Genomic DNA, 57,671 nt, shown 5'->3' on the forward strand with positions numbered 1-57,671 from the left:
TTGGCAACGCGCTACATGGTACTTGATGGTACAAAAAACAAAGAAAGTATTAAAGTCATGCGTCCTTATCAAGTCTATGCCACAAAGCGTGTGCTTGATAAAGTTAGAAAGTTTGACTTTAGCTATGATGATGGTAAATTAGGATACATTTGGCACACGACAGGCTCAGGTAAAACAATCACAAGTTTTAAGACAGCGTGGCTTGCAAGCCGTCTATCTAATGTAGATAAAGTTATCTTCTTGGTTGACCGGATCGCGCTTACCAACCAAACAGCTGATGCCTATAAAGCCTATGATCCTGTTGCGGGTTTTGAAGGGAAAACTGGTGTGGTGGGTGACACAGCCAATATCTCAGACCTTCATCGTAAACTAACGAAGAAAAGCGATAAGAACATCATTGTGACAAGTATCCAAAAAATGTCGCGTTATGTAGCGCGGGACAGCTTCAAGCCAATTAATGAAAATATTCTTTTTATCGTTGATGAAGCCCACCGATCAACTGGTAGTAGTATTGAAAATGAAGGGATGCTTGAAACGATTCGAAAAGCAATTCCTAATTCTGCTTGGATTGGTTATACTGGTACACCAAAATTCCCCGAAACACGAGAAATCTTTGGTGAACTCCTACATGCATATACCATTAAAGAAGCTATTGCGGATAAAAACGTATTAGGGTTTAACGTTGAATTCAAGGAAACGATCGAGGCTCCCAAAGATCCCACCGAAGATGATATTGATGATAATGTTCGTGGAAGTGTTTACGACTATAGTCCAGAACATGTGAACTTAGTAGTGAAGGACATCTTCGATAACTGGAAGAAACGTTCAAATGATCGTAAGTATAATGCCTTGCTTACAGTCCACGTTGGTGGTAATAAAGCAAGTACACCAAGAGCGATGGAATACTTCGATAAGTTTGCGGAAGAGAATGCGAATCGTCCAGCAGATAAACGATTAAAAGTTGCGGTGAGTTTCTCGGCAGATACAACCAATAGTATTCATCAACTGAAAACGAACGAAAACTTGCACAGAGCCATCAAAGCCTATAACGCAACGTTTGGCACAGCTTTTGATATGACGACAGTTAAAGCTTATACAGAAGACTTAGCACGACGTTTGAACAAGACAGCTGATGATGGTAACTATTTAGATTTGGTCATCGTTGTGGATCAACTTTTGACCGGTTTTGATGCTCCTGAGATGAATACGCTCTATATTGACCGAACACTTAAGGGTGGGAACTTGATTCAGGCATACTCACGTACAAATCGAATACATAACTTTGTCGATAAGCCTTGGGGAAATGTCGTGAACTATCGTTGGCCGGAGCAAAACGAGTATGAAATGAATAAGGCTTTTGCTATCTATTCAAATCGTGCATCTGCCGACGAACAGCTTTCACTTGAAGAATTGAAAAAAGGCAACGAAGAGTCTGGTATCACTTCCAAACCATTTAGCAAGGTTCAAGCTGAGATGCAAGAAGTCATCAAGAAGCTTTCAACGCTCACAGACGATTTTATACAATTACCACCAAGTGAAAAAGCACAGGATGAAGTTTTTGAGAATCTGAATGAGTATAATCGCTTGTTGAGTCAGTTGAAACAATATACCGAAGACGATGACAAAAATCCTATTTCCGCCTATGATAATCCTGAAGAGTTCTATGAACGTCTAGGTATTACTGAAGAGCAGGAAGTCATTTTAACAACTGTAATCGCCGGTGAGTTGAAAGAACGACGTGCGAAGCGAGAAGACATTGATATTTCGCAAGTCAATCTCTCTATGGTCCATATTCACGATGTTACCATCAACTATGATTATTTGATTGATTTAATCGCCCGGATGGCTGACGAAGTTCACGCAAACGAAATGTCGAAAGCGGAAAGTACACGTAATGAAATCCATGTTGAAATCGCCAAGTCTGACAATGAAAAAGAAAAATCTAAGATGCGCAACTTTGTATCTAAGATTTTTTCAAAAGAGTTTATGTTTGATGATTATCCAGCACCACGAAGTGTTGAAAAAATGAACCAAGCTATGGATAAAGCACAAAAGGATACTAATATCCAACTTGTAACGAACTTCATCCGTACTTGGGGACTTGACAACAGCACAAAGCCTAAGGAACTTGAAAAGTTAATTAAAAAACACCGTTTAGGTCAAGAGGATATGGATAAACAAGGTGAGTTAACCGCAATCATGAATGACGCAAAAGCTGATTATAAAGATATTGCATCTGAAAAGATTGCAGAATTAACTTGGGTACGATACCGAATTGAATTCCGTAAGGCATTTTACGAAATGGCCGACGAAATTAAGAAGGGAGAATAGTCAAGTGATAAAATTATGCAGACTACAAAAAGGAGATCAGAAATGATCGATAAAATAACAAAATCACCTCATATCAGGTTGGCGGGATTTAATGATGCTTGGGAACAGCGGAAGTTAGGGGAAGTTGTAGATGTTCGGTCTGGTCGGGACTACAAACATTTATCCAAAGGTGATATACCAGTCTATGGAACGGGTGGATATATGCTAAGTGTGAGTGAGGCACTTTCGTATGCTAAGGATGGAATTGGTATCGGACGAAAAGGTACAATTAATAAACCATATATATTGAGAGCACCATTTTGGACCGTGGATACATTATTCTATGCAGTTCCAAAAGAAAAATATGATTTAGAATTTGTATATTCAATTTTCAAAAGAGTGAACTGGAAACAAAAAGATGAATCGACTGGTGTACCGAGTTTATCAAAAACAACGATTAATGAAGTTCATGTTGCAGTTCCAGGATATGGAGAACAAGTGAAAATTGGCTCATTTTTTAGCCAACTTGACCACCTCATCACCCTTCATCAGCGTAAATTGGAACTGCTGAAGGAGACGAAAAAGAGTCTGCTTCAAAAAATGTTTCCGAAAGATGGAGCCAATTTTCCTGAAATTCGCTTTGCAGGATTTACTGATGCTTGGGAACAGCGGAAACTGGGGGAATTAGTAAAATTAAGCTCAAGTAAACGTGTTCACAGAGAAGAGTATGTAGAGAAAGGAATACCATTTTTTAGAGGGTCAGAAATATCAAAGCTTGGAAGTTCTTCAAAATTAGATGATGTTTTGTTTATTTCGCAAGAGCACTATAAGGATTTGAAAAATAAATATGGTGTACCCCAAACTGGAGATATTTTAATTACTGCCGTTGGAACACTTGGAAACTCCTTTGTGATTTCTGACAATACACCTTTCTATTTTAAAGATGGTAATTTAATCTGGTTGAGCGAGATCAAAGTTAACTCACAATTCTTAAATATATATCTAGGTAATGGTATAGGAAAGAAACGTGTTTTAGAAAGTGCAGCAGGATCAAATCAAAAAGCATTGACTATGATAAAACTTGAAAATGTCATTGTGCCAATTCCGTCAGAAAACGAACAGAAGAAAGTTGGATCCTTTTTCAAAGAACTCGACCACCTCATCACCCTTCATCAGCGTGAGTTAATTTCGCTTAAAAATTTGAATAAATCACTACTTCAACAAATGTTTATATAAGAAAAGGAGTTCACACAAATGAGTAATGCAACAGATATTACATCAAAGCTATGGGGAATGGCTAACAAACTGCGTGGGACAATGGATGCAAGTGAGTATAAGAACTATATTTTGCCATTTATGTTCTATCGCTACTTATCAGAAAATCAAGATGAATACTTGAAAGTCAATGATCTGGAAGAGTTCTACGAAGTGACAGATGACACTGAAAAAGAAGATTACCTTGAAGAAATCAGTAAAGGTATCGGATATGCGATTGACCCAGCCTACACCTGGGACAAAATTGTATCAAAAATTGAAAATCACCAAATTAAAGCTAGTGACTTCCAAGATATGTTTGACTCGTTCAATACAAATGCCAAACGTAACGCGATCGCAGAAGCTGACTTTGCTAACGTATTTTCAGATGTTAATCTTGGGGACACACGTCTTGGTTCAAGTACAAACGAACGTGCAAAGGCTTTGAATGATATCGTGTTGATGATTAACGAGTTCACTTTCAAAGACGATTCAGGACATGATATTTTGGGTGACGTTTATGAATATTTGATTGGACAATTTGCTGCTAATGCTGGTAAAAAAGGCGGGGAATTTTATACACCTCATGAAGTTAGTCAAATCTTAGCAAAGATTGTAACGAATGATGCAGATGGAACTGGACGTCAATTCCGTGTTTATGACCCTACAATGGGATCAGGTTCACTTCTTTTAACAGTCCAAAAAGAATTACCAAATGGTGATGAAGAAGGAAGTGTTGAGTTTTACGGGCAAGAGTTGAATACGACGACTTATAACTTAGCTCGCATGAACTTGATGATGCATGGTGTTAACTATCGCAATATGGAGTTGAAACGCGCAGACACACTTGATGCTGACTGGCCATTTGCTGAAAAAGATGGTACACAAATTCCTTTGAAGTTCGACGCCGTCGTATCAAACCCCCCATATTCACATAAATGGGATACAAAAGATGTTGATCGAGAAAAAGATACACGTTTCAAGGGTTATGGTGTAGCACCTGCATCTAAGGCAGATTATGCTTTTGTACTGCATGGACTTTATCATTTAGACAAAACTGGAACAATGGCTATCGTTTTGCCGCATGGGGTGCTCTTCCGTGGTGCATCTGAAGGTAAAATCCGCAAAAATATCATAGACAATAATCTATTAGATACTGTTATTGGATTGCCAGCTAACTTGTTCTATGGTACAAGCATCCCAACCTGTGTGATGGTATTCAAAGGTCGTGAAGCTCGTAAGAATAAAGATATTTTGTTTATCGATGCTTCAAATGAGTTTAAAAAAGAAAAGAACCAAAATAAACTCTCTTCTGACAACATTAGCAAAATAATTGAAACTTACAGTAACCGTAAAGACGTTGAGAAATATGCTCATGTGGCATCTTTGGATGAAATCAAAGAAAATGATTACAATTTAAACATTCCACGTTATGTTGACACGTTTGAAGAAGAAGAAGTTATTCCACTTTCACAAGTGGCTCAAGAGTTGGCAGAAGTTAAAGCGGAAATTGCGAGTTCATATGATAATTTGTTTGGGTTAATGAATGAGCTGGAAGGGACAACAGATGAAGCCAAAGAAGAACTGAGTAAATTTATCAGTCTTTTAGGTAAATAATATTGTTAGAAAAGAGCTAAGGAGGATTTAAATCTTGACTCTTTTCACAAACACTTGGGAACAGCGTAAGTTGGGGGACTTAGCTGATATTGTATGCGGCTTCAGCACATGCCAAATTCGTGCCAATTTGATATTATAATCCATTTTAAACCATTTGGAAGAAATAGCTATATATCAAAGGTTTAAGCGGTTTTGGTGTAAATCAGTCCATCCATTTCGAGCAAATTTAATCATATTCGAAATGGAAGGTTCAATCGGTTAATTGTTTCATAAAAAAGGACGTGGCTGGTTTTCAGTCGCGTCCTTTTTGTATGTAGGAGAAAAACCGCTGGCCGGGGGCCGCGGTTTTCTTACTCTTCTATCTCCTGATTGATGATTTGTTTAACAGATGTATTGCTGTTATGTTCCCTGTTCATCTCTTGTAAACGAGCATAAGCTGTGTCAAATTCCTCTTTTGTCATCTGCTTTGCGGCTAATGCAGAACATAAAACGGCAAAGGCGATCGGCATTGTGTCAATGTGAATGTCGATATGGACCTCTGAGTTGCCGCTGTTTTCGATCATGGATCCATTGTCGGGCATGTCTTGAGCATGTCTGTTAATAGGAATAATATTTTCGTTCATTACTCTTCCTCATCTTGTGACTGCGCTTGTGCCTGATCCTGATCAGTATTCACGTTGACCACGACTTTTGCATTGCCGCTGTTTTGGACTTTTGCGACTGCCGCATTGCGATCTGTGTTTTCTTCATTTTCATGGCGATTTTCGCTCATGGTATCATCCTTTCTCTATTGATAGTGACAGGATATTCGATAGAAGAGTGAAGAGATTGGACGAACTTCGCGGTTTTTCCACATTGGGGCAAAAGGTCGAAGGAAAGCACTTGATTTGGTAAAATGAATAGAGATTCTAAAAGAAAAGGTGTTTGCATATGAAATCGTACATCATCGTCGGCGCAGGGATTCTCGGCGCGTCGGCTGCTTACCATCTTGTCAAATTGGGTGCCCGGGTCACGGTGATTGACCGGAAGGAACCTGGACAAGCGACTGATGCGGCGGCCGGGATCGTCTGTCCTTGGCTCTCGCAGCGGCGCAATCAGGATTGGTATCGGCTTGCTAAGGGAGGAGCACGGTACTATACGGATTTAATCCATCAATTGGAAGAAGACGGAGAAACGGACACAGGATACAAGCGTGTCGGTGCCATCAGCATTCATACTGATGTGTCAAAGCTTGATAAGATGGAGGAGCGGGCGTATAAGAGACGGGAGGATGCGCCGGAGATCGGCGGCATTACCCGCTTGTCCGCAAGTGAAACGAAAAAGCTGTTTCCGCTTTTAGCTGATGGCTATGAATCGGTTCATATCAGCGGTGCCGCCCGTGTGAACGGGAGAGCGCTGTGCCGATCACTTTTAAGCGCTGCAGAGAAACGCGGCGCAAAGATCATCAAAGGAAATGCGTCCCTGCTTTTTGAAAACGGAACGGTCACCGGCGTGCAAACAGACACACAGCAGTTTGCGGCTGACGCTGTAATTGTGACGGCGGGGGCATGGGCCAATGAATTGATGAAGCCTCTGGGCATTTATTTTCAAGTGTCCTTTCAGAAAGCGCAGATTATGCACTTTGAAATCCCGGGTGCCGATACCGGATCGTGGCCGGTGGTGATGCCGCCGAATGACCAGTATATTCTTTCGTTTGAGGACGGCAGAATTGTTGCAGGCGCCACCCATGAAAATGAGGCCGATCTAGATGATCTGCGTGTGACAGCCGGAGGACAGCATGAGGTATTGAGCAAAGCGCTTACGGCAGCACCGGGACTTGCTGACAGCACTGTGATGGAAACAAGAGTGGGCTTTAGGCCGTTTACACCGGGTTTTCTGCCGGTTGTCGGCGTCGTGCCGAACATCCAAGGGCTTTACGCAGCTAATGGTTTAGGCGCTTCGGGATTAACGATGGGGCCGTTCTTGGGTTCAGAGCTCGCAAAGCTAGTTCTCGGAAAGCAGACAGAAATAGACCTTAGCCCTTATAATCCAGCCGGAGCGTTGCATAATAAGTAAAAGCATAACAAACAAATAGTATAAAGCTGTTCTAGCTTTTCTTTTCTGTCTGTGTTAGCATTTATCTTTAATGAAAAAGAGGACGTGAACTGATTTTGATAAAAATTGATATACCCGCACCGAATGTCACCATCACCGAACGACAGCAGTCAGCTAATGATAACGAGCCGAAAATAAAGGCGATTTATGGATTCATTGACTTACACCAGATACCAAGGGATAAAGGTGGCATCTTTATGTTTTACAACATTCATGACGAGCTGCTATTTGTCGGTAAAGCCAGAAAGTTAAGACAGAGAATTAAGAAGCATTTTGAAGACAATGTCTCACCGATCAAACATCACAGAGACGAAGTATATAAAATTGAAGTATGTGTAGTCGATGATCCAATGGAAAGAGAAATTTACGAAACATATATCATCAATACACAGCAATCGAAGTACAATATAGACAAGGTATTTTTTAAATAAGACGTCAGTCTGCGGATTGCACAACGAAGCCAGAGCTTATGTTAAGTTCTGGCTTTTGATTTGGGCATTTTTCCGTATTATATCTAATTAAATTATTGAGAAATTTCAGAAAATAATATTGACAATCCTAACTCCGGACTTTAATATAACAATATATAATGTTATATAACGTTATATAATAAAAATAAGGAGTGAAGGATTTGAGTCAGGTCACAGCAAAAGTAAATCGTGAGGTTCAAGCTTTCTTGCAGGATTTGAAAGGGAAAACCATTGACCATGTATTTTTTGTCGCATGCGGAGGGTCTTCGGCCATCATGTATCCGAGTAAGTATGTGTTTGACAGAGAGTCAAAAGCAATCAACTCCGATCTTTACAGCTCGAACGAATTTATCCAACGCAATCCTGTTCAGCTTGGTGAAACGTCTCTTGTCATTTTGTGTTCGCATTCGGGAAATACTCCGGAAACGGTCAAAGCCGCTGCGTTTGCGAGGGGCAAGGGCGCACTTACGATTGCGATGACGTATGAGCCGGAGTCTCCTTTAGCACAGGAAGCGCAATATGTTGCCCAGTACGATTGGGGTGATGAGGCACTTGCGATCAATACGAACTATGGCGTTCTGTATCAAATCGTTTTCGGGACCCTGCAAGTATTAGAAAACAATACGACATTTGAACAAGCAATTGAAGGTTTAGATCAATTACAGGCTGTGTATGATGAAGCCCTGAAGCAGGAAGCTGACAACGCGCAGCAATTCGCAAAAGCTCATGAAAAAGAAAGCATTATTTATACAATGGCAAGCGGTGCAAACTACGGTGTCGCTTACTCCTACAGCATCTGCATTCTCATGGAAATGCAATGGATTCATTCCCACGCTATTCATGCCGGAGAATATTTTCACGGACCGTTTGAAATTATTGATGAATCCGTGCCGTTTATCATCCTGCTCGGTTTAGATGAAACAAGGCCTCTTGAAGAGCGGGCGCTTACCTTCTCGAAAAAGTATGGCAAAAAGCTTACGGTGCTTGATGCCGCATCTTATGATTTCACTGCAATTGACGATTCAGTTAAAGGCTATCTTGCGCCGCTCGTTCTCAACCGTGTGCTGAGAAGCTATGCGGACGCGCTGGCAGAGGCGAGACATCATCCTTTATCTCATAGAAGATACATGTGGAAAGTTGAGTATTGATCTGAAAATGCGGAACCATTATGCATTAGACTATAATGTTATATAACATTATAGTCTAATGTCCAGAGGAGGCCAACCCTTTGAAGAAAATGTTGTTGTTTTTGATCATTGCAGCTGTCAGTATGCTCACCATTGCGGGCTGTTCGAGCCAGAGCAGTTCAGCGGACGGAAAGGTGACATTGAAATTTTTCCATAGATGGCCGAAGGAGCCGGAAAAAAGTTATTTTGAAGAGGTTGTTAAGGAATTTGAAAAAGAGCACCCGGATATCGACATACAAATTGAAGCCGTTTTGAATGACTCTTATAAAGATAAAATTAAGGTTATGCTGGGAACCAACAGCCCTCCTGACATTTACTTCTCTTGGAGTGACGAGTTTGCTTTTAAATTCATCAGAGGCAATAAGGCACTTGATCTTTCGTCCTACTACAAAAACGATACAGATTGGTCATCACAGCTCGTTCATTCGCAAGTTACATCATTTACTTATGAAAACAAGCAATATGGCGTGCCATGGCAAATGGACGCTAAATCATTCTTCTATAATAAAGACATTTTTCAAAAGCTGAACCTTGATCCCCCGAAGACATGGGACGAATTCATCGATGTATCAAAGAAGCTGAAAGAAAATGGTTACACACCAATCAGCTTCGGAACAAAGGCGACTTGGACAATCTCGCACTATATCGGTACGCTCAATCAGCGGATGGTTGATGAAAAAACACGGGAAAAGGACTATAACGCCAAAACGGGTGAATTTACTGATGAAGGCTATGTAAAAGCACTTGAAAAGCTTCAGGAGCTGATGCCTTACTTCAATAAACATGTAAACTCCGTTGACCACGAATATGTGAGACAGCAATTTAAGAGTGGAAAGTCGGCGATGATATATGCGGAAACAGCGGAAATCAAGCTGGTTGAACCAGTGAATCTGGGGATGTTCCCATTCCCTGATATCAGCGGGCAAAAAGGATCATCAGAAGCGTTAACGGGAGCGCCGGAAGGGTTAATGATTGCCTCAAAAACAAAACATCCGAAGGAAGCGGTGGCATTTTTGCAGTTTCTGACGTCGAAAAAAATGGGTGAAAAGCTCGTCAAAGATGTCGGGAAATACAGTGCGGTGCAAGGAACGGCTACTGAAGAAAATTCTACAGCCATTCAGCGTGAAGCGGTTCAGCAAATTGTTGATGCCAAATCAATGGTGCCATGGTTTGATATGGATGTCGATGTTGAAATCGCAGATGCGTACTTAACGAGCGTCCAGCAAATGCTCGGCGGCGACATGACACCGGAGCAGGTGATGAAAGCCGTTCAAAAGGCAGCGAAGCAAGTGAGGGCGTCAGCTGAATAAATCAAAGAAAAGGTGAAGCTTTGCACCTTTTCTTTTTATAAAGGAGATGAGATATCCTTGGTCAATCAGAATAAAATAATCCCCTATTTGTTTTTGGTACCTGCTCTCGTTTTTTTACTTTTCGTTTATATCCCGATTTTTGAGAATGTCTTCCTCAGCCTGTTTCAATGGAGCTCTTTTTCTCCGGAAAAAACGTTTATCGGATTGAAAAACTATGTTGAATTATTTCATGATCCTGTCTTCTATCAGGCACTTACCAATAATGTGCTTTACGCAGTGATTTCTATTGTATGCCAGGTATTTGGCGGTTTGATTTTGGCGGCGGTGCTTGAGGATAAGCTGGTTAGAAAATGGTCGCCGTTTTTTCGCACCGTTTTCTTTTTGCCGGTTGTCATCTCAATGACGGTGATCGCGCTTTTGTTTGATTTTATTTACAACCCTGAGACGGGGCTTTTGAATCAGCTGCTTCAGGCGGTCGGTCTTGATCAGCTGACGAGGGCTTGGCTCGGTGATAACAATACGGCTATGCTGTCTGTCATTTTTGTGTCTCAATGGCAATCTGTCGGTTATATTGCGATGCTGTACATTGTGTCGATTCAAAAAATACCGGATGAACTGTATGAAGCGGCGCGTCTTGACGGCGCGGGAAAAATTCAGCAGTTTTTTCACATTACCATTCCCCAGACGAAAGAGATGTCTTTTGTTGCGGTGGTGATGACGCTGACCGGCGCCTTTACGGTATTTAATGAACCGTACATATTGACAGGCGGCGGGCCGGGAAACGCTTCTGAAGTCTTAAGCACGTTTTTATATAAAAGCGCCTTTACAATGGATATGATGGGCTATGCATCAGCGATTGCCACCGTGGTGTTAATCATTACGCTCACATTGTCGCTCATGCAAATGAAGCTCTTTAAAACCGGGAAGGAGGAGTAAGAGATGCTGCCTCAGAAGAAGACAGATTCGTTCAGATTGGAGCCTGTGCCTGACCGGCATATTGAGATGAAAAGAAAACCTAGACGGAAATGGTACATCGGAGAAACGTCTGTATGGATTTTCCTGTTTCTTTATCTGATTGCGATTGCCTATCCGCTTCTATGGATGGTGATGAGTGCTTTTAAAAACTCGGACGATATTTTTGAGCACAGCTGGTCGCTGCCGTCTTCGTGGCATCCGGAAAATTTTGTGTCCGCCTGGAATCAGGGGATTTCTTCTTATTTTATGAACAGTGTCATCGTCACGGTGCTTACGTGTGTACTCACTGTCTTGGTCAGTGCATGGGCGGCGTACGGTCTTTCCCGGTTTGAGTTTAAAGGAAAAGGATTCTTTTTGGTGATTTGTCTTGGCGGTTTGATGCTGACGCCGCAGGTCAGTCTTGTGCCGCTTTATTCTATTATTCAGTCGCTGGGGCTTTACAACACGTATTGGGCTTTGATCTTGCCTTATGCGGCTTATCGGATCCCGTTCACCATCATTTTGATCCGCTCTTATTTTCTTTCTATTTCTAAAGAATTGGAGGAGGCGGCTTATTTAGATGGGTGTACGAGTTTCGGTGTATTTTTCAGAATTTTCTTACCAATGAGTGTGCCGATTTTGGTGACATCCGGCATTTTGACGGCTTACCATACGTGGAATGAGTTTATGTTTGCGATTATTTTCATAGATGATGAGAATTTGCGGACCATTCCAGCGGGGCTGATGCAGTTCAGAGACGCGCTGCAGACAGATTGGGGCGTCCTGTTGGCGGGATTAACGATTTCAGCCGCGCCGATTATGATTCTATTTTTATTGATGCAAAAATATTTTGTCCGCGGGATTGCAAGCGGAAGTGTAAAAGGATAAAGGAGGAAGCACAATGAAATTGATTGCGGTTGGAGATAATGTTGTCGATTACTATCAGGACCAAGAAATGTTCTATCCGGGAGGAAATGCCTTGAACGTCGCTGTACTTGCCAAACGGCTCGGGCATGAGGCTTCCTATATCGGAATCGTCGGCAATGATGAAGCCGCGGCGCATCTGTTGAATGTACTGAAATTGGAGCAGGTCAACGCGGATTATATCCGCCAGGCGCACGGAGAAAACGGAATGGCGATTGTCACCCTTGATGAACAGGGGGAACGGATCTTTGTCAGATCAAATAAAGGCGGCATTCAGTCCCGGCTCCGTCTTGTGTTTCAGGAGAAAGATCTAGCCTTTGTCAGCGGGCATGATCTGCTGCATACCAGTGTGTACAGCAAGCTTGAGAACGACCTTCCGCAGCTGTGCGGCCTGATCCCGGTCTCCTTTGATTTTTCAACCAATCGGGAGGATGATTATTTGAGGAGGGTTTGTCCTTATGTGACGCATGCGTTTTTTTCAGGAAGTGATTTGAGTGAGTCGGAGTGCGGTGAGCTTGCCAAAGCAGCTCATGGGTACGGAGCTAAAATCGTTTGTATGACCCGCGGGGGCCAAGGAGCGATCTTGTCTGCGGGAGACCGAATCTATCATCAGCCGATTGTTGAAACTGATATAATAGATACACTTGGAGCGGGAGATTCTTTTATAGCGGGCTTTTTGACTGCTTTTTGCGAGAAGCGGGACATCACGCACGCTTTGCGCCAAGCGGCGGAAACGGCTGCGAGAACATGCGGTGTGTACGGGGCATTCGGCTACGGCTATCCTTTTCGCTTGGAGGATGGGGGAAGCAGTGAAAAAACGAGAATACTATAAGCAGTGTCTCGTTTTTTATGCCGATTATGCGTAGGGGCTGTTGATGGTAAAAGTGACACGGTTTGTGTGCATCAAAAACAGTGAGCAGTAGATTGGCTGGTCGTTTGATGTAAAAGCTGTTTTATCGATTTCAAACAGCGCATCCCCGATATCGCAATCCAGGTATTTGCTTTCCTCCTGCTGGGCATATACAACGTTTAATAGTTTCGTATTGTGAGCAGGAACGACTTGATACTGTTGCTTTAAAATATCATGCATGGACACGCCGTCAGCTATAAAGGTATCAATGCCGGGAAACAAATCCAGTGGATAATGCGTCACTTCAAAGGTGAGCGGCTGGTCATCGTTATATAAAATCCGTTTTAATTCAACGACAGGGCTCTCGGGATTGACTTGCAGTTTTTCGGCAATGGGTTTTGCCGCCGGAATGATTTCATGGGACAGCACCTGATGCTTCGGTTTTTTGCCGGTTGATTCCATAAATTCCGAGTAACCGTTTACTGCGATCAGCTCCCGTTTTAATTTAGGGCTTTTAACGAACGTTCCCTTTCCTTGCTGCCTGATAAGATAGCCTTCTTCGACTAAATCGAGAATGGCTTTCCTGACGGTAATGCGGCTGACATGATACTTGCTGCAAAGCTCGCTTTCGGTAGGCAGCTTGGCGGTTGGGGAATATACGCCCTTTTTGATGTCATCAGTGATGATTTGTTTTAGCTGAATGTATAAAGGTGTAGAACTTCCGTTGTTTAACAAAGGGTAGCCTCCTTTTAACCTATTATTCATATTATAATGTATTATGACGTTATAATACAAATTTACATTTTTTATTTTAGAAATATAGCAAAAATGGGAATTGATTACTCTAAAAATAACAGAAAGACTGGGTTGTTTCCAGTGACGAAATAACAGATCAAAAGATAGGGGGAATGTCTGATGGCTTCATTAACATTTGTGCATGTCAAAAAAGCATATCACTCTCAATTAACGGTGAAGGACTTTGATTTAGATGTAAAGGATAAGGAGCTTTTGGTGTTGGTGGGGCCGTCAGGATGCGGAAAATCGACCACGCTGCGGATGGTGGCGGGACTGGAGAGCATCTCTGAAGGCCACCTCCTCATTGATGGGGAACGGGTCAATGATCTTCCGCCGAAAGAACGTGATATTGCGATGGTATTCCAAAACTACGCGCTTTATCCGCATATGACGGTTTTTGATAATATGGCGTTTGGATTAAAGCTCAGAAAGATGCCGAAACAGGAAATTACAGAGCGGGTCCATGCGGCAGCCAGAATTTTAGAGATTGAACATTTGCTGAAGAGAAAACCGAAGGCACTCTCCGGCGGCCAGCGACAAAGGGTGGCGCTTGGCAGATCGATTGTGAGGGAGCCGAAGGTCTTTTTAATGGACGAGCCGCTTTCCAATCTGGACGCAAAGCTGAGAGTGACAATGCGGACAGAAATCAGCAAGCTGCACCAGCGTTTAGAGGCAACCGTCATTTATGTCACGCATGACCAGACCGAAGCGATGACGATGGGCGATCGGATTGTCGTGATGAATGAAGGGGAAATCCAGCAAGTGGCGAAACCTCATGACATTTATCATTACCCGGCAAATCTGTTTGTCGCAGGCTTCATCGGCTCCCCGGGAATGAACTTTCTGAAAGGCGTGATAGAAGAGCGGCATGGCGAGCTGTTTTTCATAAACCCTTCGATCCGGCTTCATATTCCTGAAGAAAAAGCGAAGCGGCTTAAGGAAAAGGGATATGCCGGAGAACAGATGATTGCCGGCGTAAGACCGGAACATATGACACAATCGACGGGACATGATCAGTTGTTTGATGCAGTGTTTAAAGCGAAGGCGGAAGTGAATGAAAACTTGGGAGCGGAGCTGATTGTGCATGTCACGGCTGGGGACGAGCGGCTCACGGTCCGCATGGACGGAAACACGCGAATCGCCGCAGGCGATTCGATCCAGCTGGCGGTGAAAATGGATCACGTCGTCTTTTTCGATGCGGAGACGGAAGAGGCTGTGTATTAGGAAAGGTGCTCCTAAAAAGGAGCACCTTTTTGTTACGGCCAAATGTCGTCCGCCCATTCAGGATGGTCGATAAAAGGATTGCGGTTGTGCTGATATTTCTCATAAATGATTTCATTTCTTTTCCGCTCGCGGTCGTCAACCGGATCCTGCCTATTCCATTCGAGGAGGACAGATTGTTTTCCGTGATAAGGGGCTGAGCCGTTGCCTGTTTTATCATTCAGTTCAAGATCAGGGTACCCGTCATCACCTTCGTAACGGACTGCCATGTAAAACAGCATGCGGGCGACATCGCCTTTCACATCATCGCGGGGCTCCCATGAGTCTCCGTCATAATAATTTCCGGGTGCTTTGGCATGTTCTGTGCCGCCGTTGTCAAAATCCATATTTCCTCTGGCGCTGTTGACTTGGACATCAGCCGGGCGCAAATGGTGAATGTCGGTGCCAGGCCCCTTGCTTGTGCCAAAATTACCATGGGATTTCGCCCAAACGTGCTCGCGGTTCCAATCGCCGACATTGCCGCCATTCAGGTTTTTCGACCGCGATTCATTCGTATAGAGCAGGATGACGTTATTTGGGTTTTTTGGGTCTTCATCGGTTTCTTTCAGCGCGTTCCATACTTCGCTGTATGACAGCGTCGTGTGTCCGCTGATGATGCGGTGCAGGGCGCTTTTTAGCGATTCACCTGACTTTCCTTCAGCCCCTTCATAATAGGTATCTGTGTCAGCGTAGGGTGCAGCGGGAGCGGCTAATGAGAGAAGCCCTCCGGTTTCTGAATAGGAAGAAGCCAATCGTTCATTCAGGCTCAGTGCGGTTTGCGTGCTTGCTGAGGCGGCGGGCGCAAACCATCCGGAAATCAGTAATACAAAGACGAGCGGCAGAAACCTTGCTATTTTGGTCATCACTTGCCCTCCTTTTATCAGATCATGTCTATTATCTAAAATTGAAATAAAGGATAGAAGTGTTATTTTGTATATTTTTCATTAAAATTGTAAATTAGTCCCTTTGGAGGAGGCGGATATCCGCTGTTCCAATATCTTTAGGCCTCGTTTTTGCATATTGGCTCTCTCCCTTACCGTGTTTTCTTTTGACTTTACATGAAAACAGCCCTGAGAGGTAGAGTGTTTTCTGGCCGTTATGCTGCTGGATAGATATTATGACTAAAAAATAAACGTTTTTTTGGTTAATATGCCAATGAACTATCCGTGTTCCTCCTTCTATAATGAAGTCACCATAACGGCCAGAGGGGGGAGTACATGGAAAAGCAGAAGCTTTCAGTCAAAAACAGCATCACAGATTATATTGAATGGCTCGCCCAATACGGCACATCCGCGGACGGCGGCGTGACGAGGCTTTTGTATACAAACGAATGGATGGATGCGCAGCTTGCCGTGAAGACGGAAATGTCGGCATTTGGGCTTGAAACAAGATTCGACGATGTCGGCAATGTGTTTGGAAGGCTTTCGGGCACCCAGTCCCCGGATGAGGTTATTTTAACCGGTTCACATATCGATACCGTCCTCAATGGAGGAAAGTATGACGGCGCCTATGGCGTTCTTGCGGCAATGCTCGCGATCAAGCAGCTCAAAGAAACGTACGGAGCACCGAAAAAAACACTCGAAGCTGTCTCCTTATGTGAGGAGGAGGGCAGCCGTTTTCCAATGACCTATTGGGGATCGGGGAATCTGACTGGTGTTTTTTCTGTACAGGATGCAGAAGAACCGAGAGACGAATCAGGTGTTTCTCTGCAAACAGCGATGTATGAGTGCGGTTTTGGTAAAGGTGAGTATCAGGCAGCCTGCAGGACAGATATCAGCGCCTTTGTCGAGCTTCATATTGAACAGGGTCAGACATTGGAAATGTCAGGCCGGGATCTCGGCATTGTGACAAGTATTGCGGGGCAGAGGCGATATCTCGTCACGCTGGAGGGGGAATGCAATCACGCGGGAACAACCTCTATGAAATGGCGCAAGGACCCCCTTGCAGCTAGCAGCCGTATCATTCATGAGCTGCTGCTGCGGTCGGAGGAGCAGCCGGATGAGCTCCGTCTGACATGCGGAAAAATAACGGCGGAGCCCAATGTGGCCAATGTCATACCGGGCCGCGTGCAGTTTTCAATCGATATTCGCCATCAGCATCAGCACGTGTTGGAGCAATTTCATAATGACATGGCTGCTTTGATCAACGGCATTTGCCATCAAAAAGGGATTCGTGCCATAAATGATGAATATATGCGGATAGAGCCTGTGCCAATGGACGAAAGGCTGAAGGCTGCGGCTCTTGAATCAGCGGCAGAAAACGGTCTCAGCTGTGAAGAAATGGTGAGCGGAGCAGGACATGACGCGCAAATGATCGGAAGACGCTATCCGGCTTGTATGCTGTTCGTGCCAAGCCGCGGCGGCATCAGCCACTCACCGAAGGAATATACCTCAGCCAGACAGCTTGAGAACGGCGTCCGCGCATTGGCTGATTTATTATACAGACTGGCTTACTGATAAAGGGAGGAATAGCTGTGTCAGGCAGAAAAGAATTATGCACCCCGTTAAGAACGATTATGACGCCGGGACCTGTGGAGGTAGATCCGCGTGTCTTAAGAGTGATGAGCACCCCGGTTGTCGGCCAATTTGATCCGGCGTTTACAGGTATCATGAATGAAACGATGGAAATGCTCCGGGAGCTGTTTCAAACGAAAAACCGCTGGGCATACCCGATTGACGGCACTTCACGGGCGGGAATCGAAGCGGTGCTGGCGAGTGTGATTGAGCCGGAAGATGATGTGCTCATCCCCATTTATGGGCGCTTCGGTTATTTGCTGACTGAAATTGCTGAGCGGTATGGAGCCAATGTTCATACGCTTGAGTGTGAGTGGGGAACGGTTTTTGACCCGCAGGACATCATACGGGAAATGAAAAAAGTGAAACCGAAAATCGTGGCGATGGTGCATGGGGAAACATCGACAGGGCGGGTTCACCCGCTGGAAGCAATCGGCGAAGCCTGCCGCGCCCAGAATGCATTGTTCATCGTCGATGCAGTTGCGACGATTGGCGGCTGCGAGGTCAAAGTCGATGATTGGAAGATTGACGCGGCCATCGGCGGCACGCAAAAGTGCTTGTCTGTTCCATCGGGAATGGCACCTATTACATATAATGAGCGGGTGGCGGATGTGATTGCGGCTCGAAAAAAGGTGGAGCGCGGGATTGCGACACAAGCTGACAGGGCAACGCTTTCGGGGAACCGGCCGATCACAAGCAATTATTTTGATTTGAGCCAGCTTGAGGATTATTGGAGCGAAAGACGGCTCAATCATCATACTGAAGCAACGACGATGCTGTACGCCTTGCGTGAGGGTGTCAGGCTGACGCTTGAAGAAGGTCTTGATGCCCGCTTTGAGCGGCATCGCCACCATGAGGCTGCATTAGCAGCAGGTATTAAGGCAATGGGGCTGAAGCTGTTTGGAGATGACAGCTGCAAAATGCCTGTTGTCACCTGTGTAGAAATCCCTGGCGGCATTGACGGCGAGTCTGTCCGGCATATGCTTTTGGCACAATTCGGCATCGAAATCGCCAGCTCCTTCGGCCCGCTGGCGGGAAAGATATGGAGAATCGGAACGATGGGCTACAGCTGCAGAAAAGAAAATGTGCTGTTCGTGCTTGCCGGGTTAGAGGCTGTGCTACTCAGACATGGCGCAGGGATTGAAGCGGGGAAAGCGCTTCAAGCGGCGCTTGATGTGTATGAAAACGCTGGCCGTCAGACAGCGGTATAAAGAAAAGCTTGCGGAATGCCGCAAGCTTTTTTAGCGATAAGATTTCGCTTTTTCTCCAATCTGTTTTCTTCGTTTGACTCTTTTTACAAATCGTCTTTCCCTGTGTTGCATTTTCTGACGAAGCATGAGTCACTTTTTCTTCCATCAGCTATTCTTTATACAAGTTACCTATAAAATCACGCTGAACTTGTTGTTTCTTCCAGCGATTTTTGAGAGGAGGATGCAGTCCGTACCGCATTCCAAATATTCGGACTGAAGGGATATCTGTGTTTACGAACAACGGGGTGACGGGAAATTTAGGGGGTTTGGCGGCAATCAAATCACATTTGCGCTCGAAACCCATCTTGATCGCCTCAGCGGCTTGCTCGGCATCGATCCGCTGGAGCTGAGAAGAAAAAATATCAGAAAACCGCATGATCTGGGGCCGCTTGGGCATCGAAATTGAATAACATTATATCAATAATATAGGTTTATTATTTAATTTTGAAAGTTTAAACTTATGATCAAATTAGATATAATCATAGTAAGATTGATTGTTCAATGCTTGATATTTCACCTACAAATAATAACTAAAATTATCTCTGATACTTTGTGTACTTTTATTTCTTATAGACAACTATACAAAGCTTCTCTTAACGCAAGTTCTCTTGGTTCATTAGCCATTCCAAATCCATGTTTATTCATTGCATAAGCGTAACCTAATCTTTCATCTGGATCGGCAAAGCAAAACGATCCTCCTGCACCAGGATGACCAAAAGAGCTTTCACTTCTTCCGAATTGCATGCCAGAAAAATGCTTCCAAAATCCTAAAGAATAAGCTATGTTTATACAGTTCACATGGTCATAATAACCTGATTTTGGAGGAACAGCTTCTTTTTTTAATTCATTTAATGTTTCTTTACTTAATCCAAGTATTTTTTCACCACTAGCAAAAGCTCCATAAATTTTTGCCATTGCTCTAACTTGTCCTAATCCATTTCCTGAAGGAAATTCTATAGATAAAATAGGACGATGATTAAAATTTTCATTTGCTACAAATTTTTTAGGGTCTACTAAACTTGTAGCTACTAATGATCTTGGGTTAAGAAAACCAAACAGCATTTTTCTAGGTAACTTTGTTATTCCCCTAAGTAACTGAATCGGGTGATTTATCCCCTCAATAGTTGTTATTCTCTTTTTAGAAATACTTGCAGGGAGCCCAATATAAAACTCCGCATTTAATGGCTCTGCTATTTCCTCTTGAAAGAAATCTTTTAAAGTTCGATGTTTTGGATCTGTTCTTTTAATCAGTTCTCCAATCAAGGTTCCAATTGTCCAGGCATGATAGCCATGAATTTTGCCAACATCCCAAGCAGGTTTACTTGTAGCAAGGGAAACTGATAAACGAGAAGTATCTAAGTCTTCTAGTACATCAATTCCTAGATTATTTAGAGGTGAAAGGCCAGCTTGGTGTGCTAGAAGTTGTCTAACAGTTATGCTTTCCTTTCCATTCTGAGCAAACTCAGGCCAATATGTACTAACCTTCTCATCGTAGTTAATATAACTCCTAGAATGTGCTAAACATAAAGCTAGCGCAGCAAATCCTTTTGTAGCAGAAAACACTTGAACAAGTGTATCTTCTTTCCATTCTTCACGAGTATGTCGGTTTCGATATCCTCCCCATAAATCAACGACCACTTCATTATTAATGTATACAGTAAAAGCAGCTCCAACTTCACCTCTCTTAGAGAAGTTTCTAATGAATTCTTCCTTTACTGACTCAAATCCCGATGCAACAAATCCACGAATAGATAAATTATCTTTTATAATCATGCCTTTCCACCTCGTTAAGTATAAACAAGCACTTTTTTTGAATAGTGTTTATGTATTTACAAACTATAAACCATACAATAAAATAAATTTAACAGATAAATGACTAAAAGTATATAAATAGTCGAATTGGATTGAAGGAGATAAATTATGGCCAGAATTACATCTGAACAAAGAAAACACATATATGAAGAGCTTCTTAATAAAAGTAAAGAACTGTTTACTCAATATGGATTCGCTAAAACCAGTATTGATGACATAGTTAATGCATGTGGAATTGCAAAAGGTTCTTTTTATACATATTTTTCATCAAAAGAAGAGTTGTTTTACGCAGTATTAAGAAGAGAGGAAAACATAAAAGAGAAGATTATTTCAGAAATTATGCATGAACCACTATCGGCAAAAGACCTTTTAATTCGCTTCTTTGAAATATCATTTAAAACTATAGAACAGAATCCATTTCTACAAAGTCTTTATCAAAGAGGTGAATATGAACGAATTGTGAAAAGACTTCCTAGAGATCTTTTAGAAAATCATGCAAAAGAGGATTTAGACAGATCTCTGAATTTTATAAAATTCCTACAAGAAAACGGTGTAACAGAAGATGATCCTGAAGTCCTTATCGGGCTTTTTCGAACAACCATACTTATTCCTTTACATCGTCAAGAAATTGGAGAACCAACTTTCTCCAAAATGATAAAAAAAATGATTGAGTATTTATCAGAAGGACTAACAAAATAAAAAAAGAAAGATACATATTCAACTAATGAAGGTTAAAACTCGCTATCGCAAGGACAATCTGTTTAAACTGATGTTGGTTTGAAATAAAGTTTCTCAAAATGTATTCTTTTCTTTTTGAATGAACATTTCGTTTTATAAAAAAGTTTGATTAAAACTTACATAGAGAGCTTATCAAATTTGATAGGCTCTTTTTTGTGTTTTAAAAAAGTAAAGCCTTTCAAAATAATTGGAGATCCTGTGGACGGCGGACATTTTCTCTACTCATTTGGAGCGGTCGCTGCGGAGCGTGCTCCATCCTAACCGACGGAAGGCTGGCCAATGCGTGCATGACGATGGCCTATCAAGCAGACGGCCACTCCATTACCACCATCGAAGGGCTTCAAAAAGAAGAACTGGATATCTGCCAAACCGCTTTCTTGAAAGAAGGCGGCTTCCAATGCGGCTACTGCACCCCGGGCATGACGATTGCGCTTAAAGCGCTGTTCGAGGAAAACCCGCATCCCGCAGATGAAGAGATAGAAGAAGGGCTGGTGGGGAATTTGTGCCTGTGTACCGGGTATGGCGGAATTATGCGGTCGGCTTGGAGGATTAAAAGAGAATTGTGTGATGGAAAAAACGATTTTTAAAATTGTAAGACGATCAAAGGGTTATCCCGCATTTACTTTCTCGACTACAATACTAGACACTGTATCTAGCAATAGATTCTTTTCTTTGTCAGTCATATCACTCCATGATTTTATTAAATTATGTATTACCTGTTTATCTACTTTAACAGCCAGTGTTATTTCTTCAAGTATGCTAAATTCTTCGGAAAATCAAGTGAAATCTCTAGAGCTTCTCTCTCATCTTCCTCGGCAAAGAGGTTGAATTCTTTATGGAGCTTGGCATAAAATCGGATAAATTCTATTTGTTAAAGAAGGCTGCTATCATTGATATTGCAATAGCTCTTGGAATGATCTAAGGGCTTTTTTGTGTAAACCCTGTATTTAGTGTCTACATTTACGAGTGATCGTTAGTAGGATATTAGCCGAGGCTTTTTACACTGGTGTACTTAATTGTTGCGCGTTAAAATTGCAATAAATTGAAAGGGGGGATGGAATAATGAATCTAAATCAAATTGGATTCAAAGGGGTTTAATCATGAAAACGAATGATAAGAAGAAAGAAGTTCAACAAAAGTATAGAGAAGAAATTAAAAAGAAGAAACAAGAGCAAGAAGATGACAAAAATTATTCTAAAGAAGCAATTATTGTTGTAACCATAATTGTGGTGTTTATCTTTTTGACCTATACGCTTCAAGGATTTTAACAAAATGTTCCCTTTTTCCCCCTGTACTTTTTACCTAAATGTGTTTAATATTGGGAATAGGTAATATTACCAATTAAGAAAAGAGGGAGAGATGATGAATAACTTAAATTGGTGGAAAATACTTTTACTAACCTTTCTTTGTTCCTTGATTTTTTCTGTCGTCTTTGTCACTGTTCAACGGATTGATTTAATTCTCAATCCACCGGAAGTACCTGTTAAATCGATTGAAAAAATAAAATGATTCATTTGGGGGAAAAGGGAATGAAAAAAATATTCTTTGTTGGTGCGATTGTTGCAGGGTTCTTTGTGTCTAGTTTTGGTATTAATTCTGTAAGTGCTGAAGAAATCGACCCGATAGGTGAAAAAATTGGTTCGGAAGATGGACGAACTGATGTATTAGATCCTGTCGTTGCAAAAGATGGTCCGGAAGATGGTATTAACGATCAATCTACAGTACAACCGAAGATTAAAAAGATTTCTGATAATGTAAGCCTATTTTCTGTTTTAGGAGCAGGAGAATGGGATTACTTAGGATCTTCTACGTTTAAAACTCGTTCAAAAACATTTTATTCTGGTGGAGGAGATCTTGGGATTCAAATTTCTCAACCATACATTGGCCCTGGAATCTCATGGCAGTATAAACTTGTAGAAGAAGATCCTGTTCCTTTTGATGATACGGTTTCACGTTTTAGTTTATCTAACCAAAAAGGAACATATGAAGTTGTGTTTGATGTTCGTAGTTTTGTAGATGGCGATAATAAGAAAGCAGAATTACACCTTGAGAAACTAACAAATCCGTTAACAAGCGTTTCTACTAAATGGTGGGATTAATGAAAAAGAGCAGGCCTAAGTGTCTGCTCTTTTTATCGTTATTGAATTTTAACTCATATGATACTGAAAAGGAGTGGGATTCAATGGGAGGGTTTTATTTCTTTGGTAGCTTGATTTTGGTATTTTTACTAGGTCTCAGTTTATTGTCTTTCGGAGTTTATAAACTGTGGAAACTTTTTGTTAAAACTAAAAAGTAAGCAGCTTCTTTGGAAACTGTTTTTTGATTATAGTAGCCATTTAGGTTACAAGAAAAAATCGATAAATAGCCGAGAAAATGGGGGGGAATTGGGGGTTTTTCAATGCTCAATTTGTCATACGATAGAGACAAGAAAACGAACGTGAATAACAGTCCAAAAAGGAGATACCTACGGACGCTGATCTTTTGTACATGGGAATTTGTACAGCTGATTAGTGGCCGTTTTTTTATGGCCAAACCAGGAGACGCACCTTTCCTTTATCAAGTGTGCACTCGGATGTATCGAATGACTATGAAGGTCGTTTGCTTCACAGGAGGAGCGGCTGGAGTCTATGCAGTATTGCGCGCGATAGTCACGGGGAACGCAAGCGGTGAGATCCCGCTTGCAAGGAAAGTCTAACACGGCTCTCCATTTTCTTTGCTTACTTTCTGGAGAAAATCGGTGGGCCACAAATAAATAAAAGCGAATAGCGTAAGGCGGTGCTTATTCGGCAAGGAGTAATGAAAGATGAAGATGAGAGACGTTTTATCTGCTGACACGAAACAGCAGCTTAGAAAAGTATTGAGTCCCTCCACAAAGGCAGATGAACCTTTGACAAGGCAGGATTGGGAAGAAATCATGGGAACGAAACGTGACACATTTAGACGTGTTGGGGGTAGAATTCGAAGAAAAAGGTGAACAGCTTATTCTAACTTAATTTATTATGCTGTAAAATAAAGGGGGATTACAGGAGGTTATTTTGATGATTATTCCCCTAATACTAGTAGTAGCTTTTGTTTTCTTTATAAAGAAACTCTTAGAGAAAAATGATTTAATAATTAAAAATTATATATTGAAAAATACTCGAGAGTCTAAATTGCATATTATTGACTTATTGAGTTTAGGTAGAATGAGTTTTATCAAAAATTGGTTGATAAGTCAACATAGCCTAGATAAATTAGAAATGATAAAGATTGCAGCTGAAGATGAGTTTAAAAGAAAAGAAAACTTTGCTTCTCGTGCAGCTTTCATTAATTTAATAACATTGCCTTTCTTTAGTGCTGCAGTCACCTTTTTAGTTCCACTCTTTACATTTATATTTGGTTTAACTTCTTTTGGAATTCAACAAGAATACATAAAAGAAACAAGATCAAATCCGAGCAAGTCTTTTTTTGAGTTTTTTGATATAGCAGATCCTGCAAACAACCAATTAGATGAGATATTAAAGGCCATAATAAATAGCGCATATTACAGAAATGGTGAACTCTTATTTAAAATGTTTCTCTATATAATTTTAATATTAGGAGTTTGCTTATTGATAAGAAGATTTTCTTTAAGGACTACATCGAGGCTTTATCTAATCACTAAACAAGCTTATGAAGAAAAACTAAAAAAAGTTGAGGAATTTAATAGTCATATAAAAGAAATGAAAATGAAATTGGTACTTAATTGGGATGTTGTGTGGTTAAACGATTCAAAAGAAAATCTTGAGTTAATTTTAATTTCTCCTGATAAAACCGAATCCTATATCATTGAATCTACAGAGGAACAAAACATAATAAAAATTAAGTCGCTTATAAAAAATATGCAGAATAAGTTTAATTAATATTTTAGCATCCATTTGGGTGCTTTTTTATATGGAGGCGAAACATTATGGATATTAGAACTATACCAGTAGAAAAGATTAACCCCGCTCCCTACAATCCCCGGATTGATCTTCAGCCAGGCGATCCCGATTATGAAAGAATAAAAGCATCTATTGAACGGTTCGGTAATGTCGAGCCGCTTGTTTGGAACGAAAGAACAGGAAACCTTGTAGGTGGACATCAGCGGTTCAAAATACATATGGAGAATAACCCTGCAGAGCTTACTGTTTCGGTGGTGAATCTCGATGATAACGAGGAAAAAGCCTTAAATATTGCACTTAACAAAACAGGCGGCGATTGGGATGAATATAAGCTCGAACAAGTTTTAAGAGAACTTGAGAAAATAATTTTGATCTGTCCTTAACCGGCTTTTCAGAAGGCGAACTAGAAAGTATTTTAGAAGATTTGACAGAGCATGCGGGGAACGGCAGGAAGGTTACCGATAATCATGAAATCGATCTTGATGATTACGAAGAGGATCAATTTGAACATACCTGCCCTAAATGTGGATTCTCTTTTAATGAGTAGGTGAGCAATAATGAACAGTTATAGATGGTATCTGTCTGATCTGAAAAATGTTGAGCAGAACGGATTGAAGTTTTTTAGTACGTTTTCATGTGGTGGCGGTTCCTCCATGGGTTACAAGCTTGCTGGATATAACCTTCTCGGAAACTGTGAAATTGATCCGCAAATGATGAAAATCTATAGAAAGAATCACAATCCTAAATACTCGTTTTTAATGGATATCAGGAAATTCTACAAATTGGACGATTTGCCGGAGGAATTATTCGATTTGGATATTTTCGATGGATCCCCTCCATGCAGCGTTTTTTCAATGGCCGGTGATCGGGAGGATGCTTGGGGAAAGGAAAAAGCTTTCAGAGAGGGACAGGCTAAGCAGTCGCTTGATGATTTATTTTTTGATTACCTGGACGCAGTTGAAAGGTTGAAACCGAAAACCTTTGTAGCCGAGAACGTGAAAGGCATGATCATTGGCAAAGCAAAAGGGTATGTGAAGCTTGTAATTGAAAGAGCAAAAGAAATAGGGTATGACGTTCAGGTATTTTTGTTGAATGCTGCCACAATGGGAGTCCCGCAAAGACGAGAGCGGGTCTTTTTTATTGGCCGGAGAAAAGACCTGAACCTGCCTCAGCTAAAGCTCTCGTTTAATGAGCGGCCTATCTCTTATAAAGAGTTTAGGAGCGGGCGCGGATCCAGATTGAAAGAGACATCAAAATTGTATAGGAGATGGGTGAAGAGAAGGCCATCAGATAACAACATAGGTGATATAACAAAGAGGACAGAAGGGAAAGAATCTAATTTCAATACGATTTTAGTGAAAAACAGTATTGTGCCGCCTACACTTGCAAGCGGTTCTGTCTTTGTTCGTTATGACGAGCCTTATTACATCTCTGAACGAGACATTATTTTGATGCAGTCTTTCCCGTGCTCGATTACGACTTTATGAACGCATCTGCTCAATATGTTTGTGGGATGAGTGTTCCTCCGGTCATGATGAAAAAGATTGCGGAACAGATTTATATTCAATGGTTTATATAAAATTGTTCCGCATTCAAACTTATTTTTAATGAATCAACAGCTAAGATGTACTGGATACAAGTCTTTGTGTATTGGTTCCCAACCACAATTAAATTCGTATCCAACAACACTACCAGTCACAAACCCTGCAGCTTCAAAGAAAAATAGGCGTGGTTCTAATCGATTAAACGGTCCATGAGTAGTGATTGCTATACTCCATTTATTTCGACAGTTATTATTGATTCCAGGATTTTCTCTAACAAGCTTTTCAACTTCGTTATAGTCTCGCTGCAAGCGATGATAATACATTAAAATGTTCTGTCCTGGTGGTGGTGGAGAAGGTGTCACAGTTGGCTGTTGTTGCCTTGGAGGTGGTACAGGATTTTCTTGATTTTGCATAAAAAAGCCTCCTTTAAATTTATACTGTAAATATTATGCAAATGATAAATGCGATTATATTTTGTCCAAAAAAAAAGAGGGTGCTGATAACACCCTCCCTTTCTAAACAGAGAGAAACTCCCTGTCAAAGAGCGTGATCAAGACGCGGCCGCGTTGTGGGAAAACATCACGCTCTCATCTCATATTGTAATGGAGGATAGGGAGGATGCAACAGAAAATAGAAACATAAGTTCTCTTTCTGATGATGAAAAAGAGAATCTCCTTCTCCTGCATAGTGCCGAGTTGTTAGAGAACATCACTCAATTAAAAGAGAAATACCGAAAAATCATTCACGCAGGTATCGCCCAGTGGGTCAAAGACTTTCAAAGTGGCCATATCAAGGTCAATACTGTGGACGATTTAAAAAAGCTCATAGAGCTTGATATAGAACTTCAGAAAGATGAAGAAATTTAAAAACAAACACAAACTCAAATATGAGGTCCGGGGGTGGGTGAGATGTAATGCCAAGACCGCGAGATCCACGTAGAGACGAAGCTTTTCGTTTGTGGGAAGAAAGTGGCGGAAGCAAGAAGTTAAAAGACATTGCAGAGGAATTAGGCGTCACAAGTAGCACTGTCCGCAAATGGAAAGCAAACGATAGATGGGAAGAAAAAATGAATGGGAGCGCTCCTAAATCAAAAGGGAGCGCTCCTTTTCGTCAAGGTGCTCCGAAAGGTAATCAAAACGCCAAAGGAAACAAGGGAGGAAAGGCACCCTCAGGCAATCAAAACGCAAAAGGTAATAAAGGCGGCGCAGCCCCCAAAGGAAATAAAAACTCTTTGCGCACTGGTGAGTATGAATCAATCTTATTTGATTTCATGGATGATACAGAAAAAGAGCTGTTTGGCCAGATCGAAACAGACCCGCTCTATCAAATTGAATTAACGATACGTGAGTTGTATTTAAAAGAGCGGCGAATGATGATGCCTATCATGCAAATTGAAAATGGATTGAATGAAACACAACGCCGAGTTCTTCAGCAATTGCGTAAGGTAAAAGACATTGTGCCGACCAAGGACCAGAAAACAGGGGAAGTGAAGCACCAGGCACTTTTAAATGAGCGTCTAGTGGTCACAGAAGTCGAAGAAGTATCTGAACCGAGCATAGATAAGATTCTGCGATTAGAGGAAGCGATGACGCGCGTTACTGAGAAGCGCCTAAAAGCCATCCGACAGAAACATGATATGACTCGATCAATGGATGAACACGAATTAAAGCTGCACGGCATTTATCTTACAAATGAGACGAAGCAAGCAGAACTTGAAAGGCTCACAGCTCGCCCGGTTGATAATTCTGTTTACATTACTATTGAGCTTAAGCGTAAGGAAGAGGGTAAATAATTAACAAGGAAGAAAATCCACACTTTGAGGATTTTCTTTTTGATTGGAATCAAAAATTTCAGTTTCTAGTCGTCCGGTTATGGATCCTCGAAGAGTTATCATGTGACGCTCAAGATGTTCTTAAATTACTGGAAGAGAAGCGGGGCGTTCTTGTCGTGAGGGAAGTATACGACACGCACAGGGACTCTACTTTTTCACTCTTGATGAAATTATCAATGACCTTGAGATCTATCATATTGTTAGGTGCGTTTCTTCACCAATGCAGATCCGCTTTCCAAATGGAGGTCGGATCATGGCTGGATAAGCCAGCCAAGCTGAAATCAATCAATAACGTTTCACTGATATGGGTTGAAGAATGTTCTGAGGTAAAGTATGAGGGGTTCAAGGAGCTTCTTGGACGTCTGCGTCTCGCATCATTGCCGCTCCATATGATTCTATCAACAAACCCGGTCGGAGAAGATAACTGGACATATTAAGCATTTCTTAAAAGATGACTGCCAAAAACGGTTTGTGCTCGATGATAAAAAGAATGTTTGCATGGAAAGTTTCTTAGCCATTTTGGTCTCTCATGAGGGAAGGCTTTTTTATTCATATGCAGTGAGTCTATTCACCTGTTCTTTAGAAGACTGATGATTTCATTGTTTTGTTCAATCTTCTTGAAAGAATTTTTTCTAATCGTGAATAAATACCGCACTACCCACCAAATAACGCTAACTCCAATAAACAAAAAGATAAAAGGTATAATCGTTGTGATCCAAGTTAGAAACATTTCCATTTTAGTTCCTCCTTTTATAAATCACTAACACCAGCCAATAAACCTATAAGACTCAAAACAATTGTTATAGCAAGGAAAGCCCAAACTAATGCAGCGAATGGAGTGTTAATTCCCATACCTTCTCTCCATTTGGAAATTCGACTTGTTCTGAACTTTCCTAGCTGAATACATAAAATTACGTTTAATAATATTGATATTACAAGGGCTGTTACTAAATATAAGTTCAAACCCATCAACCTTTCTTTTCTAGGCTTTCTCCTATGTAATCTATAAGTAGATGTAGATTAAAGTGTCATTATTCATGTTTCTTTCCAGAGACTAAATATAGATTGTCGCATTGTTGCAAAGAGTTTGATAGGAGGGGTAGCATGAAAAAGTTTGTGACAGTCGTTATCACCACGGTTTTAGCTCTCGTTTTGTCAACAACATTTGAAAATACATCAAAGGCTGCGGAAATGCCATAGCAACCGGTTTTACCTGAGAAAGAAGTCGCATTTTACATGGATTCGACTAAACCTCAGGAGCAAAAAAATTATGACGATAATGGAAAGTATGTTGGAACGATGGGCATTATTCCGGAAAGACTGAAGATGAATTCAGCACTATGGGTACGTACCCTGTTGCAGTAGGTACAACAACCTTTAAAATCTACTGGAATACTGGAGTAATAAACCTAAGCGACCGTATCAAAGTAAGTAGTCCAAAGCCAACGAAAGTAATTTCCTACAGGAAAATCACAAAGGCATGGGATGAATGGCATTTTGTAGCCCTACCATTTACTGTGTAAAGTGATGAGCTGTACGCAAGAAACTTCTAAAGCTTCTGCAGCTGCCTGTTATCGATTAAAGTACGGTGTTGTTATTGGAGAAGGTCTATCAACTACGATTTAAAAATCAAGAGTAAGTAAACATTATTTATATACATCTGTTTCTAGTTTGGATAAAAGGGCAAAATAAAGACGGGTATGTGAGACGTCCGCATAGTGAATCATCTCCATTCATCTAAATGAGAGGGGGTTTTCATATTTTGTTGATTTGATTACCTTTTGTTTAGACTTGATCGCTGAGACCATAGGCATCCAATTTTGATACGTATCAAGCATAAAAGTGAATAATATTGATAAGTCATTTACTATCACAAGTCCTCCTAAAATTTTATGTCTTGCGCTTTAAGATATTGCGAATAAAAAACAAGAGGTTTGATGATTTTTTTAATAGAGAAAAAAGTTAAAACCACAAGAAAAAAGTTTGCGGTTTTTTTGCGGTCATACATATTTTTGGAAATGTTAGAATATTACATAAGAGAGTATATAAGGAGGGGTCTTGTGAATCCGGTTTTATCATCGTCAGAAGTTGGCGTAAAGATCAATGAATGGTATAAAATGATACGTCAATTTAGTGTCCCGGATGCAGAGATTTTAAAGGCTGAGGTGGAGCAGGAGATCAATCAGATGGAAGAAAATGAGTATTTGCTTATTTACTTCTCTCTTATGAAATTTCGGCATCAACTCATGCTAGATTATTTGGAACCCGTGACAACACGTATAAGACCAACTATTGACGAACTTCTTGAAAAAATTGAGGTTTCAAATAAAGGCATATCTGGCCTGTTGTCGTATTATTCTTTGTTTTTCCGAGGAATGTACGAGTTTGATAAAAAACAATACATGAAAGCTATTTACTATTATAGAGAAGCGGAGAAGCAGCTTATACATGTTCCTGATGAAATCGAAAGGGCAGAGTTTCATTTTAAGTTAGCTGAAGCATATTATGGTATGAAGCAAAGTCATGTGTCTATGCATCACGTTAAACAAGCGTTGGATATTTATAATCAATATGAACTTTACAAGGTGCGAAAAGTTCAGTGTATGTTTGTTATCTCAGGGAATTATATTGATTTTAAACGTTATGAGAAAAGTCAGCCGCATCTTGAAAAGGCATTAGAGTTATCTAGGGAATTGAATAACAAAAGGTTGATTAGTTCTGCACTATATAATTTAGGCACGAATTTTGCGGACAGTGGCGATTACGAGCAGGCGGAAGTATTCATCAAGCAAGCAGTGGAGATGACAGAAAAAGAAAAGCTCACAAACTTGCCACATTCTTTATTTTCTTATGCAAAGATTCTTTTCAAACAAGGAAAAATGAATGAAGCCATCCAAATAAGTAAGAAAGGGTTGTCGGCAGCTATTTATCAAGGCGATGAACTATTTGCGAAATTACAGGGATATTTAAAAGCTCTTTATGTCGATGCAGTAGATCAACATGGAGTGAATCAAACCATAGAGTACTTAGAAAAGAATAAGAACTATCCGTATGTTGAAGACATTGCCTGTGAGACTGCGGCTGCTTACGCAAACTCAAAAGAATTTGAAACATCCTATGTATATCACCAGAAAATGCTTGAGACTCAAACACAAATTCAAAGGGGAGAATGCCTGTATGACTTTTAAAAAGAAGGTATGCCTTATCCTGGGTTTGTCACTTGTTTTAGTATGTGGTTTCGGGTCCAACTTAACAGAAAATCAAACTCAAAACACATTTCATATTGCCTCAGATCGTCTTCAAACCTGAAAAATGATGATTCCTATAATCCCTTCTAAAACGGAGGGTCTTTTTTATGTCTAAACACAATTGAATTTAATACATATTTCCTCAGTTCAGAAACGTTCTCAGGTGTGAGTCGTAATTACATAGCAAAAACGCCATAAAAACTTCTTATGGCGTCTGTCGTACAGGAGGTGCTCACACACGGAGGAGTTAGGCAAAGTTACACTTAATAACCACCGAAGAAAGAAGTTCCAACAATGATTAACAAAATGAATAGCACCACGATCAAAGCGAAGGAGCTGCCATATCCGTTTGAGTAACCCATATTGCCACCTCCTTAGTGAGGATAGTATAAGATATGTCAAACGATCATTTTCGACATAGATTTAAGTCTAAAAAAGAGAAAATGAATATTTTGTCTAAAGGTGTAAGAGAGAACGCATAATCAATAACTATTAAACATGCAGCTATTGCCCTCAAAGCATTTGTTTGAGGAAATTCCGCATCTGTCTGCTTTTTCTCGCAGGCCATTCGCCTGAAAAATTAATGATTGTATCAGATTAACCTATACTTTAGAATGACTAATTATATTCTGAAAATTTTATCAGGGGTGGTTATATGAAAACCATTGGTCTTATTGGCGGGATGAGTTGGGAATCTTCAGCCGAGTATTATCGAATCATTAATGAGGAAATAAAAAAGAAATTAGGGGGACTGCATTCGGCGAAATGCCTTTTATACAGTGTTGATTTTAAGGAGATTGAACACTATCAGGCCGAAGGGGCTTGGGATCAAGCCGGTGCAGCTTTAGGGGAAGCTGCGAGATCATTAGAAAAAGCCGGTGCAGATTTTATAGTAATATGTACAAATACCATGCATAAAGTAATTGGCTACATCCAAGAAATGATCACTATCCCTATTTTACATATTGCAGATGCAACTGCCGATCAAATCACTAGACAAGGTATTCGTTCGGTAGGATTACTTGGTACTAAGTATACGATGGAACAAGATTTTTATAGATCACGTATTGAGTCTCACGATATCAATGTCATTGTGCCCAGTGATGAGGAAAGAGAATTAATCAATCATATTATTTATCAGGAACTATGTTTGGGTGAAATCAAACAGTCGTCCAGAAACATGTATAAGAAGATGATTAATCATTTGGTGGATCGGGGAGCAGAAGGGATTATTCTCGGATGCACTGAAATTGGTTTATTAGTAAAGGCAGAGGATTCTGAAGTGCCATTATTTGATACGGCTTTTATCCATGCTCAAACAGCAGTGAATACATCTCTTTCGATTTAGCTGTGTGTGTTGCCAAGTGAAAAAAGTGTCATCAAACAATGATTGAAACGCAAAAACAAATTCAAAGAGGAGAATGCCTGTATGAATTTAAAAAAGGCGTAATCATTATTTTTGCTGTTGTTTCACTTGACCGTAATCAAACGTGAAAAGTTTATAAAGTTCATATAGAAGCCCGCCTCATCGGCGGACTTCCTTCTCTAACTCCCCTTATACACCTGATAACCAAACGGCGACAGCAAAAGCGGGATGTGATAATCAGCGTCTGGATCTGCAAGTTGAAATCGGACGGTGACAATGGTTAAAAACGGCTGGTCTGCCATGCTCACTTTTTGACTCGCAAAATAATCACGTGCATGGAACTCCATCACATACTTACCAGACTGCCGAGCATGACGGGAAGCCCGATGCCGATGTATGCGCCGCGCAAGGTTTGCAAAAGCGTCGCGGCGCCGCACGTTAACAGGTCAATCGCCAACAGGTAAGACAGTTGTTCTGTTGTTAAGTTCAGCGCCCTGCCGACAAGCATGGGCGCCATAATCGCACCTGCATACATGGCCAGCACATGCTGCAGGCCAAGAGAAAAAACCGCAAACGATTTTTGTTTCACCATAGTCCCTCCTTTTATATGTGAACTTTAGTAACATGATAGCGTGCCGATTGTCGGCTGTCATTGGATACAGTAGCTGAAAAAGGCAGGTATTATTGCTCAAAGTAACGAAAAACGATTTCGTTTGTAAGAAAATATGACGGGTGTTAGCTGATCAGCCGCTGCATCCGCAAGGCAAGCCGCAAACGCATCGTCGTGTCAGGGTCTTTTAAGCTTTTGCCCAGCAGTTCCTCACATTTTTCAAGGCGGTAGATGACCGTATTCCGATGAACGTACAAACGCTTTGCCGTCTCGGAAATTTGGCAGTGTGTCTCTAAATAGACGGACAGCGTATGAAGCAGGCTTTGATCCTCCTGCTGTTTTTCAGCGAGGCTTTGAAGTGTCGAGTGATAAAATTTCTTCAAATCCTCAACCGGGAGCAGGCGAAGAAGCTCAGGCACATCTTTGGCGTGATACACCTGAATAAACGCCGTGCTTCTTGACAAATGCCCTGATTGCAGGGCGTCAGATGCCTCTGTGAAAGCGTCGGGAATATCACTGAGCTTTTGGCATATATTGCTGATGCCAAAGGACACAGTCCGTTTAAATTGAGCTTTGACTTGTGTTTGGAACTGCTCTAAAAAGCTGATCACTGAGGCGTGCATTTCACTCCAGCTGTCTGTCGCTTCGATCAGAATAATGCCGACATTTCCTTTAATAAAGAGATGGGGCGGAAACGGGAAGGCCGATAATTCGCCTTCAAGAAACTCGAATACGCTGTCGGAGGCGAGCTGATTTTCTGTAAAGCTGATCGATTCGTCATTTCGGTCGAGTTTTCCGGCGATGCACATATATTTTTGATCCCAGCGCAGCTTAAATTCCTTCGCCCGGTTTTTGATTTCCTCGTCTGAAGAAAATGACCGTTCAATAAAATTGCTGAAAAACTCATTGCGCGCCCGTCGCCCGTATTGCTTCAGCGCATTTTCCTTCAGCAGTTCAAAAGAAATCACGTTGGCCGCTTGTTCAATCGTGAGAACCAATCCTTTGTCGCCGGCCTGCACCATGTCAAGTATCAGCAGGTAGCCGCAGTTTTTTTCGTGATTATAAATAGGAAGGACAGAATAGGTTTTCTGATCCGAGATCGCAGAGAAACAAGTGAAAAACGGCCCTGATATGGTATTCAGGGTTCCTTTCAGCTTTTCGGTTTCAAATGAAATCTGATGGGACGCAGACAGCATTTTAGCATGCTGGTCAAGCAGCAGCACGGGAAGCTGAAGGAGGTCTGACACCTTTTTGAGGAGAGATTGCAGCCCTTTGCCGCTCATAATGTGGTTTGTGAATTTTTTGTGCGCGTAAATGGCTTGCCGCAGCTCGTTAGAACGCATATCAAGAATGTGGCTGAGTGTCGCATTCACAATATCCCCGAGGCGGATGTGTTCGGGAAGCTCAATAATCGGGAACGCGTATGAATCGGCCAGCTCGATAATTTCCTTCGGGATATCCTCCAGGTAGCGTTTTGTTTTAATGCCGAGGCCCGCGCAGCCGCGTTTTGCCATTTGCTGAATCAGTTTAGATAACTGGTGCGGATGATCTTTCAGGTGATACGCGGTGGTGACGAGCAATTCATTTTTATGCAGAAAGTCTGCGATATCCGGAGCGTCCATCATATTGACATGCTGAACCTCTCTTTCTCCTCCTGCTTTTCCCGCGATTAAATGGGCGTTTTCATAAGCCGGTATTTTCATCACATCTAAAATATTCATAGCGCATTCTCCTTTTCTATAAAAAACATTAGTTAAGATGAATAATTTTCAATAGGAATTCTAGCGGTTTTGCTGATGTAATACGATCATAGTAGCAGTAAACTATTCAAAATAGAACGGATTGTGTTACATAAACTGACATGAAAAATCGTCATCCTTACATGGGGGGATCAGTATGAATTACGATATGGTGATAAAAGGTGCGAAAGCAGTTACGCCAAGTGGCGTTAAAAAAGCTGATATTGCAGTTCGAAACGGTGTCATTGCTGAGATTGGATCTGCCATTGAAGCAGGCGGGGCAGCTGTTGTACAGGCGAGCGGACAATATGTGTTTCCGGGTGCGGTAGACTGCCATGTTCATTTCAATGAACCGGGCAGAGAGGACTGGGAGGGGATTGAAACAGGCTCGCAGATGATGGCAGCAGGCGGCTGCACCACTTATTTTGATATGCCGCTCAATTGCATTCCATCAACCGTGACGGCAGAACATCTTCTCGCAAAAGCTGAACTCGGCAGGCAAAAATCAGCCGTGGATTTTGCGCTATGGGGCGGCCTCGTCCCCGGCCATATCGAGGACATCCGCCCAATGGCTGAGGCGGGAGCGATCGGGTTTAAAGCGTTTTTATCCAAATCAGGCACAGACGAGTTCACCTCTGTTGATGAACGGACATTGCTCAAAGGCATGACAGAAATCGCAGCTGCAGGAAAAATCCTCGCTCTTCACGCGGAGAGTGACGCGATCACAAGCTATTTGCAGATGGTTTTGGCTAATAAAGGAAAGGTGGATGCGGATGCGTACGCCGCCTCCCGCCCGGAGGAAGCCGAAGCTGAAGCGGTGTATCGCACGATACAGTATGCGAAGGCGACGGGGTGTCCGGTTCATTTTGTCCATATCAGCACGGCGAAAGCGGTTCGGCTGATCAGGGAGGCGAAACAGGAAGGCCTTGATGTTTCGGTCGAAACATGCCCGCATTATCTCTTGTTCAGCCACGATGATTTATGTGAAAAGGGCTCTGTCGCAAAATGCGCGCCCCCGCTCCGTTCACCGCAATCAAAGGAGGCGCTGATCAAGGCGCTCATTGCGGGGCATATTGACATGGTCTCCTCTGACCATTCTCCTTGCCGTCCGTCCTTAAAGCGGGAGGATAATTTATTTTTATCATGGGGCGGAATCAGCGGCGGGCAGTTCACTTTATTAGGAATGCTGGAACTGGCGCTTGAACATCAGATTCCATTTGAAACCATCGCTGAATGGACAGCGGCGGCCCCTGCGAGACGATTCGGCCTGCAGCAAAAAGGGCGGCTTGAAGAGGGATGTGATGCGGATTTTGTCCTCGTCGGCATGGAGCCGTACACTGTCACGAGAGAATCGATGTTTGCAAAGCATAAGCTAAGCCTTTACGAAGGACATACATTTCCCTGCCTCATTTCGGCCACATACAGTAAAGGCCGGTGCGTGTACAGCGGCAGGAACAAAGCAGAAAGAGCAATTGACGGAGCGCTGGTCGTTCCATCGTAAAAAACCCCGGCAGATTTTATGTTGCCGGGGTTTTTTCCTCTAGTTTTTCTTCAATAAAATCCGCAGTATGCTTTACTCCATCTTCTTGATCAATAAGAGCTGCAGCTTCAGAAGCCCGTTGAGAATACGTATGGTTGGAGACCAGTTCGTGGATTCTGGAAACGAAGGCTTCAACTGACATCTTTTTTTCTTTCAGAGGGGCAGCAGCCACTCCGATGTCTCGCATTTTTCTTGCCCAAAAAGGCTGATCCCCAGAGAATGGGCATATTATCATTGGTTTGCCAGCCTTCAATGCCGCGGCCGTAGTCCCGGCGCCACCATGATGAATGACTGCTCGTGATTGAGGAAAAATCCAGCTGTGAGGCATGGACCCGGCTGTGAAAATATGAGGTGAATCTGTTGTCCGTTTGATCCCGCTCCAGCCCGTCAGCAAAATGGCGCGCTGTCCGGTTTCTTTGAATGCTTGCTGAAGCATGTTCAGTATGTGATCCGGGTTTCGTAATGGCATACTGCTAAAACTAACGGTAAAAGGAGGCGGCCCCGCTTCTAAAAAATGCAACAGCTCAGGTGGAGGGGTCCAGGCATCTTCGTCTAAAAACCAGAATCCTTTCATTGAAACATGACCTTCCCATTGTTGGTCAAAGGGAATGATGGAAGGGCTGCATCCATACAGAACAGGAATATGCTTTCCATTCAGTACGGAATCATCCTTAAAAACAGAACGTTTACCAGACAGGCCGAGTGTCTCATGTCTCCACTTGTTAACCAGCGAAAAAAATGATGCGGTTAATAATCGATTGATTTTAAAACTGGCCCTGTTAAGCGTTCCGCTCCGCATGGCAAATGGCAAGACAGGATTTGCAAAATGGCGGGTGGGAGCTATAACAGGAACGGGGTGAGCAATAAAGGCAGGGATGTGCAGGGCTTCGGCAAGATCATAACCGCCAAATACTTTAGGGTGATAAATGATTGCATCGGCATCTTGAGAGACCGCCCAAATATCGTCTAACATTTGTTCCATCATTGGGTAAATGACGGTTTTCAGTTGTCTGACGATTGATATTGGATTTCCTTTCAGCATGTTTTTCCCTTCTTCTGATTGCGTCAAATCTGCGTAATTGGCTCTGATGGCTGAAAAGGAGAGCCTGTTTTTCTCCGCTAGATCTTTGAACGCGTCTTCAGTGCAAATTGTCACATGATGACCGCGTCTTGATAATTCTTTTCCCAATGCGATAAAAGGCTGTACATCGCCCCTCGTCCCGATCGTAAGCAGGTTGATTTTCATGATTCGCCTCCGGAATGTCATTCATTACCACTAATTTATCATACATAAGCACCTATCAGTTTTTAAAATGCAATCAACGTGGTATCTTTTTTGAAGGAGGCGGAGGCAATGGAACATATCAAATACATACTCAAGCAATCATGGTCGCGTCATACGAGCTCTAAATGGACGGAAGAATGCCCGTCGTCCGGCCAATGCGGTGTGGCGGCTTTGGTGATACAGGATCAATTCGGCGGCGCCATTTATAAAACAAAAGTCGGTGAGAGCTGGCATTTTTATAACAGCATCAATGGCGTGATGTACGATTTTACGAGTGAACAGTTTCAGGCGCCTATTGACTATCAGCATATTCCTTCCTCAAGGGAAGAGGCGTTTTTAGATACGAATGAGGAACAATATCAGCATCTTTGTTCAGCGTTTTCCCGCGCCATGAATAGCATTTCCGAGGAAACCTGAAAACACGTGTGATAAACTGGAAGAGAGGTGAATGATTGTGATTTATATCGGACTGACGGGATGGGGGGATCATGACAGCATCTATCCGCCGAAAACGGCCAGCCAGAAAAAATTGCAGGCCTATTCCTCCCATTTTCCGATCGTTGAATTAGACGCGAGCTTTTACGCGATTCAGCCGGCGCGAAATAATGAAAAGTGGGTGAAGGAAACGCCGGAAACCTTCCAATTTATCGTGAAAGCGTATCAGGGCATGACGGGGCATCAGCGCGGCGACATTCCCTTTGACTCAAAAGAGGAGATGTTTGACGCGTTTAAGGTGTCTTTAACGCCATATTTACATAGCAATAAGCTCGCCATGGTGCTGTTTCAATTTCCGCCGTGGTTTGACTGCAAGAAGGAGAATGTCGCTTATTTGAGATGGTGCAAGCACCAAATGGGCGATATCCCATGCGCGCTTGAATTCAGAAACCGCTCCTGGTTCTCGCCGCCATTTTATGAGCAGACGCTTTCATTTATGAAAGCGGAAGGCTGGATTCACAGTGTCTGTGATGAACCGCAAATCGGAGAAGGCAGCGTGCCGACTGTGCTGCGCGCGACCGATGAAAACAAAACGCTTGTCAGGTTTCACGGGCGCAACAAGCAGGGCTGGATGAAGCCTGATGGCGGGAAAAACTGGCGGGAGGTCAGGTACTTATACCGCTACAATCAACAGGAGCTTGCGGATTGGAAAAACCACCTGAATGAATTACAGCAGCAATGTAAGGATGTTTTTGTCCTGTTCAATAACAATTCCGGCGGAGACGCCGCGGATAACGGCAAGCAGATGCTTGAACTGCTTGATATCGAGTATAGCGGACTTGCTCCGAGACAGCTCGATTTATTTTAGAAAAGAGGTTTTGTTTGATGTCGTTTGTGATTTTGGCCGTACTGGGATTAGTTGCAGGTACGGTAGGAAGCCTGATTGGGCTTGGCGGCGGAATTGTCATCGTTCCGTCTCTGATGTTTTTGAGCACAGTGACGCCGCTGTATCAAGATGTGACGCCACAGGTTGCGATTGGAACTTCGCTTTTGGTCATTATTTTTACGGGTCTTTCTTCAACTTTGGCTTATATTAAATATAAAACCGTTGATTATAAAAGCGGGCTCATATTTTTTATCGGTTCAGGGCCCGGCAGTATTCTCGGGGCTTACGTGTCAAAGCTGTTCAATTCAAACTCGTTTTCCATTTGGTTTGGCATTTTTATGATTCTTATTTCATTAACCTTAATGCTGAAAGCGAAAGCCCGGCCGGTCAACAAAGCTCATAAAGGAATTATTCGGACATTTCAGGATGAGGCTGGTGAGCCTTATACGTATTCATATCAGGCCCCTGTCGGCATTGCGATTGCTTTTGTTGTCGGCTTTTTAGGCGGGCTTTTCGGAATAGGCGGCGGATCGCTCATGGTTCCGGCGATGATGCTGTTATTCCTGTTTCCGCCGAAGGTTGCGGTGGCAACGTCCATGTTTATTATATTCCTGTCCTCAATGACAGGGTCTGTTTCACATATTATTTCCGGGCACGTCAATTGGCTGTACGCCCTCGCGCTTGTGCCCGGCGCTTGGATCGGCGGAAAGCTTGGCGCCGCCATCAACAGAAAAATGAAGACGAAAACGATCGTGATGATCATGCGGATCGTGTTGATTTTGATCGGCTGCCAGCTCATTTATGAAGGCATTTTCAGCTGAACGATTAGGGAGAGATAATATGAAAGAGAAGCTCCGCTTATATCATACCAATGATTTGCACAGCCATTTTGAAAACTGGCCGAAAATTGTAGATTATATCGAGCAGAAAAGAAAAGAGCGTCAATCAGACAGCGGAGAGACGCTCGTTTTTGATCTTGGCGATCATCTTGATCGTTTTCATTTCGTGACAGAGGCGACTTTCGGAAAAGCGAATGTCGATCTCTTAAACCGTCTACATATTGATGGAGCGACGATCGGCAATAACGAAGGGATCACGCTTCCGCATGAAGAGCTCGCTGCCTTATATCATCATGCTGAATTTCCCGTTATCGTCTCCAATCTGTATGACAAAAACGGAAACCGTCCATCCTGGGCGGTTCCTTACCATTTCAAATCATTGAAAAACGGTATGTCCATTGCTATCTTAGGCGTAACTGTGCCGTATTATCCTGTCTATGACAAGCTGGGATGGACAGTAACCGATGCCCTTGAAAGCGTAAAGGAAACCATTCAGGAAGTGAAAGGGCAGGCTGACATCATCGTTCTGCTGTCGCATTTAGGCATTCTTGATGATCAGGCAATGGCTGAAGCGATCCCTGAGATTGATGTGATCCTCGAATCGCACACCCATCATTTGCTTGAAGATGGACAAGTGGTAAACGGCGTATTGCTTGCCAGCGCCGAGAAATACGGGCATTATGTCGGCTGTGTAGAAATCACAGTCGACAGCGTACAGCGAAGCATCATCAGCAAAACAGCGTCTGTGCAGAACATGGCGGAATGGACAGGAGAATCCGAAGAAACAAAAGCGTTTCTTCATGAAAAAGAACGTGAAGCCGAAGATAAGCTGTCCGATGTCGTTGCGGAGCTTGCGCAAGATGCTGAGGTGAAGTGGTTTGAAGAATCAGAGCTGCCTTTGCTTTTGGCATTCGCGCTAAAGGAATGGTGCGGGACGGACATGAGTATGGTGAACTCCGGTGTCATTCTCGGTCCGCTGAGAGCGGGCCCTGTGACGAAGCTGGATCTGCACCGCATCTGTCCCCATCCGATCAACCCGGTGGCTGTCCGGCTGACGGGAGAAGAACTGAAAGAGACCATTGTCCATGCCGCTTCCGAACAAATGGAGCAGCTCCGGATCAAAGGGCTCGGCTTCCGCGGAGAAGTAATGGGGAAAATGGTGTACGCGGGTGTTGATGTAGAAACGAAACGGCTGGATGACGGGATCACGCATGTCACACGCGTCACGCTGAACGGGGAAGAGATTGATAAACATAAACAATACTCCGTTGCCGTGCTTGACATGTTTACGCTCGGCAGACTGTTCCCGATCATCCGCGACGCCGCAGAAAAAGAATATTTTATGCCGGAGTTTTTGCGGGATCTGCTCGCATGGAAGCTCGCGCAATAAGGAGGTCAGCCCACAACAAGCTCTGCCCTTCATCATAAAGTGATGAATGAAGGGAGAGGTTGACGTGGTAAATCTGACACCAATCATGATAGAAGGACAGCCTTTTACAGCTGTGACAGTGAAGCTTCCAAAAACAAATTTTATGGCGGTCAATAATGATCATGGATACATTATGTGCGGGGCGCTTGATGTGGCGCTGCTGAATGAAAAATTAAAGGAGCGGGGCATTGTGGCGGGGCGCGCAGTTGGGGTACGCACCATTGACCAGCTGTTAGACGCACCTTTAGAATCCGTCACGTACGCCGCGGAAGATCTCGGCATCCATGCCGGCATGAGCGGCAGAGAAGCGCTTTTAAAAATGGTGAAATAAAATAATTTGGCCCGGCTATTACTATGTCCCCTCTTACAAGCATACATTGTGATATGTAAGGGGGGATTTTCTTGCCAAGATATCGCGGCCCTTTTCGCAAGAGAGGACCTTTGCCTTTCCGGTACGTGCTGCTCTTGTCGGTTGCCTTTTTTATCCTTTCGACAACAGTCAGCCTCTGGATGATCAATGGCTCGATTAAACCTGTTTTAATGAGTATCGGCGAGATGGAAACGAAGCGTATAGCGACAGAGGTGATTCAGGATTCAATTGAGGATTATATGTCTGACAGTGAAAATATGAAAGATATGTTTCAAATGAATTCTGATGAAAATGGAAAATTAACGACAATCGATTTTAATACACAGGTTATAAACAGTGTGAAAACAAAAGTGACAAAGCAGCTTCAGGCTCATTTGAAAGAGATGGAAACCCACACCGGGCACAGCGGGGCCAGTGAGAATATAATGATCAACATTCCGCTGGGACAGGTAACAGGCAACAGTCTCCTTGGAAACCTGGGACCAAAAATACCGGTCCGGTTCAATTTAATCGGTGACGCTTTTACAGATGTCAAAACCAAAATCAAGCCGTATGGCATTAATAATGCACTTATTGATATCAGCATCTTTGTCGAAATTAAAGTGAAGGTTATCATTCCGTTTGCAAGCAAAACCGCTGTCATCACAAATAACGTTCCTGTATCGATTAAAGCAGTGCAGGGCGAAGTGCCGCAGTTTTATAACGGAAGCGGCGGCTCAGGTGTCACCCCTTCTGTCCAGCTTCCAAGCAGCAAAGAAGAGGACGGTGCCGATTCGAAAAGTGAAAAAGGCAGTCAATAAGCCGCCTGTTTTAGAGGCGGCTTTTCGTTATTTCTTTTTTTTGTACTCATAACGCTCCCACGCTCTCAAATGCGGGTATGGATCAAACGACCATTCGGTTTTTCCGTTATCTTTATACATGCCGTAGTGAAGGTGCGGCGGGAACTTCCCGGCGGTTCCCGGCGGGCCGTATCCTGAGCTGCCGACTGACCCGATCACTTGGCCGGGCTCAACGATTTGCCCTGCTTTTATCCCTTTGGCAAATCCATTAAGATGGGCAAAATAATGATACGTATTGTTAATGTCTCTGATGCCGATTCTCCATCCGCCGAAGCGGTTCCAGCCCTTCATTTCAACTACGCCGTAACAGGTGGATCTGACCGGAAGGCCGTAACGGGCAAAAATATCCGTGCCTTCATGAATCCGTCTCCCTCCGAAGCCCCGTGCATCTCCCCACGTACTGCGATAGCTGTAATCGGTTCTGATCGGAAGCGGAAACGCATGCTCGTCCAGATCAATATGGCCGTAAGTTTTAAACAGCTTCATGAATTCAGAGATGATCCCTACTGTCTGATCCCGGCGGTAATAATTCCAAAGCCCGATGCGGATGTTGTCTTCATCTGTGCCATACGACAGCAAGTATTGGCTGAATGTATACAAAATATCGTCATCATTGCTGACCTCGGCTTTCCCGTCACCGTCACCATCCATACCGATTCCGTCAAACACTTTAATGCTTAACGGCGCATCGTCTTTCGGATTCGGGTTTTCAGGTCCGCTCCAGATTTCATCGGGTATATAGATGCTGATGATTCCCGCTTTGTCAGGCAGGTCTTTTCGGTTGCTTCGCACATTTTCCTCGTATTGATCTACTGCGGCGAGCGCATACCAAGGAATCTGCGTCACAGCCTCGACTTTATGATATAATTCCATCCGTTTCGACAGTACTGGATCAGAAAGCTTTTTTCCAAACGCAGAAGGCTCAAACGCAAACAAAAGGAGAAGAAGAGCGGATAACAAAACTTTCACAAAAATAATCTCCTTTCATATTGAATACACATAGTTTGCGGCAAGCCGGCTTAAAAATGTCAGTAATCATCTTCCCTTGTCGAGAAATTTTTCCTATGTTAAAGTGTCTAAAGAAAAGACTTTCTTTAGTTAGAAAAACATGATTTATGCTGCAGAAAAAAAACCTGCACCTTTCTCGTTTTCAGAATGTTTCGTGCCAGAAATTTGAGTATATTGGATATTGGAGATGATGGGAATTGGCAAAGAAAGACGAACACCTCAGAAAGCCCGAATGGCTCAAAATCAAATTAAATACAAATGAAAACTATACAGGGCTCAAAAAACTCATGCGGGAAAACAACCTGCATACCGTATGCGAAGAAGCTAAGTGTCCGAATATTCATGAATGCTGGGCGGTCAGACGTACAGCGACATTTATGATTTTAGGTTCTGTTTGTACAAGAGCATGCCGTTTTTGTGCTGTCAAAACGGGCCTTCCAACTGAGCTTGATCTGCAAGAGCCGGAACGCGTGGCGGATTCTGTCGCCCTTATGAATCTGAAACACGCGGTCATTACGGCTGTTGCGCGTGACGACCAGAAAGACGGCGGAGCTGGCATTTTCGCGGAAACGGTCCGTGCGATCCGCAGAAAAAGCCCGTTCACGACAATTGAGGTGCTCCCGTCTGATATGGGCGGAAACTACGATAACCTGAAAACCTTGATGGATACACGCCCAGACATCCTGAATCACAATATCGAAACGGTTCGCCGCCTGACGCCAAGAATCCGCGCGCGCGCGACGTACGACCGTTCGCTGGAATTTTTGCGCCGTGCGAAAGAAATGCAGCCTGATATTCCGACAAAATCAAGCATCATGATCGGACTCGGTGAAACGAAAGAGGAAATTATTGAAGTTATGGACGACCTCTTGGCAAACAACGTGGATATTATGGCAATCGGCCAATATCTGCAGCCGACGAAGAAACACTTGAAAGTCCAAAAATACTATCACCCTGACGAATTTGCAGAATTAAAGGAAATCGCGATGCAAAAAGGCTTCAGCCACTGTGAAGCCGGTCCGCTTGTCCGTTCATCTTACCATGCGGATGAACAGGTGAACGAAGCATCTAAAAAGCGCCAAGCACAAGCATAATGCCAAAACGCCAGATCATCTGGCGTTTTTGTCGTTCCTATTGATTTTCATGTCCTGGCGGGTTTCTCCGTTGGCATTTTCATTCTCTGAGACAGGGCTTCCTTGCGGAGAGGTTTTCATATCTTCAATCGTCCTCGACATGTTCTCTCTGATATTTCTGGAACCGGAGCCGAGATGGCTGTCATTTTCGATGGACTGTATATGGTTTGGGTTATCGGAAATATACACATGATAGTATCGCGGAATCACTGAAGCGGCTGTTTTTTTCACCTGATCGGCCGTCAGCTCGCGGTTTTTGGAATCGGTTTTGTATACGACAAGCGCTTCTTGATCGGTCACCAGCGTTGCAGCCTCTTGAATATGGGGGAGCTGAACCGTTAAACTTGATATCATGTGAGCGGTTTCTTCCCGGTTCATCACCGGTACTTGCTGCTGTTCGCCGTCGAATTGTTCTTTTTGATAGCGGACATAGCCAAATTGTTCGTTCTTATCATGCCGGTTAAAAGCCTTGTTGCGGTCAGACACATGAATGGGTCTGGTTTGATTCTGCGTCTGATTTTGGGCGTTTTGCTTGGCATTATTAAATCCTGCGCCTCCGCACCCGGATAAAAGCCCAGTCAACAGGCAGAGGCTGACAGCAGTTCGTTTCATATATAAATCCCTCCTCATATGTAGGGTAGCCAAATCGCATGATTTATTCTTTAGCAATTGATGGGGACGGGGCAATGAATTATGATAGGAATGAGTGAAAAAGAGGTGAGATCATGATTCTTATTCAAAATGCCGAATTTGAATTGGTGCACAATTTCAAAGATGGCTTCAACGAAGAGGCTTTTAAAGCCCGCTACTCCGATATTTTAAATAAATACGATTATATTGTGGGAGACTGGGGATACGGTCAGCTCAGGCTCAAGGGCTTCTTTGACGACCAGAATCAAAAGGCAACCTTCGAAACGAAAATCAGCACACTAGATGAATACATTTACGAATACTGCAATTTCGGCTGTGCGTATTTTGTCTTGAAACGGATCAGAAAATAAACATACACAAAGGGGATGCTGTCATGTATTTTGTTGACAGAAACAAGATCGAGCAAACACTCGGTTTCTTTGAGCACCAGCTGGCACTTTTTAACTCACAAAGAGATTGGCAGTCTGAAATCGAGAGACTGGCGCTTGAGCGTATAGGCCATCTGTTAATCGAGTGCATTCTGGATACAGGCAATGACATGATTGACGGTTTTATTATGCGGGACCCGGGCAGCTATAATGACATTATGGACATACTTGTTGATGAAAAAGTTGTCACGGAAAAAGAGGGAACTGAGCTCAAGAAATTGATCGCCTACCGCAAAACATTGGTTCAGCAGTACCTGCTCGCCGACAGCGCCGAACTTTACAGGCTGATCACGGCGCATCAGACAGCTCTTCAAGCCTTCCCGAAACGGATCAGAAGCTACTTGGAAACAGAGCTTGGCCCTGTTTCCGCGTTTAAATAACAACTGGAAAGCCACAGGAGTGTTGGACATGAAAACATATAAAGGGTATTTAATTGATTTAGACGGAACAATGTACAATGGCACGGAAAAAATCGAGGAAGCGTGTGAATTTGTCAGAACGCTGAAAGCGCGCGGCGTTCCTTATCTTTTCGTGACAAACAACTCTTCGCGCACACCGAAGCAGGTGGCAGACAAGCTCGTGTCTTTTGATATTCCTGCAACGGAAGAGCAGGTCTTCACGACCAGCATGGCGACTGCCCAGCATATCGCCCAGCAGAAAAAAGACGCGTCTGTGTATGTGATCGGGGAAGAAGGAATCCGTCAGGCGATTGAAGAAAACGGCCTGACGTTTGGCGGGGAAAACGCGGATTTTGTCGTTGTTGGTATTGACCGTTCCATTACATACGAAAAATTTGCTGTCGGCTGCCTGGCCATCAGAAATGGCGCCCGCTTTATATCCACAAACGGAGATATTGCGATCCCCACCGAAAGAGGCCTCCTGCCTGGAAACGGTTCGCTGACATCTGTATTAACCGTATCCACAGGCGTACAGCCGGTATTTATCGGCAAGCCGGAATCAATCATTATGGAACAGGCGATGCGCGTTCTCGGAACGGATGTGTCCGAAACACTCATGGTCGGCGACAACTACGCGACGGACATTATGGCCGGCATTAACGCCGGTATGGATACACTGCTTGTGCACACAGGCGTAACAAAAAGAGAGCATATGACAGACGATATGGAAAAACCGGCTCACGCCATTGACTCACTGACTGAATGGATTCCATACATTTAAAAAAGGGCGCCCCAAAAGGGTGCCCTTATTCTGTGTGCCGCGCGCGGTGTGCGAGCCTGCTTGAGGCCGCCGCGGAAATCGCTCCGACGATGTCATCTAGAAAGGTATGGCATTCGCCGGTTGATTTATCGTTCAAATGTTTAAGGATTCCGGGTTTTTCTTTATCGATGTAACCGTAGTTCGTAAACCCGATTGATCCGTAAATATTTACTATGGAAAATGCCAGAACTTCATCCACTCCATATAAACTTTCATCTGTTTCCAGCATCGTTTGCACTGGTTCAGACAGTTTTTTCTGCTCAGCAAGAACATCCAATTCAATGCCCGTTAAAATCGCGTTTTGCACCTCGCGTTTTGCGAGAACGCGATTGACGTTCAACGTGCATTCATCAATGTGTAAATCCGGATGATATTTTTTTTGCAGGAAAAAGACTAGCTCGGCAATGTCTGACACCTCAACGCCGCGCTCCTTCATCCGTGCTCTTGCTTTTGCTTCCATCTGGCTGATTTGTTCGTTTTCTGACATCAGTTTCACCCAATCTTTTTTACTAGTTTATACAAAATATTTGAGATGTTTACGACTTTTTCTTGCGTCTTCGTCGGATTAAAATATGTATTCATAATTCCGGACGTGTATGACTACGATGTGATGAGCCCTAATTCAACAGGCAGGTGATCATGATGAAAGGCACAATAAAAGAAAAATACGGTATTCACATCAGGCAGCTTTCCATGTATCAGCACACATATCAATGCTTTCAGACACCGAATTCATTCTTTCTGATTGTCCCCGTTTCCCAATTCTCAGATACAGAGCTGGCGGAGCTTTATTACATGAGTCAGTATTTACAAGAACAAAGTGACCCATACGTTCCGATTTTTATCTTTACAAAACAAGGTGAGCTGACATTTGAACATGAGGGAAAAACGTACGCTCTGCTGAAAGCGGCACCACCTTATTCAAACCGGGCGTTCTCCATTGGAGCGGAACTGGCGGAATTTCACCGAAAAGGCAGAGGGTACCCGTATGAAGTGAAGGCAGCCGGAAGAATCGGCCAGTGGAAAGATTTGTGGGGAAAACGCATTGATCAGCTGGAAGTGTTTTGGCAGCGAAAGGTTCAGACTCCTCCGCACGAGCCATTCGATAAAAAAATGATCGAATCATTTCCATATTATTTAGGACTGTCAGAAAACGCGATACAATATTTAGTGGACACTGAGCTGGATGACAAACCCCAAGCTGCTGATTCTGGAACGATATGCCACCAGCGGATGGAAAGACATACGTGGTCATCCGAATCTTTGATCAGGATTCCTGCGGATTGGGTATTTGACCACGCTTCACGCGATTTGGCTGAGTATATGAGGCATACGTTTTTGCATCACCGACAAGATTTTAATCAGCAGGGCTTTCTCTTTTTACAGGAATACGAGAAAGTCACGCTGCTGTCTTCGTTTTCAAAACGTCTCCTGTACAGCCGTCTGCTCTTTCCGCTTCATTATTTTGAAATCGTGGAGAGCTACTACATGTCATCAGAATCAGAAAAGCATTATTATGAAGAGCAGCTTGACTTCATTCTGAATGATTGCGGACGCTATGAACAATTTCTCAATACAGCACAGGAATTCATGAATATGCGGGCGCAGAAGCCATTTGTTCCCCGCGTGAGCTGGCTCGGCAAAGGAAGCAGAGGATGAGGAGAAAATCTGACAAAAATAATTAGAAAATAAAGAATCTTGTCATATCAGTTGGTTAAGCGTTTACATTCGTAAAATTCAGCCTATTGCTATCTTGTCAAAACAAGAGCGGGCTTATATAATGTTTGTAACTTATATGTCTGTGTTGAGTTAACAATTGTCTTTTTTGAGAGGACAATTAAAAGAAAGGTGGAGTTTTTTTGAAAGCGATTCGTGTAGGGCTTTTAGGTTTAGGTACCGTCGGAAGCGGTGTCGTTAAAATTATTCAAGACCATCAGGATAAGCTGATGCATCAAGTCGGCTGTCCGGTTACGATAAAAAAAGTGCTTGTAAAAGATCTAGAGAAAAAGAGAGAAGTAGATTTCCCGAAGGAAGTGCTCACGACAGAAGTGTATGATGTCATCGATGATCCAGATGTTGATGTCGTTATCGAGGTAATTGGCGGAGTGGAGCAGACAAAACAATATTTGGTCGACGCGCTCAGATCGAAAAAGCATGTTGTCACAGCAAACAAGGATTTAATGGCTGTGTACGGCTCCGAGCTGCTTGCGGAAGCGAAGGAAAATGGCTGTGACATCTACTTTGAAGCCAGTGTTGCCGGCGGGATTCCGATTCTGCGCACGTTAGAGGAAGGCCTCTCATCAGACCGGATTACAAAAATGATGGGGATCGTGAACGGAACAACGAACTTTATCTTAACAAAAATGATCAAAGAAAAAAGCCCTTACGAGGAAGTGCTCAAGGAAGCGCAGGATCTCGGTTTTGCCGAAGCTGATCCGACTTCAGACGTGGAAGGGCTTGACGCCGCAAGAAAAATGGCGATATTGGCGCGCCTCGGCTTCTCGATGAACGTGGATCTCGATGACGTCAAAGTAAAGGGAATCTCCCAAATTACAGACGAGGACATCAGCTTCAGCAAACGCCTTGGCTATACGATGAAGCTGATCGGGATTGCACAGCGTGACGGCAGCAAAATTGAAGTTAGCGTACAGCCGACACTGCTTCCTGACCACCATCCGCTTTCTGCTGTGCATAATGAGTTTAACGCCGTTTACGTATACGGCGAGGCTGTCGGTGAGACGATGTTCTACGGACCGGGAGCCGGAAGCATGCCGACTGCGACATCCGTTGTTTCTGATCTTGTCGCCGTCATGAAAAATATGCGCCTCGGCGTAACCGGCAACAGCTTTGTTGGGCCGCAATACGAGAAAAACATGAAATCGCCGTCAGACATTTACGCGCAGCAATTTTTAAGAATTCATGTTAAAGATCAGGTCGGTTCATTCTCGAAAATTACGTCTGTCTTCTCAGAACGAGGCGTGAGCTTTGAAAAGATCCTTCAGCTGCCGATTAAAGGCCATGATGAGTTAGCAGAAATCGTGATTGTCACGCACCATACATCAGAAGCTGATTTCAGTGATATCCTGCAAAACCTAAATGATTTGGAAGTCGTTCAAGAAGTCAAAAGCACATATCGTGTAGAAGGGAACGGTTGGAGTTAATGTGGAAAGGACTAATCCATCAATATAAAGAATTTTTACCTGTAACAGATCAAACACCGGCGCTTACTTTACATGAAGGGAACACACCTCTTATTTACCTGCCGAAGCTGTCTGAACAGCTGGGAATTGAACTTCATGTCAAAACGGAAGGCATCAATCCTACAGGATCATTTAAAGACCGCGGAATGGTCATGGCTGTGGCGAAAGCAAAAGAAGAAGGCAACGACACGATTATGTGCGCGTCTACAGGAAACACTTCCGCTGCTGCGGCTGCATATGCAGCCCGCGCTAACATGAAATGCATCGTGATCATCCCGAACGGCAAAATCGCGTTTGGAAAACTGGCTCAAGCTGTCATGTACGGAGCTGAAATTATCGCTATTGACGGAAACTTTGACGATGCGCTTAAAATTGTCCGCTCCATCTGTGAGAAATCACCGATTGCTCTTGTCAACTCAGTTAATCCTTACCGCATTGAAGGCCAAAAAACAGCTGCCTTCGAAGTGTGCGAACAGCTGGGAGAAGCGCCGGATGTTTTGGCCATCCCGGTCGGAAACGCAGGAAACATTACGGCATACTGGAAGGGATTCAAGGAATATCATGAGAAAAACGGCACTGGCCTTCCGAAGATGCGCGGATTTGAAGCGGAAGGCGCGGCGGCAATCGTGCGCAATGAAGTAATTGAAAATCCGGAAACAATAGCGACAGCCATTCGTATAGGAAACCCTGCAAGCTGGGACAAAGCTGTAAAGGCAGCTGAGGAATCCAACGGGAAAATTGACGAAGTCACTGACGATGAAATCCTTCACGCGTATCAGCTGATCGCCCGTGAAGAAGGTGTGTTTGCAGAACCGGGTTCTTGCGCGTCTATCGCAGGAGTGCTGAAACAGGTGAAGTCCGGAGACATTCCGAAAGGCAGCAAGGTCGTCGCTGTTTTAACAGGAAACGGACTGAAAGATCCGAACACAGCGGTCGACATTTCAGAAATCAAGCCGGTCACATTGCCGACCGATGAAGACAGCATTCTTGAATATTTAAAAGGAGCGGCCCGTGTATGAACGAAGCCGGCATGCTGTTCACTGTCACTGTTCCCGGAAGCACGGCTAACCTAGGCCCGGGTTTTGATTCAGTCGGAATGGCGCTCAGCAGGTATTTGAAGCTGACCGTCTTTGGAAGCGACAAATGGTCTTTTGAAGCTGAAACAGAAACAGTCGCCGGAATTCCGGCGGGTACAGATAATCTGATCTATCAAGTGGCAAAACGGACAGCTGATTTGTACGGAAAAGAAATGCCTCCCGTCCATGTGAAGGTATGGAGCGATATCCCGCTCGCCCGCGGCCTTGGCAGCAGCGCCGCGGCGATTGTAGCGGCCATTGAACTGGCTGATGAATTATGCGGCTTAAAGCTGTCTGAAGCGGACAAGCTGCATTTAGCCAGCCTTGAAGAAGGGCACCCGGATAATGCAGGCGCTTCTCTCGTTGGCGGGCTTGTCATCGGTCTGCATGAAGATGACGAGACACAAATGATCCGTGTCCCGGATGCTGACATTGACATTGTCGTTGTTATTCCTTTTTACGAGGTGCTGACAAGGGACGCAAGAGACGTGCTTCCGAAAGAGTTTCCGTATGCGGACGCTGTAAAAGCAAGTGCCGTCAGCAATTTGCTCGTTGCTGCGATCATGTCCAAGGATTGGCCGCTTGTCGGGAAAATCATGAAGAAGGATATGTTCCATCAGCCGTACAGGGCGATGCTTGTCCCCGAATTGTCAAAAGTAGAACACGTCGCCGAGATGAAGGGCGCATATGGAACGGCTCTCAGCGGAGCAGGCCCGACGATTCTCGTGATGACTGAAAAAGGAAAGGGAGCAAAGCTGAAAGAGCAGCTCACGCTTCATTTCCCTCATTGCGAAGTAGACGCTTTGACCGTTCCAAAAGAGGGAAGTATAATAGAGCGAAATCCTTTATATCAAGTAAAAAGTGTATAGAATATGCCAAGCGTTCCTCAGCGTCAGCGGAGGACGCTTTTTTTCTGCTGGAGATAAAGGAGTTTTTATTTAGAAAAACGAAATACATGTAAAAAGGAGGAGATGAATATGAAAAAGCTGATAACCGCAGAAGACATCACAGCGATTGTCTCTGTGACCGATCCTCAATACGCCCCAGACGGCAGCCGTGCCGCATACGTGCAGTCGCAAGTGAATCAAGAGAAAGATTCGTATACATCAAATATATGGGTTTATGAAACGAAAACCGGCGGGTCTGTTCCTTGGACATATGGAGAAAAGCAGAGTACGGACCCAAGATGGTCTCCGGACGGGCGTACGCTTGCCTTTATTTCTGATCGTGAAGACGATACAGCACAGCTCTATCTCATGAGCGCTGAAGGCGGAGAAGCGAGAAAGCTGACGAATATACCGTATGGCGTGTCAAAGCCGGTATGGTCCCCGGATGGCGAGTCGGTGCTTGTCACTGTCAGTTTGGGACAGGAGGAAAGGGTTGATGACCAAGAGAAAACGGAGCCGGACAGCTTTGAACCTGTTGAAGTGAAAGGTCTTTCCTATAAACGGGACGGCAAAGGGCTGACGAGAGGTGTGTATGCCCAACTTGTGCTTGTCAGCGTGAAGTCTGGCGAAGTAAAGCAGCTGACAAACCACAAAGCCGATCATGGCGACCTTGCTTTTTCTCCTGATGGCAAATCGCTTGTTTTCTCAGCTGATCTGACGGAAGCGGATGATGCCAGCAAGCCGCATGACGTCTGCATGATGTCGCTCGAGACTGGAGATTTCAAGGTGATTACGTCTCATCGCGGCTCATTCGGACCAAGTTCATTTTCACCGGACGGAAGGTATCTTGCTTTGCTTGGGCATGAACAGGAATATCAGAATGCAACGCTCGAAAAGGCGTGGCTTTATGATCTCGAACAAGACCGCCTTACATGTCTGACTGAAATGCTTGACGTTCATTTAGCGGATGCGCTCATTGGAGATTCATTGATCGGAGGTGCCGAGCAGCGCCCGGTTTGGACAAAAGACAGCCAAGGGTTTTATGTCATCGGCACAGATCAAGGCAGTACGGGAATCTACTATATATCTATTGAAGGCCTTGTGTATCCGATTCGTCTCGAAAAAGAGTACATCAATAGTTTTTCCATTTCACCTGACGAACAACACTTTATTGCGAGTGTGACAAAGCCGGACAGACCGAGTGAGCTTTACAGCATCCCGCTTGGGCAGAAAGAGAAACGCCTGACTGGCGCGAATGACAAGTTTGTCGGCGAGCATACGATGTCAATACCTGAAGATATTCAATATGTCACAGAAGACGGCGTGACGGTGAACGGCTGGCTGATGAAGCCTGCACAGGCTGAAGAGGAAACATCATATCCTCTTATTCTCAACATACACGGCGGTCCGCACATGATGTACGGGCATACATATTTTCATGAATTTCAAGTGCTGGCGGCGAAAGGATACGCGGTAGTGTATATCAATCCGAGAGGAAGCCACGGCTATGGGCAGGAATTTGTGAATGCCGTCAGAGGAGATTATGGAGGAAAGGATTATGAGGATGTGATGCAGGCAGTGGATGAGGCCATCAAACGAGATCCGCAGCTTGATCCTGAGCGGGTAGGTGTCACGGGCGGAAGCTATGGAGGCTTTATGACCAACTGGATCGTTGGACAGACGAATCGCTTTAAAGCCGCCGTCACCCAGCGCTCGATATCAAATTGGGTCAGCTTTCACGGCGTCAGTGATATCGGCTATTTCTTCACAGACTGGCAGCTTGAGCATGACATGTTTGCAGACACAGAAAAGCTCTGGGACCGTTCTCCTTTAAAATACGCAGCAAACGTGGAGACACCGCTATTGATTCTGCATGGTGAGCGGGATGACCGGTGCCCGATTGAGCAGGCGGAGCAGCTATTTATCGCCTTGAAAAAAATGGGCAAGGACACCATGCTCGTCCGTTTTCCAAAAGCGTCGCACAATTTGTCACGCAGCGGACACCCGGGGCAACGGATCAAGCGCCTAAATTATATCAGCTCATGGTTTGATCAATATCTCTAATAAAAAAGCCAGGCTGATCAAATATCAGCCTGGCTGCTTTATTAAAAGACTTGTTCTACTTCAACGACACCCGGCACTTCTTCAAGAAGAGCGCGTTCAATTCCGGCTTTCAGCGTAATTGTTGAACTTGGGCAGCTGCCGCATGCGCCTAGAAGACGAAGCTTAACGATACCTTCATCTATGTCTACAAGCTCACAGTCACCGCCGTCACGAAGTAAAAACGGACGAAGTTTGTCCAGTACTTCCTGCACCTGTTCTTTCATTTCAACCTCAGTCATGACATTCGCTCCTTTCGTCATCATAAAACCATTATATTCAGTGTAACAATAAAAATCTATTGTTTAGTTTGAAAAGTTGCTTTCCCCATTATAGCACATTCGGACTTGAACACAAAAACGGTTTTTTTCTATCAAAACGTCTTTTGGCTCTGTATACTGAAAAGAAAGGACTACAGGGAGAAGGGGGCGTTTATCAGTGACAAAACCAGTCATGCTCAGCGTCTACGGCGCAGAAACCATTTGTGCAAGCTGTGTCAATATGCCGACAGCCAAAGATACATACGAGTGGCTTGAGGCTGCGCTGAAAAGAAAATATCCAAATCAGCCTTTTGCGATGCAATATATCGATATTCATGAGCCGCCTGACAATAAACAAGAGAAAGAGCTTGCGGAAAAAATCAGAAATGATGAGTATTTTTATCCGCTTGTTCTCGTAGAAGACAAAATTGTCGGTGAAGGCAATCCGACATTAAAAGACGTCTATAAGGAAATGGAGAAGTACGGGTATACAGAAAACCGCTGACAAGATCAGCGGTTCTTCTCTATCATTAACCGTTATGGTGTTTGTACATCCATAGCAATCCGGATTTCAGCATGCGCGGAACACGGCCGATCAGCGGACGGTCAGCAACAAGGCCGAAGCCGGATTTTTTTCCAAGTGAGCCAAGAACGCCTTTCAGCTTAAACTGCGGCATTGACTCTGGAAGGGCTTCTCCATTCCAGCGTTTTTGCAAGATTTGGACAATCTGCTCTGCTTGCGCCTCTGCAAGCTGAGCGCTCGGTGCATGAGGAAGGCTGGCGCAATCACCGACAACGTACAAATGTTCATCACCGGGAAGATTGTGATGCGGCGTTAATACGATACGCCCTTGTGCATCCTTCTCCACATCTAAATCCCTGACGACTTTGTTCGACTGTATGCCAGCGGTCCATACGATGGCGTCCGCAGAAATCGGATCATCGTGGTTATACACAACGCCTTCTTCTACTTTGGTGATATTTGCCCTGTTAATAATACGGACACCGTGCTCTTCGAACCATTTTTGCACATATTTGCTCAAACGCTCGGGAAAGCTTGATAAAATGAGATCGCCGCGGTCAAACAAAATAATGTTCAGGTCGTCACGGCTTTCCCTCAATTCACTTGCAAGCTCAACGCCGCTTAAGCCCGCGCCGACAATGGCGACAGTGGCATTAGCGCTCAGGTTATTCAGCTTTTGATAAGTTTCTCGGGACTGGTCGATGGTTTGAATGCTATAGGTGAATTCAGGCGCTCCCGGCACGTTGTGATATTTATCCTCACAGCCGAGCCCGATCACAGCGTCATCGTAAGAAATCGGTTCACGATCATGGAACAGCACTTGTTTTTGTGCAATATCAATTGATGAGATATCTCCGTATTGGACATCCAGGCGAGGGTGCTCTGGGAATGACACTCTGATATGATGGTCAGAAATTGTGCCTGCGGCAAGGGCATAATATTCTGTTTTCAAGCAGTGATAAGGATTTCTGTCAATTAACGTGATTGAAACATCATCAGGCAGCTGGTTTGGCAATAAGCGATGAAGAACACGCATATTCCCGTAACCTCCGCCGATCAAGACCAATTTTTTCATTTGAATTCCCCTTTAATCCGAAGAGTATGATAGACACATTGAAGAAAATACGAACTATGTAAAATAACATCTAGAATTATATCGAATTTGATCTAAAATCACAATAATAGTTTGAAAATAACCTACAAATTAGCCTGGAATCGCAAATTAGTAAAACGTTATTCTGAAAATGATATGTTACGATAATAAATTTTGAAGAATCCATTGTCTTTGACGAATGGTGAAAAATTCGCGATAATGGACATATGTGAGGTGAAACCGCATGAATCCAATGATTGAATTTTGTGTCAGCAATCTGGCTCACGGCTCTCAGGAAGCCCGGGCGATTTTGGAGAAAGATCCAAACCTGGATGTCCTCGAATACGGCTGCTTAAGCTACTGCGGGAAATGCATGGAGTCGCTTTTCGCTCTTGTAAACGGAGAAGTCGTCATGGGTGAAACGCCTGCTGAGCTTGTTGAGAATATATATACATTTATTGAAGAAAACCCAATGTTTTGAAGAAAAGGGCCTGGACAGGCCCTTTTTTATTTTGTCGTCCAAAAGAACTAAAAAAATGTGTAGACATCAAAAACGATTATTGTTATCGTATAAAAGATTTGTTTTAAATAAATTTTAAGGGTGTAGGTGTATTCATGAGTGTTCTCTGGGGACTGCTGGGCGCAGTTGCGATCATTGCTATCGCGTTTTTATTTTCAGAAAAGAAAAGCAATATTAAAATAAGAACCGTCATCGTTGGTTTATGCATACAGGTGGCGTTTGGATACATCGTGTTAAAATGGGAAGCGGGACGCGCTGTTTTTTTATGGTTTTCAAGCCGTGTACAGCTTCTGATTGATTATGCGAATGAAGGCATCAGCTTTATTTTTGGACCGCTTCTAAAAGTCGGCGACAGTCCGGCATTTGCCTTAAG

Annotated in this window: 56 protein-coding genes and 7 pseudogenes (2 of these 63 only partly in view); 46 read left to right on the forward strand and 17 right to left on the reverse strand. The window is 43.4% G+C overall.

Features of this window, described 5'->3' with window-relative positions; translation table 11 throughout:
* The 3 genes in view from V6D41_RS12985 to V6D41_RS12995 are tightly spaced (at most 42 nt apart) and all read left to right on the forward strand, a layout consistent with a single transcriptional unit that may run on beyond the window.
* Nucleotides 1–2,331, forward strand: partial view of a type I restriction endonuclease subunit R gene (locus V6D41_RS12985; protein ID WP_333518464.1) — the 3' portion only. It extends 726 nt beyond the left edge of the window; 2,331 of the gene's 3,057 nt are visible here — the last part of the coding sequence; its start codon lies beyond the left edge, outside the window; the stop codon is at nucleotides 2,329–2,331.
* 42 nt (nucleotides 2,332–2,373) lie between these two features.
* Nucleotides 2,374–3,546 (forward strand): restriction endonuclease subunit S, encoded by a 1,173-nt coding sequence (locus V6D41_RS12990; protein WP_333518465.1) that lies wholly within the window; start codon nucleotides 2,374–2,376, stop codon nucleotides 3,544–3,546.
* Between the two features lie 18 nt (nucleotides 3,547–3,564).
* A complete protein-coding gene (locus V6D41_RS12995) occupies nucleotides 3,565–5,181 on the forward strand; it encodes a type I restriction-modification system subunit M (protein WP_333518466.1) in 1,617 nt (538 codons plus the stop codon).
* Nucleotides 5,182–5,531: 350 nt separating this feature from the next.
* On the opposite strand, the gene V6D41_RS13000 is transcribed toward V6D41_RS12995, so the two are convergent.
* Together V6D41_RS13000 and V6D41_RS13005 are read right to left on the reverse strand one after the other, a co-directional pair.
* Nucleotides 5,532–5,804, reverse strand: coding sequence for a hypothetical protein (locus V6D41_RS13000; protein ID WP_333518467.1), 273 nt, complete (start codon nucleotides 5,802–5,804; stop codon nucleotides 5,532–5,534).
* A complete protein-coding gene (locus tag V6D41_RS13005; RefSeq protein ID WP_333518468.1) occupies nucleotides 5,804–5,953 on the reverse strand; it encodes a spore protein in 150 nt (49 codons plus the stop codon). Before V6D41_RS13005 ends, V6D41_RS13000 begins: the two co-directional genes overlap by 1 nt.
* A 158-nt stretch (nucleotides 5,954–6,111) precedes the next feature.
* Between V6D41_RS13005 and V6D41_RS13010 the strand changes: the two genes are divergently transcribed.
* From V6D41_RS13010 to V6D41_RS13040, 7 genes are all read left to right on the forward strand, one after another.
* A complete protein-coding gene (locus V6D41_RS13010; RefSeq protein WP_333518469.1) occupies nucleotides 6,112–7,236 on the forward strand; it encodes an NAD(P)/FAD-dependent oxidoreductase in 1,125 nt (374 codons plus the stop codon).
* A 95-nt stretch (nucleotides 7,237–7,331) separates the two neighbouring features.
* Nucleotides 7,332–7,706 carry a nucleotide excision repair endonuclease gene (locus V6D41_RS13015; RefSeq protein WP_333518470.1) on the forward strand — a complete coding sequence of 125 codons (375 nt, stop codon included), beginning with the start codon at nucleotides 7,332–7,334 and terminating at the stop codon, nucleotides 7,704–7,706.
* Between the two features lie 200 nt (nucleotides 7,707–7,906).
* A complete protein-coding gene (frlB, locus tag V6D41_RS13020; RefSeq protein ID WP_333518471.1) occupies nucleotides 7,907–8,893 on the forward strand; it encodes a fructosamine deglycase FrlB in 987 nt (328 codons plus the stop codon).
* An 80-nt stretch (nucleotides 8,894–8,973) separates the two neighbouring features.
* Nucleotides 8,974–10,242 carry an ABC transporter substrate-binding protein gene (locus V6D41_RS13025; protein WP_333518472.1) on the forward strand — a complete coding sequence of 423 codons (1,269 nt, stop codon included), beginning with the start codon at nucleotides 8,974–8,976 and terminating at the stop codon, nucleotides 10,240–10,242.
* Nucleotides 10,243–10,299: 57 nt separating this feature from the next.
* Nucleotides 10,300–11,178 (forward strand): carbohydrate ABC transporter permease, encoded by an 879-nt coding sequence (locus V6D41_RS13030; RefSeq protein WP_333518473.1) that lies wholly within the window; start codon nucleotides 10,300–10,302, stop codon nucleotides 11,176–11,178.
* A 3-nt stretch (nucleotides 11,179–11,181) separates the two neighbouring features.
* Nucleotides 11,182–12,084 carry a carbohydrate ABC transporter permease gene (locus tag V6D41_RS13035; RefSeq protein WP_333518474.1) on the forward strand — a complete coding sequence of 301 codons (903 nt, stop codon included), beginning with the start codon at nucleotides 11,182–11,184 and terminating at the stop codon, nucleotides 12,082–12,084.
* A gap of 13 nt (nucleotides 12,085–12,097) precedes the next feature.
* Entirely contained in the window at nucleotides 12,098–12,952 is an 855-nt protein-coding gene (locus V6D41_RS13040; RefSeq protein WP_333518475.1) for a fructoselysine 6-kinase, read from the forward strand.
* A 24-nt stretch (nucleotides 12,953–12,976) separates the two neighbouring features.
* Here V6D41_RS13040 and frlR read toward each other — a convergent pair whose 3' ends face one another.
* Complete coding sequence (frlR, locus tag V6D41_RS13045) at nucleotides 12,977–13,705, reverse strand: transcriptional regulator FrlR (RefSeq protein ID WP_333518476.1); 729 nt, start codon at nucleotides 13,703–13,705, stop codon at nucleotides 12,977–12,979.
* Between the two features lie 180 nt (nucleotides 13,706–13,885).
* Between frlR and V6D41_RS13050 the strand changes: the two genes are divergently transcribed.
* On the forward strand, nucleotides 13,886–14,989 hold the full coding sequence (locus V6D41_RS13050) for an ABC transporter ATP-binding protein (RefSeq protein ID WP_333518477.1): 1,104 nt from the start codon (nucleotides 13,886–13,888) through the stop codon (nucleotides 14,987–14,989).
* A 32-nt stretch (nucleotides 14,990–15,021) separates the two neighbouring features.
* On the opposite strand, the gene V6D41_RS13055 is transcribed toward V6D41_RS13050, so the two are convergent.
* Both V6D41_RS13055 and V6D41_RS13060 read right to left on the reverse strand, forming a co-directional pair.
* A complete protein-coding gene (locus V6D41_RS13055; protein WP_289348067.1) occupies nucleotides 15,022–15,888 on the reverse strand; it encodes an endonuclease I family protein in 867 nt (288 codons plus the stop codon).
* 81 nt (nucleotides 15,889–15,969) lie between these two features.
* Nucleotides 15,970–16,041, reverse strand: a pseudogene (locus tag V6D41_RS13060) (hypothetical protein); the annotation flags it as partial.
* A gap of 201 nt (nucleotides 16,042–16,242) precedes the next feature.
* Between V6D41_RS13060 and allC the strand changes: the two are divergent.
* The 3 genes and pseudogenes from allC to V6D41_RS13075 all read left to right on the forward strand — a co-directional run.
* Nucleotides 16,243–17,481, forward strand: coding sequence for an allantoate deiminase (gene allC / locus V6D41_RS13065; RefSeq protein ID WP_333518478.1), 1,239 nt, complete (start codon nucleotides 16,243–16,245; stop codon nucleotides 17,479–17,481).
* Nucleotides 17,482–17,498: 17 nt separating this feature from the next.
* Nucleotides 17,499–18,749, forward strand: coding sequence for a (S)-ureidoglycine--glyoxylate transaminase (pucG, locus tag V6D41_RS13070; protein ID WP_333518479.1), 1,251 nt, complete (start codon nucleotides 17,499–17,501; stop codon nucleotides 18,747–18,749).
* A gap of 227 nt (nucleotides 18,750–18,976) precedes the next feature.
* Nucleotides 18,977–19,188: pseudogene (locus V6D41_RS13075) on the forward strand (molybdopterin cofactor-binding domain-containing protein); the annotation flags it as partial.
* Nucleotides 19,189–19,355: 167 nt separating this feature from the next.
* On the opposite strand, the gene V6D41_RS13080 reads toward V6D41_RS13075, so the two are convergent.
* Complete coding sequence (locus tag V6D41_RS13080; RefSeq protein ID WP_333518480.1) at nucleotides 19,356–20,561, reverse strand: serine hydrolase domain-containing protein; 1,206 nt, start codon at nucleotides 20,559–20,561, stop codon at nucleotides 19,356–19,358.
* A gap of 147 nt (nucleotides 20,562–20,708) precedes the next feature.
* On the opposite strand from V6D41_RS13080, the gene V6D41_RS13085 reads away from it, so the two are divergent.
* The 8 genes and pseudogenes from V6D41_RS13085 (at nucleotide 20,709) to V6D41_RS13120 (ending at nucleotide 26,819) form a co-directional block, all read left to right on the forward strand.
* Nucleotides 20,709–21,299, forward strand: a complete 591-nt coding sequence (locus tag V6D41_RS13085; RefSeq protein ID WP_333518481.1) for a TetR/AcrR family transcriptional regulator — start codon at nucleotides 20,709–20,711, stop codon at nucleotides 21,297–21,299.
* Between the two features lie 272 nt (nucleotides 21,300–21,571).
* A pseudogene (locus tag V6D41_RS13090) lies at nucleotides 21,572–21,925 on the forward strand (2Fe-2S iron-sulfur cluster-binding protein); the annotation flags it as partial.
* A 513-nt stretch (nucleotides 21,926–22,438) separates the two neighbouring features.
* A complete protein-coding gene (locus tag V6D41_RS13095) occupies nucleotides 22,439–22,606 on the forward strand; it encodes a hypothetical protein (protein WP_333518482.1) in 168 nt (55 codons plus the stop codon).
* A 261-nt stretch (nucleotides 22,607–22,867) separates the two neighbouring features.
* Nucleotides 22,868–23,437: a hypothetical protein gene (locus V6D41_RS13100; protein ID WP_333518483.1), complete on the forward strand. Its 570-nt coding sequence runs from the start codon at nucleotides 22,868–22,870 to the stop codon at nucleotides 23,435–23,437.
* Nucleotides 23,438–24,141: 704 nt separating this feature from the next.
* Nucleotides 24,142–24,312 (forward strand): hypothetical protein, encoded by a 171-nt coding sequence (locus tag V6D41_RS13105; RefSeq protein WP_333518484.1) that lies wholly within the window; start codon nucleotides 24,142–24,144, stop codon nucleotides 24,310–24,312.
* Between the two features lie 64 nt (nucleotides 24,313–24,376).
* The gene (locus tag V6D41_RS13110) at nucleotides 24,377–25,219 is read left to right on the forward strand and encodes a hypothetical protein (RefSeq protein ID WP_333518485.1); all 843 of its coding nucleotides are present in this window, start codon (nucleotides 24,377–24,379) and stop codon (nucleotides 25,217–25,219) included.
* Between the two features lie 47 nt (nucleotides 25,220–25,266).
* A pseudogene (locus V6D41_RS13115) lies at nucleotides 25,267–25,787 on the forward strand (transcriptional regulator).
* A 106-nt stretch (nucleotides 25,788–25,893) separates the two neighbouring features.
* A pseudogene (locus V6D41_RS13120) lies at nucleotides 25,894–26,819 on the forward strand (DNA cytosine methyltransferase).
* A 33-nt stretch (nucleotides 26,820–26,852) separates the two neighbouring features.
* Here the strand turns inward: V6D41_RS13120 and V6D41_RS13125 are convergent.
* Nucleotides 26,853–27,197, reverse strand: a complete 345-nt coding sequence (locus V6D41_RS13125; RefSeq protein ID WP_333518486.1) for a hypothetical protein — start codon at nucleotides 27,195–27,197, stop codon at nucleotides 26,853–26,855.
* 189 nt (nucleotides 27,198–27,386) lie between these two features.
* On the opposite strand from V6D41_RS13125, the gene V6D41_RS13130 reads away from it, so the two are divergent.
* The 4 genes from V6D41_RS13130 to V6D41_RS13145 all read left to right on the forward strand — a co-directional run bounded on the left by V6D41_RS13130 (nucleotide 27,387) and on the right by V6D41_RS13145 (nucleotide 31,803).
* Nucleotides 27,387–27,650 (forward strand): hypothetical protein, encoded by a 264-nt coding sequence (locus V6D41_RS13130; protein WP_333518630.1) that lies wholly within the window; start codon nucleotides 27,387–27,389, stop codon nucleotides 27,648–27,650.
* Between the two features lie 47 nt (nucleotides 27,651–27,697).
* Nucleotides 27,698–28,576, forward strand: a complete 879-nt coding sequence (gene terS, locus V6D41_RS13135; protein WP_333518487.1) for a phage terminase small subunit — start codon at nucleotides 27,698–27,700, stop codon at nucleotides 28,574–28,576.
* 155 nt (nucleotides 28,577–28,731) lie between these two features.
* Complete coding sequence (locus tag V6D41_RS13140; RefSeq protein ID WP_333518488.1) at nucleotides 28,732–29,052, forward strand: phage terminase large subunit; 321 nt, start codon at nucleotides 28,732–28,734, stop codon at nucleotides 29,050–29,052.
* A 1,623-nt stretch (nucleotides 29,053–30,675) separates the two neighbouring features.
* Complete coding sequence (locus V6D41_RS13145; protein ID WP_333518489.1) at nucleotides 30,676–31,803, forward strand: Rap family tetratricopeptide repeat protein; 1,128 nt, start codon at nucleotides 30,676–30,678, stop codon at nucleotides 31,801–31,803.
* Nucleotides 31,804–32,126: 323 nt separating this feature from the next.
* Here V6D41_RS13145 and V6D41_RS13150 read toward each other — a convergent pair whose 3' ends face one another.
* Nucleotides 32,127–32,225 (reverse strand): YjcZ family sporulation protein, encoded by a 99-nt coding sequence (locus V6D41_RS13150; protein ID WP_032732263.1) that lies wholly within the window; start codon nucleotides 32,223–32,225, stop codon nucleotides 32,127–32,129.
* Nucleotides 32,226–32,518: 293 nt separating this feature from the next.
* Here V6D41_RS13150 and V6D41_RS13155 point away from each other — a divergent pair, with 293 nt between their 5' ends.
* Nucleotides 32,519–33,211 carry an aspartate/glutamate racemase family protein gene (locus V6D41_RS13155; RefSeq protein WP_333518490.1) on the forward strand — a complete coding sequence of 231 codons (693 nt, stop codon included), beginning with the start codon at nucleotides 32,519–32,521 and terminating at the stop codon, nucleotides 33,209–33,211.
* Between the two features lie 197 nt (nucleotides 33,212–33,408).
* On the opposite strand, the pseudogene V6D41_RS13160 reads toward V6D41_RS13155, so the two are convergent.
* From V6D41_RS13160 to pucR, 3 genes and pseudogenes are all read right to left on the reverse strand, one after another.
* Nucleotides 33,409–33,591, reverse strand: a pseudogene (locus tag V6D41_RS13160) (hydroxyisourate hydrolase); the annotation flags it as partial.
* Nucleotides 33,591–33,818 (reverse strand): annotated as a pseudogene (locus tag V6D41_RS13165) (solute carrier family 23 protein); the annotation flags it as partial. The pseudogenes V6D41_RS13165 and V6D41_RS13160, both read right to left, overlap by 1 nt.
* Before the next feature lie 146 nt (nucleotides 33,819–33,964).
* Nucleotides 33,965–35,560, reverse strand: a complete 1,596-nt coding sequence (pucR, locus tag V6D41_RS13170) for a purine catabolism transcriptional regulator PucR (RefSeq protein ID WP_333518491.1) — start codon at nucleotides 35,558–35,560, stop codon at nucleotides 33,965–33,967.
* Between the two features lie 175 nt (nucleotides 35,561–35,735).
* Between pucR and V6D41_RS13175 the strand changes: the two genes are divergently transcribed.
* Nucleotides 35,736–37,079 (forward strand): allantoinase, encoded by a 1,344-nt coding sequence (locus V6D41_RS13175; protein WP_333518492.1) that lies wholly within the window; start codon nucleotides 35,736–35,738, stop codon nucleotides 37,077–37,079.
* A 16-nt stretch (nucleotides 37,080–37,095) separates the two neighbouring features.
* On the opposite strand, the gene V6D41_RS13180 is transcribed toward V6D41_RS13175, so the two are convergent.
* On the reverse strand, nucleotides 37,096–38,364 hold the full coding sequence (locus V6D41_RS13180) for a glycosyltransferase (protein ID WP_333518493.1): 1,269 nt from the start codon (nucleotides 38,362–38,364) through the stop codon (nucleotides 37,096–37,098).
* A gap of 108 nt (nucleotides 38,365–38,472) precedes the next feature.
* Here V6D41_RS13180 and V6D41_RS13185 point away from each other — a divergent pair, with 108 nt between their 5' ends.
* From V6D41_RS13185 to yunB, 6 genes are all read left to right on the forward strand, one after another.
* Nucleotides 38,473–38,820, forward strand: a complete 348-nt coding sequence (locus V6D41_RS13185) for a YunG family protein (RefSeq protein ID WP_333518494.1) — start codon at nucleotides 38,473–38,475, stop codon at nucleotides 38,818–38,820.
* Between the two features lie 37 nt (nucleotides 38,821–38,857).
* Nucleotides 38,858–39,706: a DUF72 domain-containing protein gene (locus tag V6D41_RS13190; protein WP_087993344.1), complete on the forward strand. Its 849-nt coding sequence runs from the start codon at nucleotides 38,858–38,860 to the stop codon at nucleotides 39,704–39,706.
* Nucleotides 39,707–39,723: 17 nt separating this feature from the next.
* Complete coding sequence (locus V6D41_RS13195) at nucleotides 39,724–40,545, forward strand: sulfite exporter TauE/SafE family protein (protein WP_333518495.1); 822 nt, start codon at nucleotides 39,724–39,726, stop codon at nucleotides 40,543–40,545.
* 19 nt (nucleotides 40,546–40,564) lie between these two features.
* The gene (locus tag V6D41_RS13200) at nucleotides 40,565–41,953 is read left to right on the forward strand and encodes a bifunctional metallophosphatase/5'-nucleotidase (RefSeq protein ID WP_333518496.1); all 1,389 of its coding nucleotides are present in this window, start codon (nucleotides 40,565–40,567) and stop codon (nucleotides 41,951–41,953) included.
* A gap of 64 nt (nucleotides 41,954–42,017) precedes the next feature.
* Nucleotides 42,018–42,323, forward strand: coding sequence for a YunC family protein (locus V6D41_RS13205; RefSeq protein ID WP_333518497.1), 306 nt, complete (start codon nucleotides 42,018–42,020; stop codon nucleotides 42,321–42,323).
* Nucleotides 42,324–42,394: 71 nt separating this feature from the next.
* Nucleotides 42,395–43,162 (forward strand): sporulation protein YunB, encoded by a 768-nt coding sequence (gene yunB / locus V6D41_RS13210; protein ID WP_333518498.1) that lies wholly within the window; start codon nucleotides 42,395–42,397, stop codon nucleotides 43,160–43,162.
* Nucleotides 43,163–43,189: 27 nt separating this feature from the next.
* Here the strand turns inward: yunB and lytH are convergent, their stop codons facing one another.
* Nucleotides 43,190–44,170 (reverse strand): L-Ala--D-Glu endopeptidase, encoded by a 981-nt coding sequence (lytH, locus tag V6D41_RS13215; RefSeq protein WP_148964010.1) that lies wholly within the window; start codon nucleotides 44,168–44,170, stop codon nucleotides 43,190–43,192.
* A gap of 236 nt (nucleotides 44,171–44,406) precedes the next feature.
* Here lytH and lipA point away from each other — a divergent pair, with 236 nt between their 5' ends.
* Entirely contained in the window at nucleotides 44,407–45,303 is an 897-nt protein-coding gene (gene lipA / locus V6D41_RS13220) for a lipoyl synthase (protein ID WP_087993329.1), read from the forward strand.
* A gap of 15 nt (nucleotides 45,304–45,318) precedes the next feature.
* On the opposite strand, the gene V6D41_RS13225 is transcribed toward lipA, so the two are convergent.
* Entirely contained in the window at nucleotides 45,319–45,954 is a 636-nt protein-coding gene (locus V6D41_RS13225) for a YhcN/YlaJ family sporulation lipoprotein (RefSeq protein ID WP_333518499.1), read from the reverse strand.
* A 113-nt stretch (nucleotides 45,955–46,067) separates the two neighbouring features.
* Between V6D41_RS13225 and V6D41_RS13230 the strand changes: the two genes are divergently transcribed.
* Genes V6D41_RS13230 through nucF form a run of 3 tightly spaced genes read left to right on the forward strand, consistent with a single transcriptional unit; the run spans nucleotide 46,068 to nucleotide 47,600 of the window.
* Nucleotides 46,068–46,343 (forward strand): YutD family protein, encoded by a 276-nt coding sequence (locus tag V6D41_RS13230; protein ID WP_003228682.1) that lies wholly within the window; start codon nucleotides 46,068–46,070, stop codon nucleotides 46,341–46,343.
* Between the two features lie 23 nt (nucleotides 46,344–46,366).
* Nucleotides 46,367–46,801 (forward strand): DUF86 domain-containing protein, encoded by a 435-nt coding sequence (locus tag V6D41_RS13235; protein ID WP_333518500.1) that lies wholly within the window; start codon nucleotides 46,367–46,369, stop codon nucleotides 46,799–46,801.
* A gap of 28 nt (nucleotides 46,802–46,829) precedes the next feature.
* Nucleotides 46,830–47,600, forward strand: a complete 771-nt coding sequence (gene nucF, locus V6D41_RS13240) for a 5' nucleotidase NucF (protein ID WP_333518501.1) — start codon at nucleotides 46,830–46,832, stop codon at nucleotides 47,598–47,600.
* Between the two features lie 25 nt (nucleotides 47,601–47,625).
* Here nucF and V6D41_RS13245 read toward each other — a convergent pair whose 3' ends face one another.
* A complete protein-coding gene (locus V6D41_RS13245) occupies nucleotides 47,626–48,126 on the reverse strand; it encodes a phosphatidylglycerophosphatase A family protein (RefSeq protein ID WP_087993324.1) in 501 nt (166 codons plus the stop codon).
* Nucleotides 48,127–48,278: 152 nt separating this feature from the next.
* Here V6D41_RS13245 and cotNH point away from each other — a divergent pair, with 152 nt between their 5' ends.
* The 5 genes from cotNH to V6D41_RS13270 all read left to right on the forward strand — a co-directional run bounded on the left by cotNH (nucleotide 48,279) and on the right by V6D41_RS13270 (nucleotide 54,866).
* Nucleotides 48,279–49,298, forward strand: coding sequence for a spore coat-associated protein CotNH (gene cotNH, locus V6D41_RS13250; RefSeq protein WP_333518502.1), 1,020 nt, complete (start codon nucleotides 48,279–48,281; stop codon nucleotides 49,296–49,298).
* 200 nt (nucleotides 49,299–49,498) lie between these two features.
* Complete coding sequence (locus V6D41_RS13255) at nucleotides 49,499–50,800, forward strand: homoserine dehydrogenase (protein WP_333518503.1); 1,302 nt, start codon at nucleotides 49,499–49,501, stop codon at nucleotides 50,798–50,800.
* On the forward strand, nucleotides 50,800–51,858 hold the full coding sequence (gene thrC, locus V6D41_RS13260; RefSeq protein WP_087993343.1) for a threonine synthase: 1,059 nt from the start codon (nucleotides 50,800–50,802) through the stop codon (nucleotides 51,856–51,858). Before V6D41_RS13255 ends, thrC begins: the two co-directional genes overlap by 1 nt.
* Entirely contained in the window at nucleotides 51,855–52,784 is a 930-nt protein-coding gene (gene thrB / locus V6D41_RS13265) for a homoserine kinase (protein WP_087993321.1), read from the forward strand. The genes thrC and thrB overlap by 4 nt, the downstream gene beginning before the upstream one ends.
* A gap of 108 nt (nucleotides 52,785–52,892) precedes the next feature.
* Nucleotides 52,893–54,866, forward strand: a complete 1,974-nt coding sequence (locus V6D41_RS13270; protein WP_333518504.1) for a S9 family peptidase — start codon at nucleotides 52,893–52,895, stop codon at nucleotides 54,864–54,866.
* Between the two features lie 41 nt (nucleotides 54,867–54,907).
* Here V6D41_RS13270 and V6D41_RS13275 read toward each other — a convergent pair whose 3' ends face one another.
* Nucleotides 54,908–55,204, reverse strand: a complete 297-nt coding sequence (locus V6D41_RS13275; protein WP_250621913.1) for a NifU family protein — start codon at nucleotides 55,202–55,204, stop codon at nucleotides 54,908–54,910.
* 136 nt (nucleotides 55,205–55,340) lie between these two features.
* On the opposite strand from V6D41_RS13275, the gene V6D41_RS13280 reads away from it, so the two are divergent.
* Complete coding sequence (locus V6D41_RS13280; protein WP_148964003.1) at nucleotides 55,341–55,667, forward strand: YuzD family protein; 327 nt, start codon at nucleotides 55,341–55,343, stop codon at nucleotides 55,665–55,667.
* A 25-nt stretch (nucleotides 55,668–55,692) separates the two neighbouring features.
* Here V6D41_RS13280 and V6D41_RS13285 read toward each other — a convergent pair whose 3' ends face one another.
* Entirely contained in the window at nucleotides 55,693–56,760 is a 1,068-nt protein-coding gene (locus V6D41_RS13285) for an NAD(P)/FAD-dependent oxidoreductase (protein WP_333518505.1), read from the reverse strand.
* Between the two features lie 262 nt (nucleotides 56,761–57,022).
* Between V6D41_RS13285 and V6D41_RS13290 the strand changes: the two genes are divergently transcribed.
* Together V6D41_RS13290 and V6D41_RS13295 are read left to right on the forward strand one after the other, a co-directional pair.
* On the forward strand, nucleotides 57,023–57,259 hold the full coding sequence (locus V6D41_RS13290; protein ID WP_087993317.1) for a YuzB family protein: 237 nt from the start codon (nucleotides 57,023–57,025) through the stop codon (nucleotides 57,257–57,259).
* Nucleotides 57,260–57,393: 134 nt separating this feature from the next.
* Nucleotides 57,394–57,671 carry the 5' end (the start) of a NupC/NupG family nucleoside CNT transporter gene (locus V6D41_RS13295; protein WP_333518506.1) on the forward strand. Its footprint extends 937 nt past the window's final position, so only the first 278 of its 1,215 coding nucleotides appear in the window; its start codon is at nucleotides 57,394–57,396; the stop codon falls past the right edge of the window.

The organism is Bacillus sp. 0102A (assembly GCF_036765155.1).
GTDB lineage: Bacteria > Bacillota > Bacilli > Bacillales > Bacillaceae > Bacillus > Bacillus subtilis_G.

Coding starts and splice junctions, on each gene's coding strand:
- V6D41_RS12990 (WP_333518465.1), top strand. CDS start 2,374: ATGATCGATAAAATAACAAAATCACCTCATATCAGGTTGGCGGGATTT.
- V6D41_RS12995 (WP_333518466.1), top strand. CDS start 3,565: ATGAGTAATGCAACAGATATTACATCAAAGCTATGGGGAATGGCTAAC.
- V6D41_RS13000 (WP_333518467.1), bottom strand. CDS start 5,804: ATGAACGAAAATATTATTCCTATTAACAGACATGCTCAAGACATGCCC.
- V6D41_RS13005 (WP_333518468.1), bottom strand. CDS start 5,953: ATGAGCGAAAATCGCCATGAAAATGAAGAAAACACAGATCGCAATGCG.
- V6D41_RS13010 (WP_333518469.1), top strand. CDS start 6,112: ATGAAATCGTACATCATCGTCGGCGCAGGGATTCTCGGCGCGTCGGCT.
- V6D41_RS13035 (WP_333518474.1), top strand. CDS start 11,182: ATGCTGCCTCAGAAGAAGACAGATTCGTTCAGATTGGAGCCTGTGCCT.
- V6D41_RS13040 (WP_333518475.1), top strand. CDS start 12,098: ATGAAATTGATTGCGGTTGGAGATAATGTTGTCGATTACTATCAGGAC.
- V6D41_RS13050 (WP_333518477.1), top strand. CDS start 13,886: ATGGCTTCATTAACATTTGTGCATGTCAAAAAAGCATATCACTCTCAA.
- V6D41_RS13055 (WP_289348067.1), bottom strand. CDS start 15,888: ATGACCAAAATAGCAAGGTTTCTGCCGCTCGTCTTTGTATTACTGATT.
- allC (WP_333518478.1), top strand. CDS start 16,243: ATGGAAAAGCAGAAGCTTTCAGTCAAAAACAGCATCACAGATTATATT.
- V6D41_RS13080 (WP_333518480.1), bottom strand. CDS start 20,561: ATGATTATAAAAGATAATTTATCTATTCGTGGATTTGTTGCATCGGGA.
- V6D41_RS13085 (WP_333518481.1), top strand. CDS start 20,709: ATGGCCAGAATTACATCTGAACAAAGAAAACACATATATGAAGAGCTT.
- V6D41_RS13095 (WP_333518482.1), top strand. CDS start 22,439: ATGAAAACGAATGATAAGAAGAAAGAAGTTCAACAAAAGTATAGAGAA.
- V6D41_RS13100 (WP_333518483.1), top strand. CDS start 22,868: ATGAAAAAAATATTCTTTGTTGGTGCGATTGTTGCAGGGTTCTTTGTG.
- V6D41_RS13105 (WP_333518484.1), top strand. CDS start 24,142: ATGAAGATGAGAGACGTTTTATCTGCTGACACGAAACAGCAGCTTAGA.
- V6D41_RS13110 (WP_333518485.1), top strand. CDS start 24,377: ATGATTATTCCCCTAATACTAGTAGTAGCTTTTGTTTTCTTTATAAAG.
- V6D41_RS13125 (WP_333518486.1), bottom strand. CDS start 27,197: ATGCAAAATCAAGAAAATCCTGTACCACCTCCAAGGCAACAACAGCCA.
- V6D41_RS13130 (WP_333518630.1), top strand. CDS start 27,387: ATGGAGGATAGGGAGGATGCAACAGAAAATAGAAACATAAGTTCTCTT.
- terS (WP_333518487.1), top strand. CDS start 27,698: ATGCCAAGACCGCGAGATCCACGTAGAGACGAAGCTTTTCGTTTGTGG.
- V6D41_RS13150 (WP_032732263.1), bottom strand. CDS start 32,225: ATGGGTTACTCAAACGGATATGGCAGCTCCTTCGCTTTGATCGTGGTG.
- V6D41_RS13155 (WP_333518490.1), top strand. CDS start 32,519: ATGAAAACCATTGGTCTTATTGGCGGGATGAGTTGGGAATCTTCAGCC.
- pucR (WP_333518491.1), bottom strand. CDS start 35,560: ATGAATATTTTAGATGTGATGAAAATACCGGCTTATGAAAACGCCCAT.
- V6D41_RS13175 (WP_333518492.1), top strand. CDS start 35,736: ATGAATTACGATATGGTGATAAAAGGTGCGAAAGCAGTTACGCCAAGT.
- V6D41_RS13180 (WP_333518493.1), bottom strand. CDS start 38,364: ATGAAAATCAACCTGCTTACGATCGGGACGAGGGGCGATGTACAGCCT.
- V6D41_RS13185 (WP_333518494.1), top strand. CDS start 38,473: ATGGAACATATCAAATACATACTCAAGCAATCATGGTCGCGTCATACG.
- V6D41_RS13195 (WP_333518495.1), top strand. CDS start 39,724: ATGTCGTTTGTGATTTTGGCCGTACTGGGATTAGTTGCAGGTACGGTA.
- V6D41_RS13200 (WP_333518496.1), top strand. CDS start 40,565: ATGAAAGAGAAGCTCCGCTTATATCATACCAATGATTTGCACAGCCAT.
- V6D41_RS13225 (WP_333518499.1), bottom strand. CDS start 45,954: ATGAAACGAACTGCTGTCAGCCTCTGCCTGTTGACTGGGCTTTTATCC.
- V6D41_RS13230 (WP_003228682.1), top strand. CDS start 46,068: ATGATTCTTATTCAAAATGCCGAATTTGAATTGGTGCACAATTTCAAA.
- V6D41_RS13235 (WP_333518500.1), top strand. CDS start 46,367: ATGTATTTTGTTGACAGAAACAAGATCGAGCAAACACTCGGTTTCTTT.
- nucF (WP_333518501.1), top strand. CDS start 46,830: ATGAAAACATATAAAGGGTATTTAATTGATTTAGACGGAACAATGTAC.
- V6D41_RS13245 (WP_087993324.1), bottom strand. CDS start 48,126: ATGTCAGAAAACGAACAAATCAGCCAGATGGAAGCAAAAGCAAGAGCA.
- cotNH (WP_333518502.1), top strand. CDS start 48,279: ATGATGAAAGGCACAATAAAAGAAAAATACGGTATTCACATCAGGCAG.
- thrC (WP_087993343.1), top strand. CDS start 50,800: ATGTGGAAAGGACTAATCCATCAATATAAAGAATTTTTACCTGTAACA.
- thrB (WP_087993321.1), top strand. CDS start 51,855: ATGAACGAAGCCGGCATGCTGTTCACTGTCACTGTTCCCGGAAGCACG.
- V6D41_RS13270 (WP_333518504.1), top strand. CDS start 52,893: ATGAAAAAGCTGATAACCGCAGAAGACATCACAGCGATTGTCTCTGTG.
- V6D41_RS13285 (WP_333518505.1), bottom strand. CDS start 56,760: ATGAAAAAATTGGTCTTGATCGGCGGAGGTTACGGGAATATGCGTGTT.
- V6D41_RS13290 (WP_087993317.1), top strand. CDS start 57,023: ATGAATCCAATGATTGAATTTTGTGTCAGCAATCTGGCTCACGGCTCT.